This window comes from Brevibacillus formosus, from assembly GCF_003013405.1.
GTDB lineage: Bacteria > Bacillota > Bacilli > Brevibacillales > Brevibacillaceae > Brevibacillus > Brevibacillus formosus.
Genome location: NZ_PXZL01000027.1, coordinates 173015 through 229680 on the forward strand (window position 1 = coordinate 173015; position 56666 = coordinate 229680).

At 48.7% G+C, this 56666-nt stretch carries 44 protein-coding genes and 1 pseudogene (1 of these 45 cut by a window edge); 27 read left to right on the forward strand and 18 right to left on the reverse strand.

Annotation, left to right across the window (positions count from 1 at the left end; all coding sequences use genetic code 11):
* On the forward strand, positions 1-272 hold the final stretch of the coding sequence (locus C7R91_RS22300) for a hypothetical protein (RefSeq protein ID WP_047070165.1). 382 nt of this gene lie to the left of the window's left edge; only the last 272 of its 654 coding nucleotides appear in the window; the start codon falls outside the window, past its left edge; it ends in the stop codon at positions 270-272.
* 65 nt (positions 273-337) lie between these two features.
* Here the strand turns inward: C7R91_RS22300 and gcvPB are convergent, their stop codons facing one another.
* From gcvPB to C7R91_RS22315, 3 genes are read right to left on the reverse strand one after another with little or no spacing between them, the layout of a single operon-like run.
* Positions 338-1927 (reverse strand): aminomethyl-transferring glycine dehydrogenase subunit GcvPB, encoded by a 1590-nt coding sequence (gene gcvPB / locus C7R91_RS22305; RefSeq protein ID WP_047070164.1) that lies wholly within the window; start codon positions 1925-1927, stop codon positions 338-340.
* 16 nt (positions 1928-1943) lie between these two features.
* Positions 1944-3329 carry an aminomethyl-transferring glycine dehydrogenase subunit GcvPA gene (gcvPA, locus tag C7R91_RS22310; RefSeq protein ID WP_047070162.1) on the reverse strand — a complete coding sequence of 462 codons (1386 nt, stop codon included), beginning with the start codon at positions 3327-3329 and terminating at the stop codon, positions 1944-1946.
* A gap of 52 nt (positions 3330-3381) precedes the next feature.
* Complete coding sequence (locus C7R91_RS22315) at positions 3382-4164, reverse strand: SDR family NAD(P)-dependent oxidoreductase (protein WP_047070161.1); 783 nt, start codon at positions 4162-4164, stop codon at positions 3382-3384.
* Between the two features lie 262 nt (positions 4165-4426).
* Between C7R91_RS22315 and C7R91_RS22320 the strand changes: the two genes are divergently transcribed.
* Positions 4427-6181 (forward strand): sigma-54 interaction domain-containing protein, encoded by a 1755-nt coding sequence (locus C7R91_RS22320; RefSeq protein ID WP_047070160.1) that lies wholly within the window; start codon positions 4427-4429, stop codon positions 6179-6181.
* A 59-nt stretch (positions 6182-6240) separates the two neighbouring features.
* Positions 6241-7017, forward strand: a complete 777-nt coding sequence (locus tag C7R91_RS22325) for an arylamine N-acetyltransferase family protein (RefSeq protein WP_047070159.1) — start codon at positions 6241-6243, stop codon at positions 7015-7017.
* A 60-nt stretch (positions 7018-7077) separates the two neighbouring features.
* Here the strand turns inward: C7R91_RS22325 and C7R91_RS22330 are convergent, their stop codons facing one another.
* Positions 7078-8505 (reverse strand): M23/M56 family metallopeptidase, encoded by a 1428-nt coding sequence (locus C7R91_RS22330; RefSeq protein ID WP_047070157.1) that lies wholly within the window; start codon positions 8503-8505, stop codon positions 7078-7080.
* Between the two features lie 4 nt (positions 8506-8509).
* A complete protein-coding gene (locus C7R91_RS22335) occupies positions 8510-8884 on the reverse strand; it encodes a BlaI/MecI/CopY family transcriptional regulator (protein ID WP_047070155.1) in 375 nt (124 codons plus the stop codon).
* A gap of 113 nt (positions 8885-8997) precedes the next feature.
* On the opposite strand from C7R91_RS22335, the gene C7R91_RS22340 reads away from it, so the two are divergent.
* The gene (locus C7R91_RS22340) at positions 8998-9666 is read left to right on the forward strand and encodes a class I SAM-dependent methyltransferase (protein ID WP_083995083.1); all 669 of its coding nucleotides are present in this window, start codon (positions 8998-9000) and stop codon (positions 9664-9666) included.
* Positions 9667-9714: 48 nt separating this feature from the next.
* Here C7R91_RS22340 and C7R91_RS22345 read toward each other — a convergent pair whose 3' ends face one another.
* Positions 9715-11253, reverse strand: a complete 1539-nt coding sequence (locus tag C7R91_RS22345; RefSeq protein ID WP_047070154.1) for a hypothetical protein — start codon at positions 11251-11253, stop codon at positions 9715-9717.
* Between the two features lie 144 nt (positions 11254-11397).
* Here C7R91_RS22345 and C7R91_RS22350 point away from each other — a divergent pair, with 144 nt between their 5' ends.
* From C7R91_RS22350 to C7R91_RS22390, 9 genes are all read left to right on the forward strand, one after another.
* Entirely contained in the window at positions 11398-12801 is a 1404-nt protein-coding gene (locus C7R91_RS22350; protein WP_047070152.1) for a sigma-54 interaction domain-containing protein, read from the forward strand.
* Between the two features lie 203 nt (positions 12802-13004).
* Positions 13005-14354 (forward strand): 4-aminobutyrate--2-oxoglutarate transaminase, encoded by a 1350-nt coding sequence (gabT, locus tag C7R91_RS22355; RefSeq protein WP_015893916.1) that lies wholly within the window; start codon positions 13005-13007, stop codon positions 14352-14354.
* Between the two features lie 26 nt (positions 14355-14380).
* Positions 14381-15805, forward strand: coding sequence for an aldehyde dehydrogenase family protein (locus C7R91_RS22360; RefSeq protein ID WP_047070151.1), 1425 nt, complete (start codon positions 14381-14383; stop codon positions 15803-15805).
* 263 nt (positions 15806-16068) lie between these two features.
* Complete coding sequence (locus tag C7R91_RS22365; RefSeq protein ID WP_047070150.1) at positions 16069-17523, forward strand: polysaccharide deacetylase family protein; 1455 nt, start codon at positions 16069-16071, stop codon at positions 17521-17523.
* A 33-nt stretch (positions 17524-17556) separates the two neighbouring features.
* Positions 17557-18870, forward strand: a complete 1314-nt coding sequence (locus C7R91_RS22370) for a nucleotide sugar dehydrogenase (protein WP_047070148.1) — start codon at positions 17557-17559, stop codon at positions 18868-18870.
* A 27-nt stretch (positions 18871-18897) separates the two neighbouring features.
* Entirely contained in the window at positions 18898-20781 is a 1884-nt protein-coding gene (locus C7R91_RS22375; protein ID WP_047070146.1) for a glycosyltransferase, read from the forward strand.
* Positions 20782-20817: 36 nt separating this feature from the next.
* A complete protein-coding gene (locus C7R91_RS22380; RefSeq protein ID WP_047070145.1) occupies positions 20818-22578 on the forward strand; it encodes a polysaccharide deacetylase family protein in 1761 nt (586 codons plus the stop codon).
* Between the two features lie 27 nt (positions 22579-22605).
* Entirely contained in the window at positions 22606-23670 is a 1065-nt protein-coding gene (locus tag C7R91_RS22385) for a glycosyl hydrolase family 18 protein (RefSeq protein WP_047070143.1), read from the forward strand.
* A 271-nt stretch (positions 23671-23941) separates the two neighbouring features.
* Complete coding sequence (locus C7R91_RS22390; RefSeq protein WP_047070341.1) at positions 23942-24775, forward strand: undecaprenyl-diphosphate phosphatase; 834 nt, start codon at positions 23942-23944, stop codon at positions 24773-24775.
* A gap of 42 nt (positions 24776-24817) precedes the next feature.
* Here the strand turns inward: C7R91_RS22390 and C7R91_RS22395 are convergent, their stop codons facing one another.
* From C7R91_RS22395 to efeO, 8 genes are all read right to left on the reverse strand, one after another.
* Positions 24818-25285 (reverse strand): OsmC family protein, encoded by a 468-nt coding sequence (locus tag C7R91_RS22395; RefSeq protein WP_047070141.1) that lies wholly within the window; start codon positions 25283-25285, stop codon positions 24818-24820.
* A 168-nt stretch (positions 25286-25453) separates the two neighbouring features.
* Positions 25454-27142, reverse strand: coding sequence for a membrane protein (locus C7R91_RS22400; protein WP_047070140.1), 1689 nt, complete (start codon positions 27140-27142; stop codon positions 25454-25456).
* A 27-nt stretch (positions 27143-27169) separates the two neighbouring features.
* The gene (locus tag C7R91_RS22405; protein WP_047070138.1) at positions 27170-27610 is read right to left on the reverse strand and encodes a divergent PAP2 family protein; all 441 of its coding nucleotides are present in this window, start codon (positions 27608-27610) and stop codon (positions 27170-27172) included.
* 23 nt (positions 27611-27633) lie between these two features.
* Complete coding sequence (locus C7R91_RS22410) at positions 27634-27990, reverse strand: SMR family transporter (protein WP_041749727.1); 357 nt, start codon at positions 27988-27990, stop codon at positions 27634-27636.
* 224 nt (positions 27991-28214) lie between these two features.
* Complete coding sequence (locus C7R91_RS22415; RefSeq protein WP_047070136.1) at positions 28215-29144, reverse strand: decaprenyl-phosphate phosphoribosyltransferase; 930 nt, start codon at positions 29142-29144, stop codon at positions 28215-28217.
* Positions 29145-29367: 223 nt separating this feature from the next.
* Positions 29368-31152: an FTR1 family iron permease gene (locus C7R91_RS22420; RefSeq protein WP_047070135.1), complete on the reverse strand. Its 1785-nt coding sequence runs from the start codon at positions 31150-31152 to the stop codon at positions 29368-29370.
* A 27-nt stretch (positions 31153-31179) separates the two neighbouring features.
* Positions 31180-32457, reverse strand: a complete 1278-nt coding sequence (gene efeB, locus C7R91_RS22425) for an iron uptake transporter deferrochelatase/peroxidase subunit (protein WP_047070133.1) — start codon at positions 32455-32457, stop codon at positions 31180-31182.
* A 4-nt stretch (positions 32458-32461) separates the two neighbouring features.
* The gene (gene efeO / locus C7R91_RS22430) at positions 32462-33358 is read right to left on the reverse strand and encodes an iron uptake system protein EfeO (protein WP_047070131.1); all 897 of its coding nucleotides are present in this window, start codon (positions 33356-33358) and stop codon (positions 32462-32464) included.
* 369 nt (positions 33359-33727) lie between these two features.
* Between efeO and C7R91_RS22435 the strand changes: the two genes are divergently transcribed.
* The 8 genes from C7R91_RS22435 (at position 33728) to C7R91_RS22470 (ending at position 42263) form a co-directional block, all read left to right on the forward strand.
* On the forward strand, positions 33728-34516 hold the full coding sequence (locus tag C7R91_RS22435) for an HAD-IIA family hydrolase (protein ID WP_047070129.1): 789 nt from the start codon (positions 33728-33730) through the stop codon (positions 34514-34516).
* 21 nt (positions 34517-34537) lie between these two features.
* Positions 34538-36619, forward strand: coding sequence for a glycerophosphodiester phosphodiesterase family protein (locus tag C7R91_RS22440; protein ID WP_047070128.1), 2082 nt, complete (start codon positions 34538-34540; stop codon positions 36617-36619).
* Positions 36620-36680: 61 nt separating this feature from the next.
* On the forward strand, positions 36681-37781 hold the full coding sequence (locus C7R91_RS22445) for an ABC transporter ATP-binding protein (RefSeq protein WP_047070127.1): 1101 nt from the start codon (positions 36681-36683) through the stop codon (positions 37779-37781).
* A 25-nt stretch (positions 37782-37806) separates the two neighbouring features.
* Positions 37807-39123 carry an ABC transporter substrate-binding protein gene (locus C7R91_RS22450; RefSeq protein WP_047070126.1) on the forward strand — a complete coding sequence of 439 codons (1317 nt, stop codon included), beginning with the start codon at positions 37807-37809 and terminating at the stop codon, positions 39121-39123.
* A 27-nt stretch (positions 39124-39150) separates the two neighbouring features.
* Positions 39151-40038 (forward strand): carbohydrate ABC transporter permease, encoded by an 888-nt coding sequence (locus tag C7R91_RS22455; RefSeq protein ID WP_047070124.1) that lies wholly within the window; start codon positions 39151-39153, stop codon positions 40036-40038.
* Positions 40039-40051: 13 nt separating this feature from the next.
* Positions 40052-40855, forward strand: a complete 804-nt coding sequence (locus C7R91_RS22460) for a carbohydrate ABC transporter permease (RefSeq protein WP_047070123.1) — start codon at positions 40052-40054, stop codon at positions 40853-40855.
* A 15-nt stretch (positions 40856-40870) separates the two neighbouring features.
* Complete coding sequence (locus C7R91_RS22465) at positions 40871-41695, forward strand: sugar phosphate isomerase/epimerase family protein (RefSeq protein WP_174769357.1); 825 nt, start codon at positions 40871-40873, stop codon at positions 41693-41695.
* Between the two features lies 1 nt (position 41696).
* Complete coding sequence (locus C7R91_RS22470) at positions 41697-42263, forward strand: glycerol-3-phosphate responsive antiterminator (RefSeq protein ID WP_047070122.1); 567 nt, start codon at positions 41697-41699, stop codon at positions 42261-42263.
* Between the two features lie 483 nt (positions 42264-42746).
* Here the strand turns inward: C7R91_RS22470 and C7R91_RS22475 are convergent, their stop codons facing one another.
* Together C7R91_RS22475 and C7R91_RS22480 are read right to left on the reverse strand one after the other, a co-directional pair.
* Positions 42747-43040 (reverse strand): hypothetical protein, encoded by a 294-nt coding sequence (locus tag C7R91_RS22475; RefSeq protein ID WP_047070120.1) that lies wholly within the window; start codon positions 43038-43040, stop codon positions 42747-42749.
* A 969-nt stretch (positions 43041-44009) separates the two neighbouring features.
* A pseudogene (locus C7R91_RS22480) lies at positions 44010-44429 on the reverse strand (DUF4280 domain-containing protein); the annotation flags it as partial.
* A 396-nt stretch (positions 44430-44825) separates the two neighbouring features.
* On the opposite strand from C7R91_RS22480, the gene C7R91_RS22485 reads away from it, so the two are divergent.
* From C7R91_RS22485 to C7R91_RS22505, 5 genes are all read left to right on the forward strand, one after another.
* Positions 44826-45923, forward strand: coding sequence for a nitric oxide synthase oxygenase (locus C7R91_RS22485; protein WP_047070118.1), 1098 nt, complete (start codon positions 44826-44828; stop codon positions 45921-45923).
* A gap of 101 nt (positions 45924-46024) precedes the next feature.
* Entirely contained in the window at positions 46025-46612 is a 588-nt protein-coding gene (locus tag C7R91_RS22490) for an RNA polymerase sigma factor (protein ID WP_047070117.1), read from the forward strand.
* Positions 46581-47516: a hypothetical protein gene (locus C7R91_RS22495; RefSeq protein ID WP_047070116.1), complete on the forward strand. Its 936-nt coding sequence runs from the start codon at positions 46581-46583 to the stop codon at positions 47514-47516. The genes C7R91_RS22490 and C7R91_RS22495 overlap by 32 nt, the downstream gene beginning before the upstream one ends.
* A 202-nt stretch (positions 47517-47718) precedes the next feature.
* Complete coding sequence (locus C7R91_RS22500) at positions 47719-48123, forward strand: hypothetical protein (RefSeq protein ID WP_047070115.1); 405 nt, start codon at positions 47719-47721, stop codon at positions 48121-48123.
* Between the two features lie 206 nt (positions 48124-48329).
* Complete coding sequence (locus C7R91_RS22505) at positions 48330-49295, forward strand: iron-hydroxamate ABC transporter substrate-binding protein (protein WP_047070114.1); 966 nt, start codon at positions 48330-48332, stop codon at positions 49293-49295.
* A gap of 68 nt (positions 49296-49363) precedes the next feature.
* Here the strand turns inward: C7R91_RS22505 and C7R91_RS22510 are convergent, their stop codons facing one another.
* Positions 49364-50986: a family 10 glycosylhydrolase gene (locus C7R91_RS22510; protein WP_047070112.1), complete on the reverse strand. Its 1623-nt coding sequence runs from the start codon at positions 50984-50986 to the stop codon at positions 49364-49366.
* Positions 50987-51226: 240 nt separating this feature from the next.
* On the opposite strand from C7R91_RS22510, the gene C7R91_RS22515 reads away from it, so the two are divergent.
* Positions 51227-52177, forward strand: coding sequence for a lipase/acyltransferase domain-containing protein (locus C7R91_RS22515; RefSeq protein WP_047070111.1), 951 nt, complete (start codon positions 51227-51229; stop codon positions 52175-52177).
* Positions 52178-52232: 55 nt separating this feature from the next.
* On the opposite strand, the gene C7R91_RS22520 is transcribed toward C7R91_RS22515, so the two are convergent.
* Positions 52233-56666, reverse strand: a 4434-nt coding sequence (locus C7R91_RS22520; protein WP_106786226.1) for an LPXTG cell wall anchor domain-containing protein, incomplete at its 5' end; no start/stop codon positions are given.

The following is a 56666-nucleotide window of genomic DNA, read 5'->3' on the forward strand; positions in this document are numbered from 1 at the left end:
AGGCTGCTGTGGCAAAGCTCGATAAGGACTGGCACCGGAATGCGGATGATATCGCCAAGTTCTTAAGCAGCGCTAACCCCAATTGGACCGAGAAGGAATTAAAAGAGATGATGTACACGCATCTGAAGCTGCTCAATGATAATCTCCAGGCGAGATTGAGAAAAGACTGGCAAGCGGATATTGTTGCATTTGATCAAGGTGAGGATCATATCATCTCGTTCGCTGATGTGCTGACAGCTGGCATCATTAAGCAGTTCCCGAATCAGTTCTAAAAGAAACGTCCCCAACGAAAAGAACGCCAGCACGGTATACAACAAGTGCTGGCGTTTCTTTCTTTTTACCCTTGTGCCGTCTTTTTCAAATAAGCTCTCCATGTGATGCACCATTGATCAGGATCATCGAGTACAGATTCTAGGACGCGGTGACCTGTACTATGGTGCGGCGCTGTTTTTACAATCTCTGGATTCTCATAGGCTTCCTGCGAGATATGAGCCAGTGCCGCGACGTATTCATCGAGCTCTGCCATAGAGTAGGACTCCGTCGGTTCCAGAGTAAACGGCTCCGGCACGACATATGGGTGGTGACTGGTCCAGTAATGGTGGGCAAAGTCGACCATCCGGCGCTGAACATCGTAGGTCGTGACGCCCGTGTCTTCTTTTAGCTGCTGCCAGCTATAGCGAACCTGCTCCAGGCGTCGGCCTTGTATATAGGGGGCGCTCGCACCGCGGATTTGCAGGATTTTGTGATAGAGATAGTTGTTGTTGAGGCAAGCGATTTCGGCAACTTCCCTCAAGCCGTCAGCACCAAGCGCACGGACCCAAGCGTAGGAGCGCAGGACAGCAGGTGGTACCCCGTAAAAGCTGCGGACTTTTCCGATGCTGTTTTTTAAATCACGCTTATAGAAGTAACGCTCCCCGTCGAAGTCTACAATCGGTCCTGGGAGAAATTGCTCCAGCTCGGCAGTGACACCGATGGCACCTGTTGCAGGTCCGCCGCAAGCGTGTGGGACGGAGAAGGTTTTGTGCAGGTTGAAGAAGCACATGTCAAAGCCTGCTTCCAGCGCACGGGTAATACCGAGCAAGCCGTTGGCGTTTGCTTGGTCGTAGCAGCATAGCCCCCCTGCGGCGTGAACGACGTCTGTGAACTCCTTGATGCGGGAGTTGTAAATGCCTGTATCCTCTGGATTCGCTACAGCAAAGGCAGCGGTTCGCTCCGAGACGAGGCCCTTTAGCGCTTCCAGATCAGGGTAGCCGTTTTCATCGGCAGGTACATAAATGATTTTGAAGCCTTTGACTGCTGCCGTCGCGGCTTGGGACGGATGGGAGAAATGGGTGGTAATAAACTCGTTGCGCTGTTCTCCTTCGCCGCGAGATTCGTGGTATTTGCGCACGATAGAGGCTTGGGTAAACAACGCCTGTGTGCCGCTGCCCGGTTGGAACGAGAATTTGTCCATTCCCGATATCTCGCGAAGATATAGATCGAGCTGATACGTTATCTCCAGCATCCCTTGGACAGTAGACTCGTCTTGCAGCGGATGCAGCTCCGCCATTTTCGGGGAGCGCACGAAGCGTTCATTGATTTTCGGGGAGTATTTCATCGTGCAGGTGCCTTGCCCAATCTCTACGTTGAAATCCGACCCCAGCACTTCCTGCGAAATGCGGGAGTAGTGGCGGATCACGCGGTACTGACTGATCTCGGGAAGATTCGGCCGTTTTTTCCGGCGCAGGCTGTCTGGCAGCTGAGAGATGCCATCACCTACGCTCTCCACGATTTGCGGCTCGACGGGTGGTACCTCGACGCCACGCTCACCGGGCTGGCTCAGCTCGAAAATGACAGGCTCATCCCACTTTGCTTGGTGGAAGCGGCGTACCTTATGGTCTCTCGGAATCCGTTTCATTTTGTCGATAGTTCCTTCGGATGTTTTCATGGGCGGTTTCCTCCTTTTACACGATGGTTTTTATAGCAGTAACGAGCGTATCGATATCCTCCTGGGTATGAACCTCTGTGACGCAGTAGAGCGCACATTGACCCAATTCCGGGTAGTGTTCGGTCAAATCCACACCGCCGAAAATGCCTTTGGCGAGAAGCGCAGCGTTGATGTCTTTGACGGTTTTGCCTGTTTGCGAGAAGTCGATCACGAACTCCTTGAAGAAAGGAGCGGCGAATTTGGCCTCGACCCCGGAAATGGAAGAGAGCTGTTTGGCGGCGTATTGGGAGCGCTGCATGATGCCTTGCCCGACTTCTTCCATGCCCACAGGTCCCATCGTCGCCAAGTACACGCCTGCGGTAATGCCCCATAGCGCGGTTTGCGTTCCGACGGACTCCTTGCCTTTTTCACGTTTGGCAAAAGAAGTGCGGTCGTATGCGACATCTCCGAAGCCGTATTCGCCTTCGACCTCTGTCGGAGCGATTCCAAACAGGCGGGACGGATATTCCATGACGTAGGTCGGGTCGTCATGGGTCGCGATAAAGCCGGATTGCCCGCCGCCGTAATGCATGTGTACGCCAAGCGGCTGCAAATCTCCGCACACGATGTCCGCGCCGTAATTCGCCGGAGATTCCATCACGCCGAGAGAGATGGGATCGACGCCGACTACGCAAATGGCACCGGCTGCATGAGCCAAGTCCGCGATCATCTGTCCATTTACTTCCACGGAGCCGAGGAAGGTCGGATTTTCGAAGTAAACCGCTGCTGTATCTACACTGAGCTTTGCTTTTAGATCATTCAGGTCAAGTCTGCCTGTTTCGTTCTCAAAATCGATCAAGGTGACGGTAAGATCAGGAGACGTATAGTTTTTGATGATCAAGAGCTTGTCGGGATGGATATTTTTCGAGACCAAAAGCTCTGTGCGTTTAGTGATGCGTGCCGCCATGCGCAGAGCAGTAGAAGCAGCCTGTGCCCAGTCAAAGGTCGGAACGTTCACGACATCCATATCGACCAGCTCAGCTACGAGGCTCTGGTACTCGAACAACGCCTGAAAGCGCCCCTTGTCTTCATAAGGCTCACCAGCATACGCCGTCACAAACTCCGCGCGGGAGTTGATTTCATCACAGACAGCCGGAACAAAATGCGGCCAGCAGCCTGCGCCGAGGAAGCTGATATTTTCTTTTGTGGTTTTGTTTTTGTTCATCAGTTGGTTGACGTGGCGCTCCAGCTCGTATTCGGTCAATGCTTTCGGGATGTTCATTTTTTCTTTTAGGCGCAGCTCCCCGGGAATGTCCGCATAGATATCCTCGATACTGGAAAGGCCGATTTCAGCAAGCATTTTCTCTTTGACTTCAGGGGCAGAATTCGGAATATACGGGTGGGCAAAACGTTGTACGCTCATCTCATGGTTCCTCCATCTCTTCGTTGGAATATTCAGTCGGATTAACGATACATTAAGCCAAACCGCCGCCGTCGACGACCAGCACGGAACCCGTCACCCAGGATGACAGATCGCTGGCAAAGAACAGGACAGCATTGGCAATATCTTGGGGAGAACCGAGACGCTCCAGCGGACGTCCTTGGGCGGAGGAGACGAGGAATGCTCCTTCTTCCTTTTCCAGCTGGCGCGCTTCTTCTCGCAACAGAGGTGTGTCGGTATCGCCGGGTGACACGCAATTTACACGGATGTTTTCCGGACCGTGGTCAATCGCCATTGCCCGCGTCAGGTTGACGACGCCAGCTTTTGCCGCACAGTAGGCTGCAGCCTTGTCACCGCCCTTGATGCCCCAGCCAGAGCCAGTGTTAATGATGCTGCCTCCGCCTGTTTTCGCCATGACCGGAATGACGAATTTGGAGAGGTTGTAAGCCCCCTTCAAGGAGACATCGACGACCAGATCCCAATCGTCCTCTTCCAGCTCGACGACCGTCTTTCTTCTGATCACGCCTGCGTTGTTGAACAAAATATCGATGCGACCGTATGCTTCCTCGATCGCTTGCGTTACTTCACGACAATCCTGTTGGGAAACTACATTGCATGTAAAATAACGGGCTGACCCGCCCGCGGCTACGATTTCTTGTGCCGCCTTTTCCCCGAGCTCCTCATTGATATCAAGCAGCATGACGTTTACTCCGAATTGGGCCAGTCGTTTCGCTGTTGCAAGTCCGATACCGGAAGCAGCACCTGTCACCAAGGCTACCTTTCCTTGCAGATTGAATACCTCGTTCGTGTTTACCATGGTCGATCACTCCCCCTAGTTGAAAGGTTTATAATGCAATCGCTGTGCCAAGTGTGAATTGACCCCCGCCGAGTAACATGCTCCTTGCTTGATCGCAAAAAAGCCGATTTTACGAGGCTCCGACTGTATTTCGTACCGTCACAGCGGTGACAAAAATGGCAATGAGTTGTCATTATTGGCAAGCATCAGTGGCAAAATATTTGTGAACTATCTAAATATTTCATAAAATAGAGAGTAAGGACAATAAACAGGGAGGAAATCCATGGTTTCGTTGGATCTGTGCAAACCAGCCATCGAAAAGGTCATTACAAGCATTTCAGATATATTGAACGTGGATGCTGCGGTGATTAACGAGCGCGGTCTCTTGGTCGTGAGTACGGAACGGTATTTGAAACAAAAAGGCGAAAATGTGCATGTGCCCTCGATTGAATTCGTGTTGGCAAAAGGACAGTATGTGGTAGACAAACCCGGCTCCATGGAAATGTGCAAAGGCTGCCGTTTTCTTGACAGCTGTCCCGCCAAAGTCGAGCTGCTGTCTTCTATTAAGGTTGCCAATCATGCAATCGGGGTCGTTTCTCTCACATCCTTTACGAAGGAAGGTCAAAATCGCCTGTCCAAGCATACAGAGAGATACCAGCAAATCCTGACAGAAATCAGCGAGATGATTACGGTGATTGTACAGTCTCATGCGCCGGGACAGATCGAATCGTCTGATGAATCCATGCGGCTGTTGGAGGGAGCGCTGGATACCGTTGCCGATGCGTATTTCACATTTGACCGAAGTGGCAATGTTATTCACACGAACGCCAGCGCTCGCAGACTGCTGTCCCAGCACGAGCTGCTGCCAGCGGAGATTTCACGGATGCTGCTGCCGTCATTATCTGGGATGGCCGCGCACTCTTTGCCAATCGCCAATTGTCTCGTTGACAAGCTCGATGCTCCGACCGAGGCCACGCCGATCATCGTCAACAATCAGCTCATTGGCGGCGTGCTTCGCGTGCAGAGGGGATCGCTAACCACTCCGCGTTTGATCGATTATCAAGGGAGCCGTTCGTCTGGCAAAGCGGATAGCCTTGCTCAAATCGTGGGAAACAGCCCAGCCATCAAACAGGTCAAAGAAATGGCGATGAAAATCGGCAACAGCAGCTCCACAGTACTGATTACCGGCGAAACAGGGACAGGCAAAGGGCATCTGGCAAAAGCGATTCACGAGGCAAGCACGCGCGCTTACTACCCGTTTGTCGCCATCAATTGTGCCAGCATTCCAGAAAATTTGTTCGAAAGCGAATTGTTCGGTTACGAGGACGGCGCGTTTACTGGAGCCAAAAAGGGAGGAAAGCCAGGACGGTTCGAAATGGCAGAGGGAGGTACGCTGTTTCTGGATGAAATCGGCGATATGCCGCTCTCGTTGCAGGCAAAGCTGCTGCGCGTCTTGCAGGAAAAGGTCGTGGAACGAATCGGCGGCACGCGGTCGTTTCCCATCAATGTACGGATTATCGCGGCGACGAATCAGAACCTGGAGGAGCTCGTGGAGAAAAAAGCGTTTCGTGCCGACTTGTACTATCGGTTGAACGTCATTCCGATACATGTCCCGTCACTCGCAGAGCGCAAGGAAGACATCGAGCTCTTGGCTGTTTCATTTATGGAGAAGTACGGAGAGCAAGCAGGACGCACCTTCTTCGGAATAGCACGAGAGGCGATCAATCTGCTCACGCACTATCACTGGCCGGGCAATGTGCGGGAGCTGGAAAACGCCATCGAGTACGCCATGAACATGGAGCAAGACAGTGTACTGACTGCGGACAGCTTGCCTCCGCGTCTTCGTGCTCGTCCTCCAGTGGCTCCTTCGCATTCAGGCCCAGCTATCAAAGCGAGGGTCGCCGATGCACAAGCGGACGCCATTCGTGCTTCGCTGCAAAAGCACGGCAATGATTTGAAAGGGAAGCAGCGGGTGGCAGAAGAACTCGGGATCGGGCTCCGTACTTTGTATCGGAAGCTAAAGCTGCTCGGTATTTAAGGAATTCGGACAGGAGCTTGGTGTAAACTTGTGGGAGAAACGATATGGGAGGAAGAAGCATGAGTGAGCTGAATGCCTTATTTCGGAAAAGAATCGGTATGCCTGAAAATGAAGCGATTACCTTCGATACATTGGATCGCCTCCTAGATCTGACAGCATTGGCGATTCCTTTTGAAAACCTGTGCATTGTGGAAGAGCGAACGAGTCTAATCTCCAGACAATCCATCATGGAGAAGATATTGGTCAGAAACGAAGGCGGTCTTTGCTACGAGCTCAATCCGATGCTGTATTACTTCTTGCTGGAAAATGGCTTTGACGCCCATCTGATTCGCGGAGTTGTTTACAGGCAAGACGTTGGGGAGTATTACACGATTGGCCGAACGCATGCCACGATTTTGCTTACATATGAGGGGAAAACGTATTTGCTCGACACGGGCTTCGGTTCGAACCTGCCGTTGAAGCCTGTTCCGTTAACGGGGGAGACCGTTTCTTCCCGCAATGGTGAATTTCGGATCAAGAAAGAGCAGACGGAGTATGGCGATTATGTACTTGAAATGAAGCTGCGGCACAAGGATACGGACTGGCGGATTGGCTATACGTTTGATTCGCAGAAGCTGGTGACGGATGAAACGGATTTAAACGAGATTCAGACGATCATCGCCGAACACGAACAGTCTCCCTTTAACAAAAGCGCGTTGCTAACGCAACTTACAGAGAGAGGCAATGTCACGTTGACGAATACGACCTTTACACAGTGGGTGGATGGAGTCGTTACCAAAGAAGAAATCGACAACGCGAGATTCAAAGAGCTGGCGAAACAGCATTTTCGTTTATAGCACAGCGAGTAACAAGTTAGGCCACAGATGTTTTTTCTGTGGCCTTTCGTCTTTATTTCTTTATTCTTTTGCTTCTATGTCTGCCAACAGCTTCGTCGGGTCAACGGGTATACCATTTTCGAGAACCTGAAAAGCAAGATGCGGTCCCGTGCTGCGTCCCGTACTACCTAACAGGCCAATAAGCTGGCCTTGGGTCACGGTAGCTCCAGCGGTGACCTCCAGCTTTTCCAAATGAGAGTAAACGGTTTGATACCCACCTTCATGCTCCAGAATGACCTGATTGCCCATTTTTATATTGTATTCGGCCTTGAGCACTTTACCTGCCGCGGCTGCTTTAACCGGTGTGTTCAGCTTGTTGATAATCGAGAGGATGGTTGGATCAGTAAAGTCCCTCCTACTTTCCCCTTCTGCGGGGACGACGAAGGCCTGCTCGTTCCCTAGTGCTTTTTTTGCATCGGTCAAAGTGAAGACGCCTAAAGCCATGACGACCACGATACCAGATAGGGTCCACGTATACGCCCGTTTTTGAAAGTGACGAATCATTTCTATTCTCCTTTTCACCTGTTTTTTGGAGCTGGAGAACCCGACTGTGAAGTGAATTTGTTTGGGGCGGGCATACAGCTCGAGCATTTTGATCATGGTGTATCCGTAGCGAGGTACCTCTGACTCCTGCAAATAAGTCAAAGCCAAGGCATCACAAGCCATTTCTTGGTCCTGACGCATGCGGGAAGCAGCGTACCATAACAGCGGATTGAACCAGTTGAGGATCAGCAGCACGCTCATGATGCTGTTCACAGGAATATCTCGTCTTTTCCAATGCGCCAGCTCATGTAAAAAGATGTGGCGCAGCTCATGCTCGTTGAGCTTGTCCAACAGATTTTCCGGCAGCCAGATTTGCGTTCGCCAGATTCCCATCAAGGCAGGGCTTGTCAGCTGATGACTCACGCGCAGGGGAATGGATTTGGTGATGCCCATCTGTTTTTGGCACTGGGAAAAGACGCGCAAAATGGCCTCATCCTGTACGAACACATCGTTTTTTAGCTGAGAGAGCAATCGGTATGTACTGAGAGTCATGGTGATAGCGAAAGTGAAGACACCGCCGATCCAGATGAGGGAAAGCAGGCTGATCCAAGAAAAGCTCGCTTCGTTTGCTAGAGAGCCATCTGGTTGAAGGGCAGATTCATGCGGATGCAAAGCCTCTGAAGCGAGAATAATCCGTTCCGTAGGCGGATGCGCTTCTTGAATGGATGCCCATGCCGAAGTAGGCAGCCAGTTATACAAACTGATCGTGCTGTCTATCGACCAAGGAACGGCGAGCTTCCAGAGAAGCAGGAACCATACCGCGTGGTGCCAGCGGATGGGAAAATGCTTTTTGCCGAGCTGCTGGCAGAGCAAGATCAGGATCACAAGAATACTGGCTTCGATGGAGTTATACAGTGTCCACGTAAATGTTTGATTGAGAGTGAGTGTGAGCCATTGCCAATCCACCAGCTTATTTCTCCTTTTCGGAAAGGATTTTTTTCAGCTCGTCAATCTCTTGGGAGGAGAGCTTTTCCTCTTTTAAAAAGTGAACCAGCATGGGCTTTAAGGCCCCGCCGTACACGCGCTGCAAAAAGGATTGGCGCTCTTGGCGCTTGCATTCTTCCTCAGTGAGCGCTGGGGAGTAATAGTAGACTCGATTGACCTGCTCATAGGTGAGAACACCCTTTTGCAAGAGGCGGCTGAGCAAGGTTTTGATTGTGTTGTCTTTCCACGTCTTGTTGTCTCGCAGGGCGTGGATGACATCGGCTGCTGTAGCAGGTGACTTTGCCCAGATGACCTTCATAATTTCCCACTCGGCATCCGAGATTCGCGGTTGCTCGTCCAAGTAATACATCTCCCTCGATTACATTTGTAGTCGTTGATTCTGCTTTAAAGATTACACTTGTAGTCACCAGGTGTCAACTATCATTTTTGTAAATCTGTGCCATGTGAGCCTTGTTGGAAGATGACGAGCGAATTGGTACACTGAAGAAAAATCGGATAAAGGCTGTGATAGATATGAATCTGGCCGAGCAGTTTGGCGATATGGATATTTACTTGTTTGATCAGTTGTTAAAGGGGCGGGTAACGAAGGAAATGAAAGTACTCGATGCCGGTTGCGGTTCGGGGCGGAATTTGGTCTACTTTTTGCGAAATGGCTATTCGGTGTACGCGGTTGACCAATCGGTAAAAGCCATTGAGTCTGTACAGCGAATGGCATCCCAACTGACACCGGACTGGTCAGCGGAGCGCGCTCGTGTGGAACCGATTGAGAGCATGAGCTTTGAAAACGAAAGCTTCGATTTCATCATCAGTAATGCGGTTCTTCATTTTGCTGAAAACGAAGAGCATTTTCGCCAGATGCTAGAGGAGCTGTGGCGAGTACTGAAACCAGGAGGCATTCTATTCATGCGTCTTGCTTCCTCGATTGGAATTGAGCATGCTGTACAGCCACTGGGGAACGAACGTTATTTGTTGCCGGACGGAAGCACCCGTTTTCTCGTAAATGAACAGACGATGGTGGGTATGACGGAAAAACTGCAAGGCGTTTTTCTGGAGCCAATCAAAACAGTGAATGTAGGAGGACAGCGTTGCATGAGTACGTGGGTAATCAAAAAGAATGCCTAAGCAAACAAAACCGCCTTCTTTTGGGAGAGGCGGCGTCTTTTTTCTCACTCAAAAATCACGCGTTTGATCAAAAATAGCAAAAAGCTCGTCCACATTTACTTCCACACCGGCAGTAGCCAAATTCCGTTTTGCCGACTGAAGCAGCTCATCGAGCACAACGAAAATTTCTTCCCGCTCAACCGTTTCGATAAAGCCTGTCCGGCGATCCATTTTGTTGAAAGTCTCTGTGTACTCTTTGACCAAGGAACGCAAAGCAGTTTGTATTTCTTCCGCATTCGTCGCGTCTTCGTTGCTTTGTTTTTCAAGCGCACTGATCGCGGTGTTCATTTTTTTATAGAGACTGGCGGCCTTGTTGGCGTGGGCCTTTGAGATGTGTTCCCTGCCATCCCAATCACGAAACGGATTGGTTAAATTATTGGCCAGCCATTCGGGCTTGCGCGGCTTGGTGATGGACAAATCCAGCCCATTTTTCACTTCTTTTTTATAGGCGGCTTTAATGGTCTTGGCCGCTTCTGCCGGGAGGCTCGTCATCCAGAGCGTGGAGAGCTTGGGAAATTGATCTGGCGAAGGGAACTCGTCCCCGGAGAAGCCAAACAGATCGTAGGTCGTAAACGTCAGTAGCTCCTTCAAATGCTTGATACTGCCCAGATTACTGAGGGTACCAGGCTTGCCCCACAGACGGATGTCCTGGAGCGAGGGGTACCGCTGGACGAGTGGCTGCATGTCCAACTCCGTCACATTGCGGAGATGGAGCTTTCCTAAAAGGTCGAGTCCGCGGTGAAGCGGCAGCGAATCTGAGAACGAGGCGGTCAGCCAATACCCATCCTGTTCGGCTTCTATGAACAGGTTGGATGAAATGGCCTTATCCAGTATGAGTTCTTGTAAGCCATGGTTCAGATACAGTGATTCCAGCCCTTCCGCGTTTTGGAGAGAGAATTTACTGAGTTGGCTTCCTGTCAGGTCAAGAGAGGAGACATTGGCTCTCTCCAGGTGTAGCTCCCGAATAAACGGATTGCTTTTGACAAAGGCAAGCAAGGAATCGGTGGGCTCCTCTGCATAGATTCTTGTCAGGCAAGGGAGCTTTTCCAATTCAGAGATGTCCGTCAGGCTTCGCAGGATGTCTGCATGAATGACGTTGTTAGATCGGCGCAGGCTCTCCCCGCCCAGTGAAATCATCGTGTCATCCTTTGCGGCCTGTTTGAACTGCTGGCGACGCTCCTCGGGAATTTGATTCCATTTATGTTGACGATACAGGCTCCCTCCGACATCCCAACTGCCGTAACTCCTTGTCTCTTCTGTCACGAGAGGGGGTATATTCCCTACTTTTATGTAGCCTTTAGGCACGACATTATCGACATAGCTGTGCTCGAGCACATTGTTCCAGAAGAAGTAGTCGCAATATAAGGGCTTCATCTGATGCAGCTCCGATTCATCGGGCAACGTGTCGCTGCTCCAGTCGAGCTCGAGGATACTGATGAGGTTGGCGTTACTCGTGCCAGGTTCTTTTATCGATGTGACCTGACAAGCTGTGTACTTTTGCAGCTTCTCGACAAAAACACAGTAAATGTCTCCGACTGTGGGCGTCATTCCTACCATCCTTTCCATCTCGCAAGGCTTGTTATGATGGCTATTTTTACATATTTTTCATGTGTTGTCGTTGTTCTTGCTGTTTTCTATAATGAAAAAATAAACACAGATCGGACACAACGGCGTGTGAGAGGCGGCGAAGAGATGAAGAGAGAAGAAAGCACGGAGAAATGGATGAGCCGCGTATTAGAGGCCATTGTTGAAACGTCTCGCGATCATTTGTTAATCACGGACCATGAGGGCTACATCCGGTTGGTTGGCGATTCGTCCTATGATGTGTACGGCATCGGGAAGGAAGAGCTCTTGGGCAAGAACGTCATCGAGCTGGAAAAAAGGAAGGTCTTTTCTCCATCTGTCACGCGAAAAGTCATGGATGCCAAGACGCCGCAGACAATCATGCAGGAAATACCCGGCGGTCGAAAGCTGATGGTGACGGCGTTTCCCGTCTGGAACGAGGATGGCAGCATGCATTCGATTATCAGCTATTCCCATGACCTGACTGAAATTATGGAATTGAAACGGCGCTACGAAGGTCTCACGGAGCAGCTCAAACAGTTTGAAACCGAGATTGAGGAGCTGCGAGAAAAGCATCAGGAGGGCTTCGTGGCAGTGAGTCAGCCAATGCAAGCCATTGAGCGTCTCGTCAAAAAAGTCGCGGCTGTCGATTCGACTGTCCTGATTCTCGGAGAATCGGGTGTCGGGAAAAATGTGATCGCAAAAGAAATTCATCGCAATAGCCGTCGTGCGGGTGGACAATTCGTGGAGATCAACTGTGGCTCGATCCCGGAGGGCTTGCTGGAATCCGAGCTGTTTGGCTATGAGGCTGGTTCGTTTACAGGAGCCGCCAAGCAGGGCAAGCAAGGGATTATCGAGATGGCGAACCAAGGGACTCTCTTATTGGACGAGCTGGGAGAGCTGCCGCTGACCTTGCAGGCCAAGCTGTTGAAGGTGATTCAAGAAAAACGGTTGCAGCGCGTTGGAAGCACGCAGTACCGCGACGTGGACTTTCGTCTGATTGCCGCCACTAATCGCGACTTGGAGAAGATGGTGAAGGAAGGGAAGTTCCGGCAGGACCTGTATTTTCGCCTGAATGTTGTCCCGATCCACGTCCCGCCGTTGCGAAATCGGCCAGAGGATATCGCGGCTCTCCTGAAGCGCGTCGTGCGTTCGCTCAATGAACGATACGGAATGGACAAGCGTCTGGATCCTGCCGTAACACATGCCTTGATGCAGTACGAGTGGCCCGGCAATGTGCGCGAGCTGGAGAACGTCTTGGAGAGAATGGTGGTCACAGCGGACGAAGATGTGATCACTTCTTCGCATCTGCCCGTGGAAATCAGGTTGGCAGGGGAAGAGCAGACAGCGATGGAGCCGAGTCTGGCTACTTCCAAAATGTCGCTTCGGGAAGCACTGGAGCAGGTAGAGGAAAAATGGCTGCGCTACGCATCCGAGCACTGCCGGACCACGGGAGAAATCGCGGAGTTTCTCGGCATTAGCCAGCCATCTGTCGTGCGGAAGCTACAAAAATATCGGATTCGTTCCAATTGATTCAAAAATGAATCGTTTATTCAAAAGTGAATCGAACATTCGGGTGTTTTTGATTCACTTTTGAATAATTTGTTGTGACGGTAGTGCCAGAAACGCGATTTCATCAACTTCTGGCGTTTGGCATAGGTATTGCTACATATCGTGGTTGAGTTTACAAGCAAGCAATCCAACCAATACCATCTCGAATGAGGAGAGGAAACGATATGTCTAAACAACGTCAATTTGTAAACGTAGCTGCTGGTGTGCCAGGTCCAAAGGGAGCGGCCCTGATTGAAAAAAGAAAGCAGTTCGTTCCAAAAGGTGTCGGCAACAATACCCCTGTTTTTGTAGAGTCAGCTTCAGGTGCATTGGTAACGGATGTAGATGGCAATACGTACATCGATTTTGCCGGAGCGATCGGCACACTGAATGCCGGACACTGCCCGCCAGAGGTAGTTGAGGCACTAAAAGCACAGCTGGACAAATACATTCATCCTTGCTTCCATGTCGGGATGTATGAGCCATATGTGGCCTTGGCTGAAAAGCTGACGCAAATCACGCCAGGCAGCTTTGAAAAGAAGACGATGCTTGCAAACAGCGGAGCAGAAGCAGTAGAGAATGCGGTAAAAATCGCCCGCAAATACACAGGACGCCCAGGCATCATTTCCTTTAGCCGCGGCTTCCACGGTCGTACGCTTCTCGGCATGTCACTGACTTCCAAAGTGAAGCCGTACAAATTCCAGATGGGTCCATTCGCTCCAGCAACGTATAAAGCGCAGTTCCCGTATCCACTGAACAAGCCGGAATCCATGACAGATGATGAGTACGCGCAATTCTGCGTGCGTCAGTTCGAGGACTTCCTCTTGACTGAGGTTGCACCGGAAGAAGTGGCTGCTGTGATTATGGAACCGATTCAAGGAGAAGGCGGCTTTATCGTTCCGCCTGTGTCCTTCGTTCAAGGTGTCTATAACATTTGTAAAAAGCATCAAATCCTGTTTATTTCCGATGAGATTCAAACAGGCTTCGGTCGTACTGGCGCCATGTTTGCTTCTACCCATTTCGGTATCGAGCCAGACATCATCACCATGTCCAAATCCATCGCGGCAGGCTTGCCCATCTCTGCGGTTACGGGACGCGCAGAAATCATGGACGCGCCAAACCCGGGTGAGATCGGTGGTACCTATGGAGGAAGCCCGCTTGGCTGCGTAGCGGCATTGGCAGTCATTGAGAAAATGGAGCGTGAAGACCTGTCCGGCCGTGCGCAGGTGATCGGAGACAAGATCAAGGCACATTTCCACGCGTTGCAAAAAGAGTTCCCTGTGATCGCAGAGGTGCGCGGACTGGGTGCGATGTGCGCCGTAGAATTTATCGATCCAACAACCAAGCAACCAGCGAAGGAGCTCGTTGCTGGCTTGACCAAAGGCTGCTACGAGTCTGGCGTCATCGTGCTTTCCGCTGGCGTCCACAGCAACGTACTGCGCTTCCTGTCTCCACTGGTTATTACAGACGAGCAACTGGAAGAGGCGCTGGATATTATGACGGATGTTCTGAAAAGCCAATACGTGACGAACTAAAACGCCCGAGGGGGTTCTCCATACTCATGAAAAAGCATCTCTACATCAACGGACAATGGAAAGAAGCAAAAGAATACGCGCCGCTCTACTCCCCTTATTCTGGGGAGCTGCTGGCAGAAATCGCTCAGGCAGACGATCATGACGTCGACGAGGCAATCAAGGCGGCAAAAGCCGCTGCCAAAGTCATGGCAAAAATGCCAGCCAGTCAGCGCGCCTTGATATTGGAAAAGGCCGTTGCGATTATGGAGGCACGCAAGGAAGAACTGGCGGTCATTCTCGCACAGGAAGCCGCCAAGCCGCTTCGCACGGGTCGTGTAGAAATCGCTCGGACGATCCAGACCTACAAGTTCGCAGCAGAAGAAGCGAAGCGCATCCACGGAGAGACGGTCCCGCTCGATGCAGCTCCGGGCGGTGAAGGACGTCTTGCTTTTACGGTACGCAAGCCGATTGGCGTAGTTGGCGCGATCACGCCTTTTAACTTTCCGTTTAATCTCGTAGCTCACAAGGTCGGTCCTGCTATTGCCGCAGGAAATACCGTTGTGCTGAAGCCAGCGAGTCAGACGCCGCTTAGCTCGCTGATTTTGGCTGATATTTTCGCAGAGGCGGGATTGCCTGCCGGAGCGCTCAATATTTTACCTGGAAAAGGCGCAGTCGTAGGCGAAAAGCTGGTCACTGACAGCCGAATTGCCGCGATTACGTTTACCGGAAGTCCTGCGGTTGGTATCGCGATGAAAAACAAAGCGGGACTCAAGCGCGTGACCTTGGAGCTTGGCTCCAACTCCGCAGTGATCATCGACCACAACGTGGAAATCACGCAAACGTTGATTGATCGTTGCGTGATGGGCGCCTTCTCCTTTAGCGGTCAAGTGTGTATCTCGCTGCAACGCGTCTATATTCACCAGAGCAAGTACGAAGAGTTCCTGGAGAAGTTTAAGGCTGGCACAGAAAAGCTCGTGCTAGGTGATCCGCTGAAAGAAGAGACAGACATGTCCTCTGTGATCTCAGCCAAGGATCATGAACGCATGGGAGCGTGGGTACAGGAAGCAGTAGAAGCAGGCGCACATGTAGTTACTGGCGGGAAGCCTGTCAGTGACAATCTCTTTGCCCCTACGATTCTGACGAATGTGGGCGCTCATGTTGCCGTCTCATGCCAGGAGGTATTCGGTCCAATCGTAGTCGTTACACCGTTTGAGACGATGGACGAAGCAATTGAGGCTGTAAATGACTCACGATTCGGCTTGCAGGCAGGCATTTATACGAGTGACATTCACGCGGCTATGCGAGCAGCGGAAGAGCTGGAGGTCGGAGGCGTGATGATCAACGACATTCCGACGTTCCGCGTAGACAACATGCCGTATGGCGGTGTGAAGGACAGTGGTTTTGGCCGCGAAGGCATTAAGTATGCTGTCGAGGAACTGACCGAACTAAAATTAATCGCGATCAAGCTATAGCAGATGAAAGACGAGTCCAAAGAGGCTCGTCTTTTTTTTGAAAGCAGCGTCCGGAAGGATATCGTCACCGGGACCATAAATTGTCATAAATGAAACCGCTTCATATAGTTGTTAGGCATAGGCAGTTATGTTAGGCTAGCGTGTGGAGGCAGACTATGTTCATTTTTGCGGAGGAGTGTTTGATTACACTTGACTTGTTGCGCAGATGAAATAGTCGTTTTTTTATGCGTAAACGGCATTTCTTACATGAAAAGGGGGCAATCATGATTAGTCATAGGAAAGGGGCCAGTGGGTTCCGATTATTTCACTGGATCTCCCTTGTAGCGATAGTGGTATTGGTGGCAGCCTGCTCACCGTTTCAGCAAAATGAAAACAGTGCAGATAACAGCCCAGAGCCAGCCAAACCTGAAAAAATTGAGCGTTACCAAGGGGAAAAGAGCAAGGCAGTGTCCATGGTCTACACGACGCAAAGACAGCTTGCTCTTACTTTTAATGGGATGGCAGATAAGGACACGATGAAAAGACTGCTAGATGAGTTGGACAAGTACCACATCAAGGCAGCTTTTTTCATGCCAGGGATGAGAGTAGCTGAAGAGCCTGACATTGCGCGAGAAATTGTCGCCAGGGGTCACGAGATTGAAAACAATACATTGAACAAATCGGATTTGCAGGGCCAACCTTACGAGAAAATGTACAAAGACATCAAGTTGACCAATGAGATCATTCAAAGAGAAACGGACAAAACACCGCGGTATGTCAGGACGGATTCGGGTGAGTACAACGACGATCTCCGACTGGTAGCTGCTCACAATGGACAAGAAGCCGTCGTGTCATCCAGTCTGTTCCTGCACAATTGGCAAAAAGAGACGGGAGCTGACAAGAGCCGCTATTTACGAAAATATATGAATCGCGGCGGCATCATTGCAATGGACACAGAAGAGAACAAGTCTCTAATCGAAAACATCCGTCTTCTCGCAGAGGCAGCTACTAATGTTGGTTACAGATTCGTCCCATTGCACGAGTTAATTGCACAAGGCGGGGAGCGAAAGCCGCTGCAAGAAATTCCCGGTTTTGATGCAGCAAAAATGAATGCGGCGTACAACGAGTCCAAGCCAAATCTTATCTATCGAAAAGAAACGGACAAGAAGATGGTCGCCCTCTCCTTCGATGATTGGGGTACGGATCAAACGGTTACGAAGATTCTCGATATCCTGAACAAAAAAGGGGTAAAAGCTTCGTTTTTCCTTCGCGCAGATGGTGTAGAGCGAAATCCAAACCTGGCGAGAGCGATTGCGGAAGCGGGACACGACGTAGCCAATCACACATACTCTCATCCGGTGAATACCAAAATTGCGCCGGAAGAATTGCAAAAAGAGATTGTCAAAGCGCATCAGATCATTACCGAAGCCATTCAGCAGAAGCCGACGATGTATTTCAGACCGCCAACCGGGGCGTTCGACGAACAGACACTCAAGGCGATTGCAGCAACGGGCTACGAGGATATTACGATTTATGATGTGACGCCGTCCGATTACGACAAGAAACGGAGTGCCAACGAAATCGTCAAAGACATTATGGAGCAGACGCGTAGCGGAAGCGTGATTCTGCTGCACATGCTCGATGACATTCACACAACAGAGGCGCTACCAATTGTCATTGACCAGCTTAGAAGCAAAGGATACACGCTTGTACCCATGACAGAGATGTTTGGCCAATAAAGCCAAAATAGAACAGGGAGAGGGAGTCAGCTAATGAATTTGTACGAAGGGATTGTAGAGAGGAAGGAGAAAATTGCCGTCGTCGGTCTTGGGTACGTAGGCTTGCCGATTGCGATGGCACTGTCCAAACGTGCTTCTGTGATTGGATTCGATGTAAACAAAGAGAAAGTAGCAGCTTATCAAAAGGGACACTTTCATGATGCAGACGTGGATCAGGAGCTGACGAGTGACACTGCTATCGAATTCACTTCAGACGAAAATAGATTGCAGGAAGCTCGATTTTTTATCGTGGCAGTGCCTACTCCGGTCAAAAGCGGCAATGTTCCAGACCTGAAATATGTAGAAAGTGCATCCCGCATGGTTGGCAGACAGTTGAGAAAAGGGTCAGTCGTTGTCTTTGAATCAACCGTTTATCCAGGGGCAACCGAAGATGTCTGCTTGCCGATCCTGGAGACGGAGTCGGGCTTGCGTTGTGGTATAGATTTCAAGATCGGCTATTCACCTGAACGCATCAACCCGGGAGACAAGGTAAATCGTCTGGAAAACATCATTAAGATCGTATCGGGGATGGATGAAGAAACACTGGGAATCGTAGCAAGCGTCTACGAGCTCGTGATCAAGGCAGGCGTTTATCGAGCAGAAAGCATCAAGGTAGCAGAGGCGGCAAAAGTCATAGAAAATGCTCAGCGGGATGTCAATATTGCGTTTATGAATGAGCTGGCGATGCTGTTCAATCAGATGGATATTCCGACGAAGGCAGTATTGCGAGCGGCAGGAACCAAGTGGAACTTCCTCCCTTTTACACCGGGGTTGGTCGGAGGGCATTGCATCGGTATTGACCCTTACTATTTAACGTACAAAGCAGAAGACAGCGGCTATCGCTCCCGCATCATTTTGGCAGCTAGACACATTAACGATGGCATGGGGAAATATGTCGCCCAACAAATCATTAAGATGGCCGTTCGCTCGAAGCTCGATCTTCAAAATGTACGGATCGGCATATTAGGTCTGTCATACAAAGAAGACTGCGCAGATATCAGAAATACCAAGGTGACGGATATTATTGAGGAATTGAAAGAATACGGCATGAATCCGTTGGTCGTAGACCCGATGGTGAATCCTCGGGAGGCATACGAGGAATACGGCATCGAGCTGTCAGAGATGAAGGCTCTCCGCGACTTGGACATTGTGGTTGTAGCGGTCCCACATGCTCCCTTTGCCCAGATGGAAGTCGCTGATTTTGCCGCGATGTACGGCAAGAATACAGCAAAAATCATGATCGATATAAAAGAGATTTATTCCAAAGCTGACTTTGAAAACAGTGGGATTCATTACTGGAGCTTGTAGGCAGTGGAGGGGGAGAGAGCGACAGGGATGAAACAGTTGATAGAGAAAATAAAGCCGAAAAAGAAAGAGAAAATCGAAGAAGTATTGACGGTTTCCAAAACAGAGAGGCGCGTGCTGTCGAATGTGCCAGACCCGGAGAAAATTCGTGTTCAAGTGGACAGACGCGGTGCTAAAGATACGAATGAGCCAGGAAAGCTGGAGGACCCGGAATACCTGAATCGCATTCGGATGCTGAGTCTGCGCTATATGGCGGATTTCCCGGTGACGCTATTGACCAAGAAGCAGCGGCTCAAGGATGGAATCAAGGCGAGAGCCGTCGATATTTCTTCGACTGGCCTATTAGTTGAACTAGATTCGGAGAGGGAAGACATCCAGGTGGGACAAGTGTTTATGATCCATTGCACAATCCCGCCGGGTACAATGCCAGAAGGCTATGAGTCAACGGTGAAGCTGGATGCAACGGTTGTTCGCTGTTTTACCCAGGAAGAGGACGGGTATCAGAAGTTCATGCTCGCCTTCGAGTTTTCCAAACCGCTGACCGAGTATTTTCGCAAAAAGCGCTGGGGATACGCCATTTATATCTCAAGTGCTTCCCTGTTTTTCGCTGCGGCGTTTATCGTGCTCATGCGCGCGGAGAGTGTGATTTATTTCAAATACAACATGTACTTGTATTTGTACAGCTTGATTGCCGCTGCTTTTTTGCTGACACGGTATTTATTTGGTGCTCTTTATCGGGAGGTTCCTGTCAATTTGGACTATACACCGGGCGTGAGCATCATTATCCCGTGTTTTAACGAAGAACAGTGGATTCACCGGACGATTTTGAGTTGTGTGAATCAGAACTACCCGATTGATAAGCTGGAGGTCATCGTAGTAGACGACCGCTCGACAGACCGATCAGCAGAAGAGATTCAAAAGGTCATCGATATGATTCATAACGAGGCCGAGCGCTATATGACCCGCGAACGCGTGAGGATGCACATTCTTCCGGAAAACGGCGGGAAACGGGTCGCTTTGGTAAAAGGTGTGGAAATGGCCAAGCACGATTTGGTTGTCTTCGTTGATTCAGACAGCTTTTTGGAACCGACTGCGATCCGCAACCTCGTACAGCCTTTCCAAGACCCGAAAATGGGTGGTGTCGCAGGGCGTACGGATGTGGAAAACAAGTTCACTAACGCGATCACCAAGCTGCAAACCGTTCGTTACTACATTGCTTTTCGCATCATGAAAGCGGCTGAGTCGTGGTTTGACAGTGTTACTTGCTTGTCCGGGCCGTTGTCTTGCTATCGTAAGGAATTGATTTTGCAGCATTCCGAAGCATGGCTCAATCAGAAGTTTCTCGGGCAGCCCGCCACTTTTGGCGATGACCGAAGCATGACCAACTTTATTTTGCGAACACATCGGACAGGCTATCAGGATTCTGCGATTTGCTCGACGATTGTGCCGTCAGATATGAACGTATTTTTGAAGCAGCAGATGCGCTGGAAGCGCTCGTGGTTGAGGGAATCTTTACGTGCCAGCGGCTTTATTTGGCGCAAGGAGCCTTTTATGGCGATCTTCTTTTACATTGGTCTGATTGTTCCTATCGCTGCTCCCGTCATCGTCCTGTACAACCTCGTATACGTCCCGGTCGTTCATCTCGTTTTCCCGGGCACGTTTTTAATGGGCTTGCTGTTGATGGCGCTCCTAATGAGCTTGGCCCATCTGTTTTTCCGTAAAAGCAAGCTATGGGTTTTCGGGATTGTCTTTTGTGTGTTTTATGAGCTGGTGCTGCTGTGGCAGATGCCTGTTGCTTGGGTGACATTCTGGAAATCTACGTGGGGCACGCGAGAAACGCCACAGGACGTCGAAGCGAGATTGAAAAAAGAAGCCCGAAAGAGAAACAAAAAAGGCTTTGGACTGCCATTTTAAGAGGGAAAGACAAAGGGAGTGAGGGTGTCAGGAGTTATGGGGAAAACGACGAGCGATGTCTTGGATTATCGGAAAAAAGATCGCAATAAATTCATCAAGACGCTGAGCCAGGTCGCTATCTTAGTCGTCCTGGGTGTCATGTTATTCAATGCCGTCTTTGATTGGAAGAAGTACGAGGAACCGAATAAAGCGAGCTGGACGAATGAAAAAGGCTTTATCGCCATCTCCTATTTTGGCGTGGGTCGTTCGGGTACACCGAAATTAGTAGCCAAGAAGCAATTGGACGAGCAGTTGCAGGCGTTGTATGACCAGGGCTATCAAACGATCTCGCAACAAGATATCTTGGACTTTTACAAGAAAAAGAAGCCGCTTCCTGACAAGGCGCTGTTCCTAGCCTTTGAAGATGGCCGGAACGATTCGAGCTTGTTTGCCCAGCCGCTTTTGGAGAAGTACAACTTCAAAGCAACAGCATTGTCTTACGGCAACAAGATGGGAAACAGCGAGAACAAATTCCTTCAGCCGGAAGATATGAAAAAAATGATGGAAAATGGCTTCTGGGAGCTCGGTTCCAACGGCTATCGGCTGACGTATATCAATGTATTTGATGATCAGGGTAATTTCATCGGGGTGAAGGATGAGAGTGAATTATCAAACAAAACAAAGGTAGGCTACTATAACCACTACTTGATGGACTTTATCCGTGACAGCAATATGATCCCGATGGAAGACAGAAGCAAGATGGAAGCGAGAATCAACGAAGACTACAAGCTGATGAATGATACGTATATGGATCAATTGGGCTTTGTCCCGGGTGCCTATATGATCATGCATGCGAACACCCTGTATGGCGGGATGAATCGCTTGGTAGCGGATGCGAACGACGCGAATATCAAAAAGTATTTTACGATGCACTTTAACCGGGAAGGAACCGCCTACAACGACAGCGAGGGCGATCTCTACAACCTGACTCGCGTGCAGCCGGAGCCTTACTGGTACACGAATCATTTGTTGATGCGCATCCAAAAAGACACTGACGAAAAGATTCGCTTCGTTCGCGGCGATGAAGAGCAAGCCAAAGGGTGGGATCGTCTCGGTGGCGCCGCACAATTTATGGAGGATCAGATCGTCCTGACCTCTCCAGCAGCTGGCTCTGGCATGTTATATTTAAAAAACAGCGACAGCCAGAAGGATATCAAGCTTTCTGCCAAGCTCGAAGGGAATGTAATCGGCAAGCAGTCCATCTATTTGCGCTATGATCGGGAAAAAGGCAGCTTTGTACGGGTCGTCCTGCATGATAATGAGCTGCGCGTTGAGCAGAAGAAGGAAAAAGGAGAAGTCCAGGAGCTTTTCAAGACAGAATTGAGCCAAGTGATTTGGAATCCCGAGGATTTGACCTTCGACCGTGCCTCTGTTTATACGAGAGAGCAAGGCGAGTCTGGTGCTCCCGAGCTGGAAAAATACCCGATCAACATTAAAAATACGCGTGCATTCGAAATGATTGTTCAAGGCGACCGTCTCAGTGTTTCCGTGGACAAGACACCGCTCTTGGACAAGCAACAGATCGACCCAAGCATTAGCAGCGGTGGTGTTGCATTTGGAGCGGCCTATAGTGAAGTGAACAAAAAGGACGACATTTATGACGGGGTATTTGCGGACGTAAAGATAGAGTCCTTGGCGCAACCGAATGGTGAGCAGCAGATGCTGTTCAGTAATGTGCAGACAGGGCTTGCAGGAGTCGTCAGTTCGATCAAGAAATCTTTTTTTGCCACAATGGACTGGGTCATCGACACCTTTTAAATCCGAAACAAGGGGGATCAGTGTAAGGTGTCAAACATCAAGAAACGATCGATCATTTTGACCGCTCTTCTGATAGTAGTGTGTGTCATCCTCGTATGGTACATGATGAAATGGAATGATACCGACAGCATGGAGAGTGTAGATGCAGCCAACAACACGATGGAACTGTCAGCGTGGGTAGTAGACTGGCAATGGGAAGCCGGTTTGGAGGATTTCCTCAGGATGACGGATGGCTTGTCCAGTGTGCAGGTATTCGCGGCGTATTTTGATGAAAATGACAAGCTGCACTTTACAGATCGCATGACCAAGGCGATGCCAGAGATCAAGGGCGCATCGAAGCAGGGCAGCTATGTCGATCTCGATTTGACCATTGTGAATGATCGTCTTAACAGTGATGGTACGCAGGTTCAAAAGGACCCGTCGATTGTCAGCCGGCTCATGGCGACAGATGCAAGCCGTACCAAGCACATTATGGAGATCAAGAATGCCGTGATCCAGAATGGCTTTCATGGTTTAGAAATCGATTATGAGAGAATTGAGGAGAAAGACTGGGACAACTTCCTTACTTTTATCCATACCTTGTATCAGCATATGGAGCAGGAGGGAAAGTCGCTTCGAATCGTGTTGGAGCCGCGCGCGCCGATTGAAGACTTGGCATTGCCAATAGGTCCTACCTACGTCATGATGGCTTACAATTTGTATGGTACGACTACAGAGCCAGGTCCCAAAGCCGATCATGCATTTATTGAGGAGCTTGGCTATCGCATGCAAAAAGTGCCGGGTGACAAGGTCATGGCCCTATCTGTGGGCGGATTTGACTGGGCTAGTGATGGAAAAGTGACGGCTGTGACGGAAAAGCAGGCAGCAGACCTTTCCATCTCGAGTATCGAGCCGCCAAAGCGGGATGAAGCTAGCGGAAGTTTGTACTTCGACTATATGGGTGAGGACGGCCAAAAGCACACGGTTTGGTATGCGGATGAAGTAACACTGTCTCAATGGGTCGCAGTTGCGAAGAAAGCGGGCATTGAGAAAATTGCGCTTTGGCGACTTGGTGACATGGGGGAAGGGACATTGCAATATGTGAATCGGTAGGGGGTGTAGTGGAAGGAAGAAGCGAATTCCCAGTCTACGCTTCGGCCTACGCGGCTTTGGATTCACATCTTGCAGAGTTAATATAAATCAAGAAAGGCATGATGGCTATCACTGTGGGGACAACCTATCCGGGATTTGCTAGAATGTTTTTCTATGTTGATGTAACTTTGTACCAGAGATGAACGTTATAATGCTAGAAGCGGTAGTCTGCTCTTTTACAGGGCGGCTGCTACATATGATTTTGGACTTCATTCATAGGAGCGTGGAATTTTTGGGTCTCTGGGAAGCTTTTGTTGCGATTGTGCTGGGGCTAGTAGAAGGTTTGACTGAGTTTGCCCCTGTTTCCTCTACGGGTCACATGATCATCGTGGATGACTTCTTGTTCCAAACGAAAGATTTGTTTTCACCTGAAGTGGCCAACACTTTCAAAATTGTCATTCAGCTCGGCTCGATTCTGGCTGTCGTGGTTTTGATGTGGGATCGGTTCATGAGCTTGCTCGGCCTCAACAGACTGGCTGGTAAGCGTGAGATTCCGGCAGGCCCTCGGCTGAATTTGGCTACGGTCATTGTCGGTTTGATTCCTGCGGGGATTCTGGGTGTTTTGTTTGACGACTACATCGATGAGTATTTGTTCTCGACGAAGACCGTGGTAATCGGTCTGGTGCTGGGCGCTTTGCTCATGTTGGCTGCGGATTGGTTCCGACCAGGACGTCCCAAGATCGAGTCGGTTGATCAGATTACGTACAAGCAGGCATTTCTGGTCGGACTTATTCAATGCTTCTCCCTGTGGCCTGGCTTTTCCCGTTCGGGTTCCACGATCTCCGGGGGCGTACTGTTGGGCATGAGCCATCGGGCGGCGGCAGACTTCACGTTTATTATGGCTGTGCCGATCATGGCGGGCGCGAGCTTTTTGTCGCTGTTGAAGCGTTGGGATGCGATTACAATGGACAGCATTCCGTTTTTCGTCGTCGGTTTTATTAGCGCGTTTGTATTTGCGCTTTTATCGATCCGCTTCTTCTTGAAGCTGATTAACCGCATCAAGCTGACACCTTTTGCGATTTATCGCCTGGTGCTGGCAGCAGTTATTTACTTTGTATTTATGTAAAAATCAAAAAGACGACAAAGGCTCCCAGTTGGGAGCCTTATTTTAATTATTCGCCTTTATCTCACTCGGTTTTTCAATAACAATTCCGTTTAACTTAAGCGTAACAGGATTCGCGATCGTATCTCCAACGGGGCATGTCTGTTCCAAAAATTCCACAAAAGACTCCACTTGCTCTCTAGGAGCATCGGTTTTGATATGAAAGGTGTATCGAATCTCGGAATACCCGCGTCGGACATCAGATTTGTTCATGAAGCCATCCGTATCGAGATCGCCTTCAACTTCCACCCAAAAATCATCGAGTTGAACGTTAAACTTCCTGGCATATACTCTGGCAACGATAGATTGGCAGGCGCCTAATGCGGAGAGTACCAGCTCAACCGGGTTCATCCCAGTATCGGTTCCCCCCAAGCTTTTCGGTTCATCGATTGTTATCTCGAAATTTCTGGAACTGGCCTTCACAACCATTCCCTTCTGTAGATGTGCAGTTGCTTTGAATGTTTCAACAGGCATGATACACACTCCCTTCCGGATAATCAATACAAGTAAACTCTACCATAGTTTTCCAATAACGATTAAGTAAATTTTTTACTCATGCAAGCTGGTGTCTCTCCCACTAAAACAATTAAAGGGGCTGTCCCAAAAGTCGATTTGCCGACTGAGAGACGCCCCTTCTATCTTTTATTTCAACAAGTAAACCGCACGCGTAGTCATAAATCCTTTGACATCCTCACCTTTATCCAGCTTTTGCTCGACGAAAGGAATGCCAGCTTCTTGCAGACGTACTTTCACCGCATTGAAATGGTGGAAGTCAACGACCAGCGTTTTGTTGCTTGCTTTGATCTCTTTAAGCTGCTTTTTCACTAATGCATTGGCGCCAGACTGTCCAATGATATGAGAAGCATTTACCAATACCATATTGGCGAGCAAAATGACGACCAGAACCTTGCCCGCATGGCGGAAAAAGCTCTTCTGAACATCCCAGACTGCCAGCGCAATCAAGAGTGGAATCAACCAAAGCTGCGGAACATAGCGCGCCCACCAGCTTTCTGGATTAATGAGCACGGTCACGAAGAGCGCCAGACTGATCCACAGGAAAGGTGCCGCCTTTTTTCGATGAGTCCCCAAAAGCAAGGCGACGAGAATTAGGCATGTAACAATCACAGCTCCTCCGAAAAGCGGTCCGAATCCGGCTACACGCACGTCAGGAGAGTAGAACACGGCGAGCTCTTTCAAGGTGACCGTAAATGGCACCTTCCATGTAGGGCTATGGGGTGTTGCGATGTTCTCCGATTTGGAAAATAAGGAGATAGCCAGATTTTCAACGTTGGTATTGTCTTTGAAACCATGCGGGCTATTCGAGGTCATGATATCAACGGCACCTTTGCCCGCCAACGGATAAAACGGATGGCCCTTCGCAAGAGTGTTGGTGACATACGGATTGTACCCGACAACCACTACGGTGATAACAAGACTAATTGAAAGCCACACGAGCATGCTTTTGATGTGCTGACGGCGATCGTAGAAAAAGAAGAGCACGAGAATAGCCAAGCCGAGCAATCCGGCGTACCCCAATGCCGTGAATTTGATCTGCGCCAGCAGCATGAGTGCTGCACATAGTGCCAGTAGCGTCCAAGCATGGTAGCGTTTATACAGCAGATAGCCGAGAGCGCAGATGATGAGCACGAGTGAGCCAAGCTGTCCGTCAATATAGAACGAAGTCGATTGCGTAATCACTGCGGGATTGAACGCCGCAAGCAACGCGAAGGCAATCGCCGCCCCTTTTTTCTCTGGGAAAGCGGTTCGGATGGCAGCGAGTGTCAGGAAAAAGGACGATGCAATCAACAACAGGTTAAATATTTTGCTGACCTCAATTTGACCAGTCAGTTTATACATGACGGCATCGAGCATCCAAGGACCTTTGGCGTAATGATTAATCCACAGGTGAAAGGCGGAGAGAACCTCTCTATTATCCATCTCCTCCACCTCTTTTGAACCAGAAGGCTTGAGGATGGGCTGGTCATGAACCGGATTCCAGCCGTTGGTTATCTTTACGATTGCTTCTTGATGATACGTTTGTCCGTCAAAAGAGAGATCAAACGTATTGGCGCTGATAAAGTAGCTGATGCCTGAAACAATCGCGAGTCCAGCCAAAAGGGAGAAAAACCAGGCTCGGCGACGTGAACTTACGAAGACTGACACCATCGCGCCCATCGCAGCCAAAGCTGCAACGAGGCCAATCCAAAAGCTGGCGGCCGTCACGGATACGCCGAACAAAAATAAAACCGATGTGCTAAGCACAATCGTAGCCATAAACAAAAGCAAAGCCGTCCCGAGCAGGAACGAGTACGCAGCTGTACGGTTATTCATGAACATAATCTCCTGTCTACGAATCTACTAGCCAATGAACTTAGGGAGGTTCGCTGCCAGCAGATGCAACACGGTCGCAAGCAGTACCCCAAGTACCAGACCCCCGGCAATTTCCCATCTGGTATGTCCCATGCTTTCACGCAAAGGCTTGGTGGGAAACACGTCTGGATGTACCTTAGCGAGCTTGTTGAGCGCCTCTGCATGTTTTCCTACCGCTCTGCGCAATCCAGTCGCATCGATGATCACAATAAACGTCACAGCCACGCCCAGCCCGAATGCCGGATGAGTAAAGCCCTCCTGCAAGCCAATCAGAAACACAGTGGTCACCATAACGGTTGTGTGCGTGCTGGGAAACCCGCCGTTCCCGACCATTTCTTTGGCCCGGGACCCAAAGCGAAGGTAATTAATCAAGAATTTGGTTATTCCGGACACAATCCAGCCGATAAACGGCGCTACCGCATATAACATGAGAAAACTCCTCTACGTGATGATTACGACTGAGAAATGACGACGACGCCCACGACGATAATCGCCAGACCAGCAATACGTGTAAGGGACAACGGTTCGTTGAAGATCAAGAAGGACAGCACAGCTACCAACACGTATCCGAGTGCTGCCATGGGATAAGCATAGGAGAGCTGCACCTTTTCCAGCGCAGCAATCCAGATAAACGCAGAGAGTCCGTAAAGCGCAAGTCCCACCATAATTGGCAGGTTCGTGAAATAGTGCAGGAACTTCAGTAGCAGCATGTCATTATTGCTGGTGAGCGAGGACGCGCCCATCTTCATCGCAACTTGTCCACACGCACTGAGGATCACGGAAATGATGATGAGAACAATTGATGGCATAGCCTGATCCACAACCTATCTGTGCAAGTAACTTCATGTACAATACAGGTTCAAAAAGTTGGCTTTTCAGCACCGAGAAGATGGCGAGAACCGAACGAAGGAGGAGCGGAGTGTAGGGAATCTACATGAGCACCGGACTTCGGAGGTGAACGCCATATTCGATGTCGAAATAGCTTTCTAGACTACTTCGTGATCAAAAGACAACTTTTTGAACTTCCACTTCCTTATTTAAATTCAAATACGTAAATAATCCCGGCCACCATGACGACATACAGGAACACCGTAATGAGAATCGGCTTGTCCTGCAACAAAACTTTTTCCGGACTGCCGCCCTGCCCTGCGACGGTGATCAAATACAGGTAACGGAAAATACCAAAGATCACGAGCGGAATGGTCCACATCAAGTGAATCGTGCGTCCTGACGTAAAAGTGAACAAGGAATAGCTGATGATTGTCATGGTTGTCACAATCGTATTCAACTGATTCAACAATTCGGACGAATAACTGTCGAGCACTTTGCGATGCGTTCCTTTATCCTGCTGCAACAAAATCAGCTCGTGGCGACGTTTGCTGATGGCCAAAAACAGCGCAAGCAGCATCGTACAGAGCAAAAACCACGGCGTGAACGGCGTTTGGATCATTAGACTTCCACCAATGGCACGCAAAACAAAACCGGCTGAGATAATCATGACGTCCAGAATGACTACATGCTTCAGCTTCAACGAGTAAGCGACATTAAGCACAAAGTAAACCAACAGTACGAGCGCGAATAATCGGTCAAAGTAATAAGCACTAAACAGGGAACCTAGCAGCAAAAACACACCGAATGCTAATGCGAGGGCTGGCGGCAATGCACCAGAAGCCATGGGCCGGAACTGTTTTTCCGGGTGATTTCGGTCATTTTTGATATCGACAAAATCATTGAGGATGTAGACACAGCCGGATACAAAACAAAACAGCAGGAAGGCCAGCACTGATTTTCCAATGACATCCGGACTTACTTTGTGCAAGGAAAATAGCAAGGCAGCAAAGACAAGCAAGTTTTTCGTCCATTGATGTGGACGAAGCTGCTTTACTAATAGGTAGACCATATTTTGTCGAACGCGTGGCGTTGTTTTGACGTCAACTTTAACAGAATTTGATGTTGCCCCCATATCTAACCCCTATCCTAATATCGAATCTTGTACCTTCTAATGACGGAAAATGTAAAAAGAAGGTTACACCTGTAATATGGTAACATAACTTCGCCCATAAAAATTTAAGGATAACAGAAAAAATGTGAACTTGCGAGAAAGAATGATTCCCAAAAATAATATCGAGGTTTACAAGAAAACGCAGCCCTCATAAACGAGCTGCGTTTTTTCAGGTTTTCTCTTTTTAGTTCACTCGAGAAATAGGAGTTGCTGCTTTTTTCCGTGAGTACAGGAACAAATTGAAAAGAACGATCACGAGTATGATCAATTGCGGGATCGTCGTTTCCCAGCTCGCGTAAATGCCGAGAGTCGGTGCATACAACAAGTAATCGCTGCTGTGTGCAGATAAGCTACCGGTCACCTGCAAAGCGTGGATGCTGACGCCGATGAATTTAAACGCCATATAGTAGAGCAGGAGACTGGCTACAAAAAAGAACGGACGAACCGGAATGCGTGCACTGAGCTTGATGATGACAAAGCCAATCACGGCCAAGACGACAAGCGCGCTCAAAATGCCGATCGCCAGGTCTGTCATGGAGATTGTAGCGGCCATTCCCATATAAAAGATAATCGTTTCTGCCCCTTCGCGGGCGACAGCGAGAAAGGCGGTGAATGAGAGTGACCACAGAGCTCCTGTTGCCAAAGAAGAACCGATAGATTTCTCGACAAACTGATTCCATGCTTGCAAATTGGACTTCTTATGCAACCAGGCCCCGATCGTCACCATAAAGAAGACGGCAATGAGTCCAGTTACTCCCTCAATCGTTTCTCGTGAATTGCCTGTGGAAAGGTTGGAGAAAACGACACTGAGGATGACGGCAAGAATGGCGGAAACTACGATTCCGGCAACTGACCCAGACCAGATCCATTTGCGCTTGTCGGCATTGCCTGACTTGTTCAGGACAGTAAGCAGAGAGACGATGATCAAGATAGCCTCCAGTCCTTCGCGGAACAAGATGAGTCCCGCATCCCAAGCGGTGTACGAGGACGCTGTCGCAAATGGCGCAAGCTCTGTCTTCATTTCCGCAAGATTTGCTGTCGCCTTTTCCCATTGCGGGGGATTGGACAGGATGAGTGTCGGGATGGCGACCATCTTGGCTTCGATACTGCTGTAGGTAGCAGGCGATTTGGTCATGACTACACCTTCAACAGAGGGCCAAGAGGTGATAAAGGTCTCCATTTTGTCCGAAGCAGCAGTTGCATCCTGGTTGGCGATATCTGTTTCTACCGATGCAAGGAGTACCAGTAGAGACGAGATGGTGGGCTGCTCGGAGGAAGGATTCCCAGCGGCCTGTTGGACTGCCTTTCCTGCCAAATAATTGTCCACCGCAGTAATGAGTGCCTGTACTTTCTCTGCGCTCTTTTTAGGATCGGGTGGTTCTGTGTTCAGGGCAATGCGCGCGCCGCTGATTTTGATTTCCATATCTCCGTAAACTGCGGCATTTTCCGCTCGAACAAGACCCTCCGCCTTGTACCAGCCGGTGACGAAGCTGTTGTACGATTGCTTGGCTTTCGTCAGATCGCCTTCCGTGATGGCTGTCATGCTGTTTTGCAAGAGCGGTAGCAGTGCCGCAATTTGCTTGTGTGTGCGTTCTTTTGGCTGACCGCCTTCTTCTTTGGACGAGACGTAACGATCCGTCGCTTTTGCCAGATTGGAGATGGCTGATTTTGCAGTGTCAGGATTCGCCTTCGCTTGGGCAAGGGCTTGCTCTGCTTCCGCGAGTGCTTGTGTCAGCGCTTGGGCATCTGCGGAGGTCTCTTCCGAATTGCTCTCCCAGATGGTCTTTATGCCGCTGACCGCTTTGGTTGCTTCTTCCCAGTTGTTATCTCCCGTGCTAATCAACGCATCGCTAGAGAGGGCGATCATTTGCTTGAGCTGCTCTGGCACCAGCGGCGCGGCTACAGCGGCAGACAGAGCAGATGTCCATAGCAGCATGCATGTACAAAGGATAAACAGATAGCGTTTCAAGGTGTTCACTCCATCCCAGGTAGTTGGTTAAAATAGTGTGTCCCCGATGTATCCGCCCTCACTTGCACCAGGTAGACAGGCGTACAAACCACTGCCAACATGGGTGATATATTCATTGAGCAGGTCGACAGATGCGAGCTTTTGTTGCATCGGAATAAACTGCTTGCGCGGATCACGATTGAAGCAAATGAACAAAAGCCCAGCATCGAGCTGACCAGTCTTGAGATCCATTCCACTCGAATAAGAGTATCCACGCCGCAAAATTTTCACCTTACCCTCCATATGGGCCAAGGCGACATGGGAATCGACAGGAATAACGGGTTTGCCCTTGGCATCCTGTCGATCTAGCTCCAGCTCGTCGAACTCATTTGCTTTGCCAAGAGGCGCTCCGGTTAAACGATGACGACCAAATGTATTCTCCTGATCGGTGAGGGAGGAGCGATCCCACACCTCGATCCGCATGCGGATTCGACGCATAACCATGTAGCTTCCGCCTGCCATCCACGCGGGACTTTCAGCAGTGTGAGCCCAGACGACTTCATTTGCGGTAGCGGGATCGTTTACCTGCGGATTGTTCGTGCCATCCTTAAAGCCCATCAGATTCCGTGGTGTGGAACCAGTCGGGTCGGATGCGCTGGTACGCTGGAAGCCTTCCTGTAGCCAGTGGAGGACAGCTTTTCCTCGAGCGATCCGGGCCAAATTCCGCAGGGCATGGAAGGCGACCTGTGGATCGTTGGCGCAGACCTGCACGACAATATCGCCACCCGACCATTCCTTTCGCATTTCATCGCTGTTGAAGCGAGGTAAATCGACCAAAGGAGCTGGGCGTTTGGATGCCAGACCAAAGCGCTCGTCGAAGAAAGAAGCGCCAAGCCCAAATGTGATCGTCAATTTCATTGGGCGCAGGCCCATGGCTTCTCCCGTGTCGACAGGAGGAAGAAGGGCGTTATCGCTCTCCTCATCGACGTTTTTGCCGGCAGTCATGCGTGCTGCTGCCTGTGTCCAGCTTTGAAACAAGCTGCGGACATCCCCTAGCGAGGTCGTCGTCAAATCAAAAGCACCCATGCAGATAAAATCCTGCATAGGTGTAATGATTCCGGACTGATGCTTGCCATAAAAGGGAATGACCTCATCTGCACCGGTCGGAGTGGCACTCGTCTGCTCATTTTTAGGAGGAGAGGGCAAAAGGCTATTAACCCCAGTCGCCCCCAACAGCAGTCCAATCCCTCCGACCCCAGCCAACTTCAAAGCTTCTCGACGTGTGATTTTGTTCGCTGTGGTGTTTGCGAGATGCTTGTCATTCATCTTGTTAGCCTCCTACGATCTTACCCATTTTGGACAATGGCTCAGCCAATGCATCGAGGGACTGACTCAGCTTTTTCACTTGGTCTTCTTTCAATTCGGTGTACAGCACATAGCCGTCGCCTTTGCGGTAAGGTGCGAGGGCTTTGTCCAAATCAGCAAAGCGAGCTTCAATTTCACTGGCAAGAGCAGAGTCTTTTGCCGTAACAGCAGGCTTCAATACTTTGTAAATTTCGTGAGCGCCTTCTACGTTCGCAGCGAAATCGTACAAGTCGTTATGGGAATAGCGTTCTTCCTCACCAGTCACCTTGCTCGTCGATACCTCGTTCAAGAGCTCAACCGCACCGGTTACCAGCATAGGCACATCAATTTCGACGCTCTCTACTTTCACGCGGAGCTGCTTCACATCTTGCAGCAGTTGATCCGCTACTTTTCCTTGGTCAGCAACCGATTTGGTTTCCCAGAGTGCTTTCTCCAATTTGTGATAGCCGCGCCATTCGTTATCAGGCACATCGCCTTCGCGGGCATCGATCCACGGGTCAAAATCGCCGAGAGATTCCGCAATAGGCTCGATTCTCTCAAAGTAAGCACGGGCTGGAGCATACTCTTTTTTCGCTTTCTCCATATCGCCTGCTTTGACGGCGGTGGTAAAGCTTTCTGTTGCTTTTACGAATTGGTCGGTTTGGTCAACGACCCATTTTCGGTATTGATCGATAGAGGCTTGCAGCTCAGGAGAAGCAGCAGGAGCAGTGCTCGCTGTTGCGGACTGATCAGCAGCAGGCTTGTCAGGCTGCGTGGCTTCTGGTTTTTTCTCCTCGGTTTGTGTTTGTGCGTTTCCGCAAGCGGCGAGCAAGGAGGAACCGAGAATCACTGCGGCGAGTGGATAACTCCATTTTTGAATCATGAAAAGACATCCCTTCATCTAATATGAGTGCATAATTATATGGTTATATGTCGATAATGAATATCATTATCATCCACAAAGAATTTTACTCTTTCTTAAACAGTTTGCAATCTTTTTTTGGCTAACAATCACTGGTTAGTTTTGGCGTTGTTCACATAAAACCAAAAGTAGCTCAACAATCCCTTAACAATGACCTGTTATGATCGAGCTATCAACTAAATGAATAACGTCTGTAAGTGGGTCGAGACGTGGAGAAAGCCCTCATACAGCAATAGATTTGAAAAAGACCGTTCTTTCGGTTTGTTTCTTTGTGCTATTGCCGTGTATGAGGGCTTTTTGTGTTTTCGATGAAAGGAGCGAGTAGGGGATTTGCTAGATACAGATAGATACGATGCGTATTTTTTTGACTTGGATGGAACAATTTTTCTCGGGAATGAACTGCTTCCTGGGGTGGAAAAGACACTTGCCACGCTGCGGGAGAAGCAGAAGAAAATCATGTTTTTGACCAATACGACGGTACAGACAAGAACAGCTTGTCAAACTCGCCTCCAGAAGCTCGGATTGATTGCCCGGCGGGAAGAAATCATGACGGCAGCCTATGCGGCGGGATTGTATCTTCAAGAAAATGCGGGGCAAGCGCGTGTCCTGATCGTTGGGGAGCCTGCATTGGAGGAAGAGATTGCGAGCTTTCATATAAAGCAGGTGCAAGATGCGGAGGAAGCTACGCATGTATTGGTTGGAATGGACCGTGGATTTACGTATGAAAAGCTGCAACAGGCCGCTGACGCTGTGCGAAAGAGAGCCCACCTGATCGTAGCGAACCCCGATCCGGTATGTCCGGTGCCAGGGGGTGCGATTCCTGATACATGGGCGTTGGCGAGAGCGATTGAAACAGCTGGTGGAGCTTCTGTCTGGGCGATGACTGGCAAGCCGTCCCGGTACTACGCCGAGCAGGTTTTTCAACAGCTTCAAGTACAGCCAGAGAGATGCGTCATGGTGGGCGACCGTTTGGAAACAGACATTTTACTTGGGAAAAACAGCGGCATGAGAACGGCGCTGGTAATGACAGGTGTGACAACCAGCCGCGAACTGGAAGCCACAGAGATTCAGCCAGATTACATCCTTCCGACGATGGAAGCCATGGTGCAAGTCGAGTAGGAAAACGAGGAGGCATGGGAGATGGAGTTGGGAAAGAGCAGCAAAAAGTGGTTGTGGTCACTAATGGCAGCAAGTCTGGTGACAGGCAGTATGCCGTCCGTGATGGCGCAAAGCGCGGTGAGCAAAACCTTGCTCATTACAGAAGTTGTCAATGATCCCCTTTTTGATGAAAGCACAGGCGAGTTTATCGAAATCACCAATATCTCCAACGATTCGATTGATTTGAGTGGATACATGATCGGCGATGAGGAAAAGCGTGGAGGAAATGAAGGGATGCATGCGTTTCCGGAAGGCACCCTGATTGAGCCTTTCCAGACGATTGTCATCTCCCGCTATGCCGACGGTATCGTGGAACGCCATGGCGTCACGCCTGATTTTGAATTGTTTGATTCTATGGAGGACGTCCCTGAGCTGTTGCCGACGGATTGGGCGACAGGCAGCATTTATTTGGCCAATGGCGGTGACCACGTCATTCTGATGGACCCTGAGTACAATGTGGTGGATTCGATGGCTTACATGGATGCGAAGGTTCCGGGAGTCACCTCTCATCCGGGAGTAGCTGGCGGACACTCGATGGAACGCCTGACGGAAAGGGATACGAATGACGCATCTAAAGATTTTGTCGATCAACCCAAGCCTACCCCTGGTGAGCTGTTGTTTGGACCGAATGCCCAAAAAGACAAGATTCCAGTCTCTGATCTGAAAGACGACGTGCTGATTGTCCCTGAACCTAAGACGGGAATTGTCCTTCCTCCGACGGTGATTGCCATGTACGACAAGAAGTCCGAGATTGATGCGATTTTGGAAGCAGAAGCGTCTTCCATTTTTATTCCGGTGAAAAAATCCGGTAAGAACGGAGTCGTCACCCAGGACGGCACATCTTTGGACGAGGTATTGGATCAGATCAAGGGCAAGGCGATCCCGGTGATTCATATCGAAGACAAAAAATTGGTAGCGGAGGTCGATCGTCTGCTACAGAAAGAGAACCTCACTGATGTGCACATTGTGTCTTCCCGACCGGAAATCGTCCAAGAAATGCGGGAGAAAAACAATGAATACCGTGGTGCCCTGGTGTATATCGACGGCAAGCTGAACGAAAAGAAGCAAAAGGAACTCGTACGTTCAGCCAGGAGCAGTCGTTCCAATGTGATCGTCCTCTCGCAAACTGCGATGACGGAGGAGGTCATTCGCTACTTCCGCAATCGCGGGTTGTCCGTGTGGGGAATTGATCGGGCGAATAAGAGCCAAGCGAGTGAAATGATCGAGATAGGGGTGGCGGGGGTTGTCTCACACGATCCAAAAGAGGTGCATGAGCTGCTTGCTGCTTACCCAGAGAAAAGCATCACGCAACCTCCGATGGTCATGGCGCATCGAGGTATCCCTTCTTTAAAGCCAGAAAACACGATGTACGCCTTTGAAGAAGCAATGGAGCTGGGTGTGGAAATTATCGAGACAGACGTCCACAAAACAAAGGATGGCCACCTTGTCCTGATCCACGATTTTGATCTGGAACGCACCACCAACGGGACAGGGAAGGTAAAGGATTTCACGCTGAAGGAACTGCGCGAATTGAACGCGAACAAGCTCGATCCAGCAAATCCTTCCTGGTATCAGCCTGAGATTACGGATGCTGTTATTCCTACCATGGATGAATTGCTGGAAGCGGCAAAGGGCAAAGCGGTGCTCATTCTGGAAGCAAAGGGGATTGGGTACGAAAAGGAAATGGCGAAGGCTATCAAGGAGCACGACATGGTTGAAGATGTAATTGTCAGCAGCTTTAGCTCAGAAGTATTGGAGCGTTTCGCCAAGCTCAATCCGGAATTGGGACTGGGCTTTACCTTGAGCGGGACCAAGCCAAAGGAACAGCTGGAACAGTATGCCGAAAAGCAGGTAACAGACGCGGTTCAACTGAATGCCCAATACTTTATCAACCATCAGATTGTGACGCCAGAGCTAATCCGTTTCGCCAAGCATCGGGGAATCATTTTGACCGTGTATACCGTTAACGAGGAAGCAGATATGAAGCGGGCAACCGAGGCGGGAGTCGGCGGGATTATTACCGACTATGCACAAAAACTTTACAATACCCAAATATTACCTTAGTAAGCAATTGTTATAGTCGAGTGATACGTAAAAAACAGCGAGAGGTTCAGGGGGGAAAGTCGTGGCTGAAGTGGAATTGCGGCGCATTTCCAAGATGTATGGAGGCCAGAAGGTAGTCAATGAAGTGAGCGCTCGTATTCTGCCAGGAGAATTTTTCGTGCTGGTAGGGCCTTCTGGTTGTGGGAAATCAACCACACTGCGCATGATTGCCGGGCTGGAGGAGATCAGCACGGGAGAGCTGTTGATTGGCGGCAAGCCGATGAACCAAGTCCCTCCGAGCGGGCGAAACATCTCCATGGTGTTTCAAAATTACGCACTTTATCCGCATTTGACGGTAAAAGATAATATTTTGTTTGGCTTGCAGGTTCGAAAAGTAGACAAAGCAGAGCAAGGCAAGCGGTTGGAGCGTGTAGCAGAGATGCTGGGCATCGCGCATCTTTTGCAGCGCAAGCCGAAGGAATTATCCGGGGGACAACGACAGCGTGTTGCACTCGGACGGGCTATCGTCAGTCAGCACCCTATCTGCCTGATGGACGAGCCGTTATCCAATCTGGATGCCAAGCTGCGCGGGCACATGCGTACGGAAATCCGTCGCTTGCAGCAAGAGCTGGGCATCACGATGATTTACGTTACGCACGATCAGGTGGAAGCGATGACGATGGCAGACCGCATGATGGTCCTGCGCGACGGAGAGGTCCAGCAAGTCGGAAAGCCGCTCGACGTCTACAACCATCCAGCGAATTTGTTCGTGGCGGAGTTCACGGGGGCACCCCCGATGAATACGGTACCTGCCATTTGGCGGGCAGGAGATCAGGCAGGGATCGAGGTGGCAGGTCAGCATTTTTTGCCGCTTCCTATGTTTCACGGTAGCAAGGACCAGACCCCGGTCGTTCTCGGTCTGCGTCCAGAGTCATTGCAGCCCGCCCTTGAAGGGCAATCTGTCGATGCTTCCTGCCAGTTCCCTGTCACTGTACAGGGAGTAGAGATTCTCGGTTCTGAGACCATTGTGGAATTCACCGTGGGAGACAAGCTGTGGAAAGCCAAATGGAACGGGCAATGGCACTGCAAAAGAGGCGAAACCATGCATGTTCATTTTGATCCAGCTCAGGTGAACGTGTTTGATGGAGAAACCGGAAAAAATCTAGCGGTTACGACCAATTGAGAAAAGAAAAGGGAGAGGTACTGCGATGCGTAAAGTTGTCAAAAGCTTGTTTGCGGTCGTCATGGGTATAAGTCTGATCACAGGTTGCTCCAGTGGCAATTCTTCGTCCACGAACAACGCGGCGCAAGGAGCCAATTCATCAGGCAGAACAGAGCTGTCCTTCTATTATCCGGTTGCAGTTGGCGGACCATTGACCAAGATCGTGGATGGAATGGCAGAGGAATTTAACAAAGAAAATCCAGATATCACAGTCAAGCCAGTCTATACGGGCAGCTATCAGGATACAACGACAAAAGTACAGGCGGCTGTACAGGGCAAAACTCCTCCCGATGTAGCGGTGATGCTCTCCACTGAGCTGCATACGATGATGGACATGGATGCAATCCTGCCGTTGGACGACTTCATTGCCAAGGATGGCGGCAGCGAATACGTAAATGATTTCTTCCCGGGCTTCTTGGCGAATTCCCAAGTAGACGGCAAGACATACAGCATTCCATTCCAGCGCAGCACCATCGTGCTCTATTACAACAAGGACGCGTTCAAGGAAGTCGGCCTTGATCCAGAAAAACCGCCGACATCCTGGGACGAGCTGGTTTCGTACGCAGCCAAATTGAAAAAGGACGGACGCTACGGCGTCGAGATTCCTTCCTCGAGCTTCACGTATTGGATGTTCCAAGCTCTAGCCTTGCAAAACGGCAAGAACTTGATGTCCGAAGATGGGAAAAAAGTGTTCCTGGATACGCCAGAAAATGTAGAAGCTCTGCAATTTTGGGTAGATTTGTCCAAAAAGCATCAAGTCATGCCTGAAGGCGTCAACGAGTGGGCGACTGTACCTTCGGATTTCTTGGAAGGCAAAACGGCGATGATGTTCCATACGACAGGCAACCTGACGAACGTGAAGAAAAGCGCGAAGTTTGATTTTGGCGTAGCGTTTTTGCCAGCGAAAAAGAACTACGGCAGCCCGACAGGTGGCGGAAACTTCTACATGTTTAAAGGAACGGATGAAAAGAAACAGGCAGCGGCATGGAAGTTCATTCGCTTTATGACCGAGCCTAAGCGCGCTGCTCAGTGGAGTGTCGATACGGGTTATGTTGCGACACGCAAATCTGCTTACGAAGAAGAGACGATGAAGCAATACGTCAAGGACTTCCCGGCAGCAGCGGTGGCGCGCGACCAGCTGGAATACGGACATGCTGAGCTGTCTACACACAATAACGGCAAAGTGACAAAGCTCTTGAACGACACGCTGCAATCCGTGATCACGGGTCAATCCGAGCCTGCGGAAGCATTGAAAAAAGCGCAGGAAGAAGCGGACAAGATGCTGGCGCCGTTCAATAAATAAATCAAGCAAGGCAATGGGGGAGCGACAATGGGGGAACTACGCGCAAAATGGAAAGTGAACATGTACGCCTGGCTCTTGCTCCTTCCCTCCCTCATCTTCCTGCTGCTGTTTACCTTCTATCCGGTTATACAAACGTTCATACTCAGTTTTCATCAAGCGGATCTGGGTTCTCCAGAGCCGTTTTTTAACGGGATAGATAATTATAAACAAATGGTGGAAGATGAAGTGTTTTGGAAGGTGCTGACCAATAATATCTGGTTTGCCATCGGAACGGTGCCGACGAGTGTGGCTCTCGCGCTGGGTATGGCTCTGTTCGCCAACAAGGCATTACGAGGGAAGAGCTTTATCCGCACGGCTTATTTTTACCCGACAGTTGTTCCGATGATTGCAGTGGCGAACATCTGGCTGTTTATTTACACACCGGAGTACGGAGCGCTTAGTCATGTGATGGAGTGGTTCGGAAAAGGCGACATGAACTGGCTCGGCGATCAGAAAAATGTGATGTGGGCGATGATCTTCATGGTCATTTGGAAGGAAGCGGGCTATTTCATGATCTTTTATTTGGCGGGGCTGCAAAACATTTCACAGGAGCTATACGAATCCGCCTCCATGGAAGGGGCATCGTCGTGGACGGTTTTTCGCCGCATTACATTTCCACTGCTTATGCCAACGACGATGTTTGTCAGTATTATCGCCTTCACCAACTCTTTCAAGCTGGTAGACCATTTGGTGATCATGACCAAAGGCGGGCCGGATAATGCCAGCAATCTTTTGCTGTACTACATATACGAGACGGCGTTTTCTTTCTGGGATCAAGGAATGGCTTCGGCGTTAACGATTGTCATGGTCGTGCTGCTCTTGTTAGTCGCTGCTTTTCAGTTTTTTGGTATGGATAAAAAGATTCATTACAACTAAGGGGGGATGGCAGATGCTCCGCAAAATCACAACGGTTGGAATGTACGGCTTGGCCGTTCTCTGGTTGTTTCCTTTGCTTTGGGCGGTCTGGACTTCCTTTCGCCCGAGGGAGCTGGCGACTTCGTGGTCGCTTAGTGCAGATTTTACACTCGATAACTTTGCGAAGGTGTGGGACGCAGCGCCCTTTGACCAGTACTACATCAATACCTTTTTGATCGTAACCGGTATTTTGGTGGCGCAAATGATTACGGCTACACTGGCAGCCTATGCCTTTGCGAAGCTGCAATTTTGGGGAAAGGATGTGCTGTTTGTCCTGTTCCTGGTCCAGCTCATGGTTCCGGCGGATATCTTGATTTTCCCCAACTATAACGTCTTGCGTGACTTGTCTTTGCTGGATACCAAAATCGGCATTATGCTGCCATATTTCGCTTCGGCCTTCGGGGTCTTTCTGTTGCGACAAACCTTCAAGACAATCCCGCACGAGTTGGAGGAGGCGGCACGGATGGAAGGCTGCTCCTGGTTCCAGATTTTGTGGCGGGTGTACGTTCCGTTAGCGAAGCCAACCTACATTGCTTTTGGCTTGGTCTCGGTCAGCTACCATTGGAACAACTTCATGTGGCCGCTGATTATTACGAATTCCGTGGAAAATCGTCCGTTAACGGTCGGTCTGGCGATTTTTGCCCAATCGTTTGAGACGGGGGCGCAGTGGGCCGAGGTAAGTGCAGCGACGGTCATGGTGATTTTCCCGTTGTTGCTGGCATTTTTGTTGTTTCAGCGGCAATTTATCAACAGCTTCATCCACTCCGGCGTGAAATAAGAGGGAGGGTCATGAATGATAAGAGACAAAAGCTCGTTTGCCGTATCCACCTATGCGTTATTTGATCTGTCCTTGCGTGAGGCGATTGTTCAGCTTTTGCACGATGATTGGACGGGCATCGAGATTATGTGTGAAGAGAATCATGCCGACCTCTTGGACTGGTCCTGGGAGCAGCTGAAAGAGTTGAAGCAGCTGGGAGACGAGAGAGGGATTGCCTGGTCGATTCATGCGCCGATCAGCGGCTGCAATCTGGCGGCGGACGCAGGACCAACCCGGGATCAAACAATGGACACGATGAAGCGTTGCCTGGAGATTGCCAGCTTTCTCGACTGCACGCACGTCGTGATGCATGCGGGGGAGGTAGAAGACCGACTCGCGGAGACAGAGCGTGCCAGAGGTGTGGAAAATGTGAGTCAGGCACTACACGTGTTGACCAACGAGCTGTCCGCAGAGAGTAGAACCATACTGACGGTCGAGAATGTTCCCCCTTATCCAAAAGTGCTGGGGTGGAACGTTGAGGATCTCGTGCGTATATGCCGTCATGTAAATTCCTCTCGTGTGGGGATCGTATACGACGTGGGCCATGCCCATTTGATTCGTCCGGGATATGCGATCGATGCATTGCAGAAGGTGCTTCCTTATTTGTCCGCTCTTCACCTGAGTGATAACTTTGGCAAGCTGGACGATCATTTGGCAGTGGGTGACGGAACGATTCCGTTCGAGCCTATCCTGTCACTTTTAAAAGACAATGGATTTGCGGGTCATTGGGTTGTAGAGACAAAGCAGCTTGGCTGCGCTGAGGTAAGTGTGGAACGGCTGCTGAGGGCAGGAGGCAAATAACATGGACATGCAAACGATTTTGAAAACGAATCCGGTGATTGCGGCAACCGAACAGGATCGTCTGGGAGAGGCGATGGCGTCCCGAGCTTGCGCGATCCTTTTGATGTACGGAAAGCTGACCAAGCTGATGGAGGAAGCTGAGACCATCCGTCAGTCGAGCAAGCCGATTTTTTTGCACACAGACCTCATGAATGGCTTGTCCAATGACAAAGAGGCTTTTCGATTCTTGTCCACCTATATCCAACCAACGGGCATTGTCACTACCAAAGGACCGATGATTCGCGCAGCCAAAAAGGAAGGGATGCTGACGATCCAGCGAGTCTTTTTAATCGATTCGACCTCTCTTTCGACGACCATCAAAAACGTCTTGGAAAACCAGCCGGATGCGATTGAAATCATGCCGGGGATAGCGCCGTCTATTATTTCGTATATCAAGGAGCATTTGTCGCAGCCGATTATTTTGGGCGGGTTGATTTGGAATATGGAACAGGTCAACGAAGCGTTGAAGGGCGGAGCAGATGCTGTTTCGTTGAGTAAGTCGGAGATGTGGAATCATATGACTGTTTAGGAGAATGGGCGGGTGTGAAAGCACCTGTCTTTTTTGTATATTATCAACTCCAACCATAGTTTTCGCGTTATAACGGAGGTTGCTTAAGGGTGGCTTTTTTTGCCTCTGTACGTGTCATTTTCCTTTGTCTGTGATGATAACATTTAGATCATATAGCTGTTTCAACACCGTTTCAGTATCTTGACGGGGAGATTCAAGGAACTTTTCAGCGATTTTCGTAACTAATTGCAGAATGGACAAATCGGCGACTTCTCGCATTTTATATGCCCAGCAAGAACCGATGTGCAGACGTAACAAAATGGCGAAATTTTTTAGCGGGTATTGGTCGGCTCAAAAGACAAAACCCCGTAAGGTATGACCTAAACGGAGCAAATCGAGAATGCCATTCGGCGTTCCTTCAATAACAACCATGCTTGCAACTTTGATAAAGAAAGGTGTTTTAACCTTAATAGAAGACATAGGCTTCAGCCACGAATGTATTACTCAATCCAATACTAGCAACACTTCATCACCTGATTTTATCTTAATAAAATCATCCGAATCATAAATGTTAATTCCAATACTAAGATTTCCTGTGATGGAAGTTGAAAGATCCATTTTCTTAACTTTAAATTTCAATTCTTCTGTTGTGGTTTTAACCATAATATATTTTTCGGAAATATTTGGTACTTTTTTATTGTTTGAGGAGAACGTTGGATCAACTCCTCCTAAAATAATACCCCCTCGCTTTTTATCATTAATGGTCATTCCCACCCGCATGATATGTTCATACATCATTTGTATTTCTCCTTATCTTTCAACAATATCTAGTAAATGCCTGACATCTTTAATCTTCAAATTTGCGTTTCTTAGTCTTTGAATACCATCTTTTATAAGCATCCTTTTCTCTGCTTGGCTTAACTCTGGAGCAAATCGTGCCGCCCTTATACTAGCTTGTGCTTCATCTAGAGCATAATTTCTTGGATTTAATACCATCTCATTATTTATTAAATCATATTGATTAAAAGCAGTTCCCTTTTTAACGGTCTCATAATGTCCAACTACTTCATGTGCTATAGTACCCTTACCACTAATCAATGAATTTGGATTTTTGGTTGGTAATTTAGATGGTAAAACATCATTATTAATTATCAGAATAGTATCATACATTATGCTTGTAGGCGTGGTGTTTACACTATCGGCAATGTGAATGTTCTCTTCTGGGAAACCCAACTTTTTTGCATAATTAACCAATTCATCTGTTTGTTCCTGGGTAAGAGGTGTATCATTCCTATATCCTTTAGTATCAATAAAACTCTTACCCTTCCCCTGCTTTTTCTTCCTTGCCACATCCACTACATTCTTAATGTTTTTACTTCTCCCTAGCGTAAGTACATTCAAAGCAAGGCCACCAAGTGCAATTCCATCCGCGAGATTGAATTTATCATCACGCAACGTATTCAAATCTTCTTGCATTGGCTCGATATAACCTTCCCTTACAAACACTCCAATACCCTTAGGTAAATCCTCTGCCGCTTTCTGCAAACCTCTTGGCAAATCATTTGCTGCTTTTTCCAAAGCCCCCGGCAACTCACTTGCCGCTTTTTGCATCGCAGCAGGAACGTCTCCCAGTTTCGAGATACCTTTGACGAAATGATCCCACATGCTTGGTTTTTCCTGTGGCTTCTCACAAGCTGGTCCTTGTTCAAAATTGGCATTCACGGATTCGTTATTTGCTTGCGACTGTTTTCCTACAGTAACACCACCTAAATCCTGACCGTCATCCTCAATCTTGATCAGCCCACAGTGGAAACACATATTTGTTGATTTGTTCAGCAAAGCTGGATGTCCGCCTACCATTTTATCTGGTTTACCATCCATCCAAGGCATGGTCATCACTGGTGTACACGGCATCGGAGTTAGTACACCGTTATTGGCTGCTGTGGCAGAGGCGACCGCGGGATTTTTCAAGCTGCTGCACTTTCCAAAGGGCATAATATTGATGTTGGGAACGAAGTCCATGATATTCATTTGCGGCTTCCCTTTTACAAAAACACCGTGGCTGAATGGCATTTTTAAACGACTGAGTTGACTTCCACTGCTGCACGATAAAATGGCACCAACAACCACATAGCTCTTTCGTTCCGCATTCGACTTCTGGACGGTGATACCTTCAATATTGGGCATAGAGTCTCCTCCTCTCTGTAAAATTTTCGATCCAGATGAAAAGTGCTCATGTTGTTCGATTCGTTGGATATCCAATCTATATATAAAAAGGTAATAATGCCCATACAATGAAATGTCGGGTATAGAGCGGTCACTAACAATAGATATAAAGATGTGTATTCGCTTATGTACACATAGGTATTTGGAAATATTCCATCCATTAACACCTGTTCCTTTACCAAAGCCACTTATTCATCGTGCGTAGTACCACGTCGGCAAATGTTTCTTACAGATATGTGTCCAAATGCCTACATGATTGGTAATCACACAAGAGTAATTTTATAATGTAGGTAACAAAATTCTACGATGAAGAAAATAACAGCGAAGTGACACCCTTCAGCGTGAAAAGAGGGTAATATGGAACCAATTCAACTGATGGAAGCGGCAGAGCATTTTATCCGGACATGCTATCGTGAACTGGACAAGACACCTGACGAAACCGAGCAACGGCTGCAAGAAGTGCGACAGATGATTCATCAGCAGGGATACTATGAGCACACGGCTGAGGAGCTTCGTCACGGAGCAAAAATGGCGTGGCGCAATAGCAATCGATGTATTGGGCGATTCTTTTGGGAATCGTTAATAGTGATCGATGAGCGGCACGTCGAAACAGAAGAAGAGATGGCGCAGGCCTTGCTCCGACACATCGACTTTGCCACCAATGACGGGAAAATTCGCCCGACCATCACGGTATTTGCACCTGCTGTAGCAGGCAGAGCTCCCATGCGCATCTGGAATGACCAACTGATTCGCTACGCGGGATACGAGACAGAGTACGGCATACTAGGTGACCCGATTTCGCTTTCGTTGACGAAGCTATGTGAGAGCTTGGGATGGAGAGGGAAAGGCACAAACTACGACGTTTTGCCGCTTGTCGTGCAAATTGGAGATCGGACTCCGCAGTTTTTTGAGATTCCTCAGGAGCTGGTCTTGGAGGTGCCGATCGTGCATCCCGATTTGCCGGGATTTGCTGATATGAAATTGCAATGGTATGGGGTACCCATTGTTTCGAATATGCGCATGGAGGTTGGCGGTATCGACTATTTGGCCGCGCCTTTTAACGGCTGGTACATGGGAACGGAGATCGGTGCGCGCAATTTTGCCGATCAAGAGCGATATAACATGCTGCCAAAGGTCGCAGAGGTTATGGGGCTCGATACGAGCAGGGAAGCGACACTGTGGAGAGACAAGGCACTTATCGAGCTGAACGTAGCCGTCCTGCATTCCTTCAAGGAAAAAGGAGTATCGATTGTCGATCACCATACAGCGAGCCAGCAATTCAAGCGATTTGAGGAAAGAGAAGAGAAATGTGGTCGACCCGTCACTGGTGACTGGACATGGCTGGTTCCACCGATTTCCGGAACAGCTACACACATTTTCCACAGTCTGTACGACAACTCAATCCATACGCCGAATTTCTTTTACCAGGACAAGCCGGAGCTCGGCAATAAATAAGGCTTTCAAATGTCGCGAACATGCTTCGCGGTATTTTTTTTGCACGCGATGTCACATGCAGGGGGTTATGGTGCGTTATACCAGTTGGAAGGAGGGAGAGAGTGGACACGAAACAGATAGGAGAACTCGTGGATGAGATCATTCAGGGAGCGGATGACCGCTACGCTATCATCATGAAAAGCTACCAAACCCCGATATTTCACTACTGCTATCACATCTTGGGGAATCGATGCGAAGCGGAAGATGCCACACAGGAGGTCTTCTTCAAGGCTTATCGCAGCTTGAAAAAATACAGTCCAACCATACCGTTCGCAGCTTGGCTTTATAAAATAGCCTATCACCATTGCATCGATCTCATCAGAAAAAGGAAATGGACGAAATTGTTGCCGTTTTTGATGCAGGACAAAGAGTCTCAATCAGACATCGAGCGGTATATTGAAAATGTTTATTTTAGTGAGGATGTATTTCTTGCCATGCAGACACTTTCGGTAGAGGAAAGAACGCTTCTCTTGCTGCGAGGCGTGGAAGAAAAGACGTACGAGGAAATTTCCTTGATCATGAACAAAAACGCTGCGAGTCTGCGCAAGAAATTCGAGCGTACGGCATCGAAGTTCCGATCCGCTTATTCTCCTTTAGGGAAGGGAGGGTCAACTCACGATGAATCGAAACAAATCGCACGAGAGTATTAAGGAGCTGTTCAACGACCCGCGCATCCCGCAGGAGATTGAAATTAGTCATCAAGTGATGACAAAAATCAAACGAGAGAAGGAGAGATTTTTTGTGAAGTACAAGGTGAGTATTTTGGTTGCAATCGGATTAATCGCAAGTATTTCGTCGGGGTATGCTGCTGTTCAATACTATCAGTTGAAGGATGAAAAAGGCGAAGTTATTTATCAGCAGAAAGACATCTCCCAAATCCCGGAAAAACCAAAAGTTGTCAAGGAGTTAGATCCTGAAACAAAGAAATATCAAGATAAACGTTCGGAAATTACTGGAAGTATGGAGCCTGGAACTGCCGCAGCCGTTTATATCACCGTCCACAATCCAAACAAAGCGGTTGCAACGCTCTATAAAGCATTTGAATTTGCCAATTTGGCCGATCTACGCAAGAAAGTGGGAGATCAGATATTTGTACCTGAGACATTGCCAGGGGGTTATTCCTTTGAAGATGCCAATCTCACATTTGACATCAAGAGAGAGTATGACAAGGAAGCTTTGTACAAAAAGGCAGAGCAAGAGAAGAAAGAATATGTTATTCAGCCATTGGAATGGACAAATAAGCTGGATACGCTATATGCGACATATAAGTCTGGGAAAAGCTATATAAATTTGAACATCTCCAATTATGAAGATGTAGAAGACAGTACAACTTATGTAATCAATCAGGACGAACAGCAAAAAGAGGTAGTTAAAGTAGGGCAAATCGAAGTGCTGTATACCGAAGAAGCTAGTAAAGACGGGATTGAAAAGAACATCGTCTGGGTGATGGAATACGATGGAAAGAACATGCAGTATGAAGTAGTCACGACTGGGGATGTATTGACCAAAGGAAACATCAGCGAGTTTGTAAATGCCATGATGCCGAAAAAATAAAGCTACCAATGTCGCGAACATGCTTCGCGGCATTTTTTTGTGACGGACTGTAAATGGTATCTCTGAGAAACGAGAATGCGCGATGATTTAAGGAAAATTTTAGTTTTACCCCACGATTTTGTTTAACATTTCCTCTTACCCTAGATTTAGCAAGTAAGAGAATTACTTGCACATAAAAAGGAAATGAAAAGGAGCGAGACCAATGAAAAAGAAATGGATGACAGCTGCATCAGCTTTGTTACTTACTGGGGTGATTGGTACTGTTATACCGTATGCAACCACAACAGCAGATGCAAAAGCAAGTGTAGCGGAAAAAAGTAATCTGGACCTAAGAATTTCATTCGTTTTTTCTGAGGATGGTCAGGGAGTAACTATTAAAGACAGTCAATTAGGTGATTCCAAGGCTACGGTTAAAGATCTCTCCGAGAAGTTAGGTATCAAGGCAGATGATCTTAATCTATCTTCACATATCATTGAAATGAAACCAAATACAACAGGCAGCAAAATTATTGTCAAAGAAACTTCCTTTAAAGGTGAAGTGAAAGAGTATGAGACGAGCGATAATGATGTCCTCATGCTGTTCGGTCTTCACAAAGTAACTAAGTAAGCAGGTAAGGTAACTGCGGCACAAATCACCATTCACAGTCCCAACACCCCATAATGTCGCGAACATGCTTCGCGGCATTTTTTTGTAATGGATTGTAAAGGGTATCTCGGAGAACGAAAAAGATGGGCAGAGCAAGCGCTTTATGCTAAAATTTACGAGAATGATTATCAATTTCACTTTCTGTTGAAGGAGAGGTTCTCTTGAGAATGAGCAAATCAGGCTTAGATAAGATCATAATGATAGCCCTTATTATAGTCATGATCAGCATGTTATCAGCCTGCGGACAGACACCAGCCAATCCAGCTGCTCAACCTGCGCAGGAAAAGCCAGGTAACGAGAGTAACAATGAATATATCACCTACGAGGCGTTTAATGGCACAGTGAGAATACCTAAGGACACAAAACGGGCTGTGATACTTGCAGACAGCTATGTTGGACATTTTCTGACGCTGGGGATCAAGCCTATCGGTATCACGGACCATGCTCTGGAAAACCCGTATTTTAAAGGGAAGCTGGACGGTATCGAAAGCGTGGGCGACGGAACATCGGTAGAAAAAGTACTGGCGATGAATCCTGATTTACTTATTGTGTTTGAAGGGGATAAGAATATCGAGCAGTTCACCAAAATAGCTCCAACGGTAGTGATTCAATACGGTAAGAAGCCAATCCGTGAAGAACTGCGGGAGTTTGGCAAAATGACAGGAAGAGAAGACAAGGCGAATGAGTGGATTGCCGAGTGGGACAAGAAAATAGCTGAGGCAAAACCTAAGGTGCAAGCAGCGGTAGGAGATAAAACCGTTTCGATTCTGCAGCCATACGCCAAGGGGATCTATGCGTTTGGGCACAACTTCGGAAGGGGTGGAGACATCATTTACGGCGAATTCCGGTTGAAGGCTCCGAATGCCGTACAAAAAGAAGCCATTGATAGCAATACTGGCTGGGCAGAGGTCTCGCTTGAAACACTGCCGGACTTTGCGGGAGACTACATTTTTACCAGTGCATGGTCCGGAGATGATGCCAATCCGGAGGGTGTATACAGTACAAGCGTTTGGAAAGGCTTGTCGGCAGTAAAAAATAACAAGGTTTTTCAGATTGATCAGAAAGGCTCTTATTTTAATGACCCGATCTCCTTGGAAGCGCAACTCAAGTTCATTGTAGAGAAGTTAACGTAGAAGAAAAACCCCCCGAAACACATGTAGCAAGTATGCTTTGCTACGAGTTTTTCGGGGGAATTATTTATCTAGCGGTTGTAATAGCTGCTAAGAGCTGGGAGCAGACCTAATGGATTTTTTCGCAAGTCCTTGGCACTAAAGAAAATGCTGCCCTGAACCTGGGGAACCATCGCGTTGTAATTCAACTGGTTGATAATCTCCTGAGCACTTTGCCAGCCTGCCTCAGCCGTTCCCAACTTGTAAGGGGAATGACCGATATAAAGCTTGACGTTCGTCCCCTGTACTTCGTTTGCCCACCAAGTAACGAGCTTGTCGTATTGTGCAGGGGCGAAGGAAAAGCTCCAATAAATTTGCGGAGTCACATAATCAATCCACCCTTGCTGAATCCATGTGCGCACATCGGCAAACATGTGGTCATAAGCAGTAACGCCAGCTTTTGTATCGGAGCCGGTCGGATCGACGTTGCTGTTGCGCCATACACCGAATGGACTGATCCCGAACTGAACGTGAGGCTTGACGCTCTTGATGGATTGATTCAATTGTTGAACAAACTGATTGATATTATCGCGGCGCCAGTCTGCTTTGGACACGATTTTTTTTTTGTTGTAAGCCTTGAATGCTGCATCGTCTGCAAAGGCGACATTAGAAGGATAGAAATAGTCATCCAGATGGACACCATCGATGTCGTAGCGCTGCACGACTTCCATTACTTCATTGATAATTTGCTGACGTGCCGCCGGAATACCCGGATTGATGTACAGCTTTTTATTGGCATTCACAATCCAGTCAGGATGCTGCTTGATCACGTGATTCGCTGGCAATTGGTCTGTTTTTGCATCTGTAGTGGCACGGAACGGGTTGAACCAAGCATGGAATTGCATCCCGCGTCTATGCGTTTCTTCTACCATAAAGGCAAGCGGGTCGTAGCCAGGATCTTTCCCTGGAGTTCCCGTCAAAAATCTCGACCATGGAGTGAGTGCAGATGGATACAGTGCATCTCCAGATGGACGAACCTGCACGAAAGCAGCGTTCATTCCCATGGCTTGCAGCTCATCGAGCAGCTGTATGTATTCTTGTTGTTGCTTTGCTGGATTTCCGTATGAACCGGAAGATGGCCAGTCCAAGTTGTAGACCGTAGAAATCCATACCCCGCGCAAATCGCCATTTGTTACGACAGGTGTGCCTGGTTCCATTCCGCCAGTTTCACTCAATATATCCTGTGGTGGCGGAGTCATGGTAGCGACGTTGCCGCTTTGCAGGTGAATGGTTCTTGTTTTGTCTTCCCATTTTACCGTAAGGCCCAACTGCTCAGAGACAAAACGCAACGGAACCATAATTCTTCCTTGCTTGTTCTGAACCGAAGCATCGAGTGGGACGCTGTTGTTGTTCACAAGAGCGTTCTTTTGATTAACCTTCAGCGACAACAAGGTATCTTGCTTACTGATCGTTGCGGTTTGAGACTTTGGCTCCCAATTTACTTCGGCACCCAGATTTTCACCGATCACCCGCATGGGAACCATCGTTACGTCTGCTTTTGGAACAATGTACGGAGCGACGTCACTTTTGATTTGTTGCCCGTCCAAATAGATGCTGATGCCAGAGGATGTCTGCGCGGCTTGCACGGATATCCCCATCGTTGGAATACATAGTACGAACATTAGCAAAAGCATAAACCACTTGCGTACCTTCATTTTTGCCAATCCTCCGACAAGTATAGATTTGCTTAATACATTAGCCAATTCGTTAGACGCTTTATTATATCGCTTTGTTACGCTCAAGTGGGAAGATAATTGTAACGATTCGCTCCATTTCGGTAAAAAAGACGAGACTCATCGAAGCAAGGGAACCACCCAAGCTGATCTGGCATAGGCAGAAGCATATGTTGTTTTCCTTCTGGTCATGGGACGAAAGAGAGGGAAAGGAGTGCAAGCATGAGTTCTTTTCTTGCGCCAAAGGCACCGATTGTTTTTGTTCCGGGGCTGTTTGGGTCGATGAGTGATCAAATTATTCCGGGTACTGGTGACTGGGGCTTCGGGTTTGCCCGAACCGCTTACGAGCCATTTATCCGTTTGCTTGGAAAAATGGGTTACCCCCTCAATGAACAATTGTTTGTAGCCTTTTATGATTGGCGAAGGCAGATCGATATTTCAGCCGAGCGCTTTTTGCTGCCTGCCATCGAACGAGCGAAGCAAACGACAGGTTCGCCTTATGTCAATCTCATTTGCCATAGCATGGGGGGCCTTGTTGCTAGAGCCTATGTCCAGAGCGAATTTTATCAAAACGATGTAGATCAGCTGCTCATTTTTGCGACTCCCAACGCAGGATCGCCTGTCGCCTACAGCTATTGGGCAGGAGGGAAGCTCCCGCGCTCCGTGTCTGCCAAAAGAAATGTCGTGGAGCTATACATGAATGTATATCTGGCCTATTTGGAGCAAAGCATCCCTTTTCATCGTATACAAGCTATTCACAGACATTTTCCCAGTCTCCTTGATCTCACTCCATCAGCAGCATATGGCGATTATTTGCTGGAGAAAAACCAGGGGGTAGAAGCCTTCGTACCTTATGGGCAGATGGTCGTGAAAAATCAATACATGGACTACTTGAACGCAACGATGGGGATTATCGCAGCCCGCAATATTCGCGTCACGCTGGTAGCTGGCATCGGACACGAAACGATTCATTACCTGCGAACAGTCCCTTCGCTGTCTCCCGATAAATGGGTCGATGGAAGAGTAGTTGGCTCGATCAATAGTGACGCTGGGGATGGGAGTGTCATGGCAAACAGTGTATTCGCGCTGGAAGGTGAGCGTTATTACGTAGAGGCGACACATCTGGAGATTCTCTATAGAAGTGAACCGCTTCTCCGACAATTGCTAGAGTAGGGAGAAAAAAGAGGACCAAGCCGGGGAGATCCCTGGACTTGGTCCTTTAGATGAGCTACGCTTTCTTGTTTCTGCGATACATGATCGATATACCGATCAAGATCGAAACGATACCTGCAACGATAGGGAGTGGGTTAGCTTGTTCTCCAGTCTGAGGCAATACTTTACCTGTTGATGGAGATTCGTTGCTGGTTTCCAAAACGTTGGAGTTATTGGCCGCTCCTGAATCGTTCGGTTTGCTCGTATTTCCTGTTTGATTCAACTCCCCGGAAGTATTGGGGTTTGTAGTGTTGTTGTTTGCATCAGGAGTGCCCGGTTGATCCGAGTTACCAGGTTGCTCTGGGTTACCAGGTTGGTCTGGGTTGCCAGGTTGGTCTGGGTTGCCAGGTTGATCCGGTTTGCTAGGTTGATCCGGTTTGCTAGGTTTATCTGGTTTGTCTGGTTTATCCGGTTTGTCTGGCTTATCCGGTTTGTCTGGCTTATCCGGTTTGTCTGGTTTATCCGGTTTGTCTGGCTTTTCCGGTTCAGGCTCTGGTTTAGGTTCTGGTTCAGGTTCTGGCTTCGGCTCTGGCTTTTCGGGCTCCGGTTCCGGTTTTGGGTCAGGATTTCCGCCTCCACCGCCACCACCACCGCCGCCTCCACCGGAGGTTACGTCATTTTCGACAGTGACTAGCACATGGTCGCCAGCTACTTGGTTTCTTTTAATCTCGAACTCGATTGGCTTGCTGCTTTTTACATAACCAGCAGGTGCCTTCGTCTCGATAAACTCATACTTGCCTGGATTCAGGCCTTCGACAATCAGCTCTCCATTGCCATCCGTGGTCAGCTTGGTAAGCTCCTGACCGTTCATATCTTTGGCTACCTGACCATTTTCATCGCGGAGCGTAAATTCAGCTCCTTTGAGCTTATGATTTGGGTATCCGGTTCTTACTTTGGTCAGTTTCACAGATCCTGGGTTCAATCTGTTGGTCAACGTGAGAGAGGTCGTGCCTTCATCTGTCACTTCGAATTTCAGTGGTTTAGCGAGCTCATAATCAGCAAGAGCTTTTGTTTCGACGAGCTGGTAGAATCCTGCTTTCAGGTTTTCGAGGAGAAGGATACCGTCCTTATCCGTTGTGAGTCCACTTTGCAGTACTTTCCCGTCAGCATCTTGAAGCTCAAAGGTTACGCCAGGAAGTGGCTCTTTGGTGTAATGGTCCACTTTCAGCAATTGAACGGACCCGATATTTTTGGCGTTCTTTTTCGTAAGGGTCACAATTTCTGTCTGGTTGGAGGCGATTTTGAATGAAATCGGAGTCGCATCCAGCTTGTATCCCTTCGGAGCTTTCGTTTCTACTAGCTGATAGTTTCCTTCTGCCAGATCGCCCTTGGAGACTTTTCCGTCAGAGCCGGTTGTCAGCTCAGCGATCGTTTCGAATGCTCCGCCCTTTTCAACCTGTAGATTGAAGACAGCGCCTTCCAGCATTTTTCCAGGATTCTCTGCATCCACTTTGGTTAACTCAAATCCTTGACGGAGCAGCTTGTTGTCGATGGTCATTTCGATTGTAACTGGAACAGCGGGGTCAGCACCGGCAGGAGCCTTTAATGTAATGTCTTTTCCGTTTCTGTACTCGTCTGCGATGACGTAGCCAACAGGAGCGGATAGTTCTTTTAGCTTGTACGCTTTAAATTTGTAGCCTTTGAAGGTGGCAATGCCATTTTCGTCGGTCACGACTGTTTCCAGCAAGGTTTTCCCTGTCTTGTCGTACAGACCAAACGTGGCTCCTGCCAATGCTTTTTTCGTATCTGCGTCTGTTTTGACGATTTTCAAGTCGCCTTTACCAGGTGTGCCGGCTCCGCCACCAGCACCGGACAAGCTGACTTTAATACCATCTTGTCCGTCTGTACCTTTACCTACAACTTTTTTCCCTGCAAAAGAGGCTTCGTTTTTGATGATCTCTCCATGATCAGCATTGATAAAGGAGCGGTACTCCAGGATGTAGGCAGTGTGCAGGTCGTTTTTGAAAGTCAGTTTAAAGGTGTTGCCGACCACTTCTAGCGTATAGTCCTCGGATGCCACTTCTTTTCCGATAGCCAGGGCACCAGATTCAGAGACGGTTGTCGTAAAGAGCTTGAAGGAGTCTTTCATCAGAATTTGATTGCTGGACAGCGTATCGGTCAATACAGCACCTGCCGAAATGAAAGACTGGCTCGGATTGATTTTTACTGTCCATGTTGCATACTCTGAATCTGCTCCTGTACCTTGTACGCCTGTTTTGAGGACGTACTCCCCACCGTATGCCGGTCTCACGGTCGTCTTGCCTTTATAGAGTGGAGTGCCTGTTATGTCACTATCATGCATAGTGGCATTGTTTTCGTACACTTCTCCGACAGGCAGATCAGCCAAACTGGTTGTGTAGGTGATGCGATAGGCCGAGTCGATCTGTCCAAGATGCAGCTCAAAACCGTTGGTTAATGGGTCGAATTTGATAGGAACAACTGGTCCTTCGACCACTTTCACGCCGTCTGCTCCACCTGTAAGCAGCAACTTATGCACTCGTAACGAGTCCTTTACAAAAGTTTGTTCTCCGGTATAAAAATCCCGGATGATCGCGTTGTTAATCTTGTGAAGGTTATAGTTCACATCGATTGTCCACGTGATTTCTTTTGTGCGGGCGTCGTATGTACCCGTTTTGTTGCCGTTGTTGCTAGTGTAGTTGTCTGGCTTAACAGTAGCGGATTTCGTGATAGGGTCTTGTGCCTTCCCGTTTTCCTTCCAGTTCAGTTCAGCCTTGTTTTTGTACACGGATGGACGGTCCTTAGATGTAGGATCGAACTTCGTCAAGTACGTAATCACAAGGGCTTTTGTGACTGGTTTGTGGAAGGTGATCTTGAATCCGTCTTCGTACGTTGAATTCGGAGAGATGCTGTAGTCTTTGTCAGGACCTTCTTCCAAATCCTTTGTCCAATCGTTGATTTTTACTTTGTCAGGAAGAAGAGTCAGCCCTTGACCCGCATAACTGTCGGTAATGACGACATCATCCATCACCTGATTGTCCTCGTTTAGACTAAGCGTCCATTCGATCGTTTTATTCAGGTAATCGACTTTTTCCTTTTTGGCGTTTTTCCAGAAGATTGCTTGAGTGATCTCTCTTGATGCATCTTTTTTGGTTCCATCATAGATCTCTACTTCATTTTTCACGAGATAGCTGTCTTGGTGGACCCGATTTTTAGCTTTGGTCTGGTAGGTGATTTCGTAAGCAACCGACACATCATGATCAAACTCCAAGCGGAAGCCGGTATCCGATGGGGTTACGTTGTACCCTTTGATGGCAGCCCCGTCTTTTGTTCCGTTTCCGTTGTCGCCGATGATCATTTTATGAACGGTAAAAGAACCATTCACGAGCTCTTGATGACTGGTATCGAAGCGATCCTCGAGCCAAGCATCGCTTTGCTTGATCAGTTTTTCATTGTAGTTGTACTGAATAGCCCAGGTGATCGTTTGTGTGTTGTAATCATAGCGAATCGCTTTTTTGTCCAAAGGCTGGCTGAATCGGACAGAGACATTCGCGGAATCGGTTAAATCCTTTGGAAGGTTCGTTCCTGTGACAGTGGCTTTATTCGTGTAGGTTGTATCTGTCGTACCGGTGACGTTGGTCTTGTACGCGACGCGATAAGCACCGTCGATGTCGCCAAAGTTAATTTTGAACCCATTTCCTTCTGTCAATTTCTCGGGAGTGAAGGTAGTTACCTCAGCATTTGGATTAACAGAGCCATTCAACTGAACTTCTAATGGGAAGACCTTAATCGAGCTCATGTCGATATCCAGACCGCTTGGAAGCTCATCCGTAAAGACAGCGCCTTTAATCGGATTTTCACCTAAGTTGAATTCGACGGTCCAGTCGAGATGGCTAGGATTCATGCCTTTGTTTGCTTTTCCGTTCTTGTCGATTTCATTGTTGTTTTTGCCTTTGAAATGGACAGAGATCGGGGCGATGCCATCGAATTTAAAATCGATTTCCTGTCTCGTGCCGCCCTCAAACTTTTTCTCATCGAATTCCCGCCACACATAGAACGTTCCGTCATTGATCTCTGCTCCGTCATTGATGGTATCACTAAAAGTGAAGGTGACGGTGCCGTCTGTTGTCACTTCATAGGTGCCGTAGCCTCCATCCAGATCTCCGGTCAAAGTCCGATCGGTCTTAAACTTGTCTGGGAGAGTGAAGGTAAAGGTAGCACCTTCTGAGTAAGGATGTCCGGCAGGGATTTTCCAGGTGAAATCAACTTGAACACGCGAGCCCTGATCGGGGCGGATGTCTTCAATGTTGTTTCCGTCTTTGTCCTTCATGACTACGCTAGTGATGATATTGTCTTTGATGATATTTTCTTCAGGGTCTGGAACTGGCACCGGTACCTCTGGTAGAGGGACTGGTGGTTCAACAGGTGGCGTAGTCGGAGTTCCTGTGCCCGGCGGAGTAGTAGGAGTCCCGGTACCCGGATCGGTAGGAGT

Bases quoted from the DNA above. Each gene is read 5' to 3' on its own strand.
- gcvPB (WP_047070164.1), bottom strand. From the start codon at position 1,927: ATGAAAACATCCGAAGGAACTATCGACAAAATGAAACGGATTCCGAGA.
- gcvPA (WP_047070162.1), bottom strand. From the start codon at position 3,329: ATGAGCGTACAACGTTTTGCCCACCCGTATATTCCGAATTCTGCCCCT.
- C7R91_RS22315 (WP_047070161.1), bottom strand. From the start codon at position 4,164: ATGGTAAACACGAACGAGGTATTCAATCTGCAAGGAAAGGTAGCCTTG.
- C7R91_RS22320 (WP_047070160.1), top strand. From the start codon at position 4,427: ATGGTTTCGTTGGATCTGTGCAAACCAGCCATCGAAAAGGTCATTACA.
- C7R91_RS22325 (WP_047070159.1), top strand. From the start codon at position 6,241: ATGAGTGAGCTGAATGCCTTATTTCGGAAAAGAATCGGTATGCCTGAA.
- C7R91_RS22345 (WP_047070154.1), bottom strand. From the start codon at position 11,253: ATGACGCCCACAGTCGGAGACATTTACTGTGTTTTTGTCGAGAAGCTG.
- C7R91_RS22350 (WP_047070152.1), top strand. From the start codon at position 11,398: ATGAAGAGAGAAGAAAGCACGGAGAAATGGATGAGCCGCGTATTAGAG.
- gabT (WP_015893916.1), top strand. From the start codon at position 13,005: ATGTCTAAACAACGTCAATTTGTAAACGTAGCTGCTGGTGTGCCAGGT.
- C7R91_RS22360 (WP_047070151.1), top strand. From the start codon at position 14,381: ATGAAAAAGCATCTCTACATCAACGGACAATGGAAAGAAGCAAAAGAA.
- C7R91_RS22365 (WP_047070150.1), top strand. From the start codon at position 16,069: ATGATTAGTCATAGGAAAGGGGCCAGTGGGTTCCGATTATTTCACTGG.
- C7R91_RS22370 (WP_047070148.1), top strand. From the start codon at position 17,557: ATGAATTTGTACGAAGGGATTGTAGAGAGGAAGGAGAAAATTGCCGTC.
- C7R91_RS22375 (WP_047070146.1), top strand. From the start codon at position 18,898: ATGAAACAGTTGATAGAGAAAATAAAGCCGAAAAAGAAAGAGAAAATC.
- C7R91_RS22380 (WP_047070145.1), top strand. From the start codon at position 20,818: ATGGGGAAAACGACGAGCGATGTCTTGGATTATCGGAAAAAAGATCGC.
- C7R91_RS22395 (WP_047070141.1), bottom strand. From the start codon at position 25,285: ATGCCTGTTGAAACATTCAAAGCAACTGCACATCTACAGAAGGGAATG.
- C7R91_RS22400 (WP_047070140.1), bottom strand. From the start codon at position 27,142: ATGAATAACCGTACAGCTGCGTACTCGTTCCTGCTCGGGACGGCTTTG.
- C7R91_RS22405 (WP_047070138.1), bottom strand. From the start codon at position 27,610: ATGTTATATGCGGTAGCGCCGTTTATCGGCTGGATTGTGTCCGGAATA.
- C7R91_RS22410 (WP_041749727.1), bottom strand. From the start codon at position 27,990: ATGCCATCAATTGTTCTCATCATCATTTCCGTGATCCTCAGTGCGTGT.
- C7R91_RS22415 (WP_047070136.1), bottom strand. From the start codon at position 29,144: ATGGGGGCAACATCAAATTCTGTTAAAGTTGACGTCAAAACAACGCCA.
- efeB (WP_047070133.1), bottom strand. From the start codon at position 32,457: ATGAATGACAAGCATCTCGCAAACACCACAGCGAACAAAATCACACGT.
- efeO (WP_047070131.1), bottom strand. From the start codon at position 33,358: ATGATTCAAAAATGGAGTTATCCACTCGCCGCAGTGATTCTCGGTTCC.
- C7R91_RS22440 (WP_047070128.1), top strand. From the start codon at position 34,538: ATGGAGTTGGGAAAGAGCAGCAAAAAGTGGTTGTGGTCACTAATGGCA.
- C7R91_RS22450 (WP_047070126.1), top strand. From the start codon at position 37,807: ATGCGTAAAGTTGTCAAAAGCTTGTTTGCGGTCGTCATGGGTATAAGT.
- C7R91_RS22455 (WP_047070124.1), top strand. From the start codon at position 39,151: ATGGGGGAACTACGCGCAAAATGGAAAGTGAACATGTACGCCTGGCTC.
- C7R91_RS22460 (WP_047070123.1), top strand. From the start codon at position 40,052: ATGCTCCGCAAAATCACAACGGTTGGAATGTACGGCTTGGCCGTTCTC.
- C7R91_RS22465 (WP_174769357.1), top strand. From the start codon at position 40,871: ATGATAAGAGACAAAAGCTCGTTTGCCGTATCCACCTATGCGTTATTT.
- C7R91_RS22470 (WP_047070122.1), top strand. From the start codon at position 41,697: ATGGACATGCAAACGATTTTGAAAACGAATCCGGTGATTGCGGCAACC.
- C7R91_RS22475 (WP_047070120.1), bottom strand. From the start codon at position 43,040: ATGATGTATGAACATATCATGCGGGTGGGAATGACCATTAATGATAAA.
- C7R91_RS22485 (WP_047070118.1), top strand. From the start codon at position 44,826: ATGGAACCAATTCAACTGATGGAAGCGGCAGAGCATTTTATCCGGACA.
- C7R91_RS22495 (WP_047070116.1), top strand. From the start codon at position 46,581: ATGAATCGAAACAAATCGCACGAGAGTATTAAGGAGCTGTTCAACGAC.
- C7R91_RS22500 (WP_047070115.1), top strand. From the start codon at position 47,719: ATGAAAAAGAAATGGATGACAGCTGCATCAGCTTTGTTACTTACTGGG.
- C7R91_RS22505 (WP_047070114.1), top strand. From the start codon at position 48,330: ATGAGCAAATCAGGCTTAGATAAGATCATAATGATAGCCCTTATTATA.
- C7R91_RS22510 (WP_047070112.1), bottom strand. From the start codon at position 50,986: ATGAAGGTACGCAAGTGGTTTATGCTTTTGCTAATGTTCGTACTATGT.
- C7R91_RS22515 (WP_047070111.1), top strand. From the start codon at position 51,227: ATGAGTTCTTTTCTTGCGCCAAAGGCACCGATTGTTTTTGTTCCGGGG.